Genomic DNA, 55551 nt, shown 5'->3' with positions numbered 1-55551 from the left:
GAGTCGATGAAGGTGACATGGTTCCCGGCCAGGATCACCGGACCCTCGCCGGGGATCCGCTCCACCCCCTCGACCACCGGGCGGTAGAGGACGCGCATCAGCACCAGCAGAATCGCCTTGAGCACACTGCGGGACATGCGGGAGAACAACGGACCCTCCGAAGGCACGGTCGACAGGCGCCGGACCCGCCGCCGCCACGCGGAGGCTACTGGTCCGTACACGAGGACGATACGTCCGTAACGCCACCGCGCGCACGCCGGGTACACCCGACCGCTACCCACTGTTGACATACGTTACGGGCGAGTTCCGGCTGAGGTCCCCGGGACGAAAGGTGCTGCCGCCACCATGCGCCCATGACGGACAACGACCAGCACACGACCGGGCTCGGCAGACGAGCCGTTCTCACCGCGGCCGCCCTCGGCGCCGGCGGCGCGGTCCTCGGCGCGGCCGGTACCGCACAGGCCCAGGACCAGGGTGGCGCCGCCGGCCCCGCCCGCGGCGACAGCCGGAGCAGCGGCCACGGCAGCGGCCACGGCGGCCCGTACAGCGGCGCGCCGAAGCTCCCGGTGCCCGCCATCGTCGGACACCGCGGCACCGCCGGCTACCGCCCCGAGCACACCTTCGGCTCCTACGAGTACGCGCTGGAGATCGGCGCGGACATCGTCGAGCAGGACGTCGTGCCCACCAGGGACGGCCATCTGGTGTGCCGGCACGAGCCGGAGATCGGCGGCACCACCGACGTCGCCGACCACCCCGAGTTCGCCGCCCGCCGCACCACCAAGACCCTCGACGGCGTCCCCACCACCGGCTGGTTCACCGAGGACTTCACCCTCGCGGAGCTGAAGCGGCTGCGGGCGGTGGAACGGCTGCCCGCCGTCCGCCAGCGCAACACCATCTACAACGGCCGCTGGGACATCCCCACCTTCGCCGAGGTGCTGGCCTGGGCCGACCGCGAGGGCCGCAAGCGCGGCAGGCCCGTCTGGCTGCACACCGAGACCAAGCACCCCAGCTACTTCCGCGGCATCGGCCTGCCGCTGGAGGAGCGGCTGGTCAAGCTGCTGCGGCCGTACGGACGGCACCGCGCGGACGCACCCCAGTTCCTGCAGTCCTTCGAGGCGCAGAGCCTCCAGCGGCTCGGGAAGCTCGGCGCCGAGGTGCGGAAGGTCTTCCTGCTCAACGGCCTCACCTCGCGTCCCTGGGACTTCGTGGTGGCCGGCGACCCGCGCACGGTGGCCGATCTGGTGACACCGGCCGGACTGCGGTGGATCGCGACCTTCGCCCAGGGGATCGGCCCGACCGCGGAACTGGTCATCCCGCTCGACGCCACCGGCCACCTGCTGGGGCCCAGCACGCTGGTGAGGGACGCGCACCGGGAGGGCCTGATCCTGCACCCCTTCACCGCCCGCAACGAGAACCAGTTCCTGCCGGCCGACTTCCGGGTCGGCACCGACCCCAACGCCTACGGCAACCCGGTCGACGCGTTCCGGACCTGGTTCGCCACCGGCATCGACGGACTGTTCACCGACAACTCCGACACCGCCGTACTGGCCCGCGAGGACTACTGGAACCACGCCTGACCGGTCCCCTCCGGCTCACCGGGTGTACGGCGGCCGTCACCCCCTGAGGTGCCACCCCATGAGGTGAAACCCGGCCGCGCCGGAGCACCGCCCGGCGCGGCCGGCCGCCACCGGGGGATATGCAGGACGTCATGGAACCACTGGCGTACGCCCGGTTCGGGCGACTGCTCACCGCCGAGGCCGCCGCCGAGGCACCGCCCGGCGGCGGTATCGAGGCCGCCGACCTCGAACAGGCCGTCTGGCTGCGGCTGCTGGAGCTCGGCGGGCCGCCCGCCGAGCCCGCCCGCTGGGTACGCGGGGCGGTACGGGACGAGGCGCGCGCCGCCGCCCGGCGGATCCGCTGCGAACTGCCCTGCGGCGCCCCCGAGGCGGACCCGGACCCCGGGGACGGCGCGGACGTCGAGGAACGGGTCCTGGCCGCGGAGCGTCACCGGGCCGTCCGCGCGGCGCTGACCCGGCTGCCCGGCCGCTGCCCGCAGGTCGTCGCGGCCCTGATGTCCGGATCCGACCTCACCTACCGCGAGATCTCCCGGGAGTTGGGAATCTCACAAGGCAGTCTCGGGCCGCTGCGCTCGCGGTGCCTGAGCTGTCTCAGGTCGATCCTGAATTCGAGGGTTGGATCCCCGGTGAGACGGGGTAATGCACGGTAAACAGTCAGCGGCAGTGGGCACCCTTGGCACGCGCGGACGGGACTGAGACGAGTAGCACACCACCGCCACTCGACCGGGTAGTTTGTGCGATCATCGGCGCCACGGAGGCGGCGCATACCCGCACCAACTCCACTCAGGCACACGTCCCGGGCGCACACCTCACCCTCAACTGCCCGGACGATTCGAAGGGGAGGCCTGCGCGCATGGGCATGAGCGTGACCATCTCTACGGCGGAGCACACCGACGCCGAGAAGATCCTGAAACTCCAATACCTCTGTTACCAGGGCGAAGCAGAGCTCTATGGGGACTACTCCATCGAACCGCTCACCCAGACCCTGGACGAACTGCGGGCCGAACTCGCCGAGGGCGTCGTGCTGGTGGCGCGACTCGGCCAGGAGGTCGTCGGTTCGGTCCGCGGCGCCGTCGACGACGACGGCACCGCCCGGATCGGAAAACTCATCGTGCACCCGCGCCTGCAGCGGCACGGCCTGGGCGGACGGCTGCTCGCCGCCCTCGAAGGCCGCCTCGCCGAGGAAGCGGAGGCCAAGCGGTACCGGCTCTTCACCGGCCACCGCAGCCAGGTCAATCTGCGGATGTACCGCAAGCTCGGCTACGAGCAGGTGGGCGCCGCTGAGCCGGTCACCCGGCGGCTGAGCCTGGTCTACATGGAGAAGCCCGCGGCGGCGGAGCACCCCGTCCCGTCCCTCGCCGCCACCGCCTGACCGGAACCGGACCGGGGCCGCGTGCCGTCCCCGGGACGGATCAGTGGCCGGTCTGCCGCGGCTGGACCCCCGCCTCACGGGCGGCACGGCGCAGCCACAGCAGACCGGCCACCGGCAGGGCCAGCGGCAGGAAGACGTAGCCGATCCCGAAGTCCGACCAGACGGTCGCGTCCGGGAAGGCCGAGGAGTCCACGATCGTCGCGATGCCGACGGTGAGCACCCCGAGCAGCTCCGCCGAGCAGCACACCAGCGCCACCCTGCGGGCCGACTCGCCGCCCCGCCACAGCGCGATCGTGATCACCGCGTAGACCACCCCGGCCACCGCGGAGAGCAGATACGCCAGCGGCGCCTCGTGATACTTCGTGCTGATCTGGACGATCGACCGGGAGAGCGCGGCCACGGTGAAGACCGCGTAGAGCGAGAGCAGCAGCCGCCCGGGCCCGGTGCCGATACGGTTCGGCTTCGCCGCCTGCGGCTGCCCGCTCTCGTCGTCCCCGCCGGTCGTCTGCTGTGCTGCGTGCTCTGTTGCGGCCACGGATCCCGCCTCCACCGTTTCTCGTACGTCGTCCTCAGCCATGCCCACTACCCCAGACCTCGTGCAGCCGCAGCTCCAGCACCGCCAGGATCACCCCGCCGGCCGCGACGATCGCCGAGCCCCAACGAGTCCGCTCGGCAAGGGACATGAAGGCCGCCGCCGGAATCGTGCAGACCGCGCCGATCTGATAGGCGAGGAACACCACCAGCCCCTGGTCCGGCCGGTCGCCGTGCGCCAGCTGCACCACCGAGACCACCAGCTGGACCAGCGTGACCAAGGTCACCACGGCCATCCCGGCGAAGTGCCAGTCCTTCGTCGGCGAATCACGGTACGCCGCGAAACCGCACCACGCCGCCAGCAGCAGCGCCGTGACGGAGACCGTGATGATGACCGCGTCAAGCATGCGACGACTTTATTACCAGCGGTCGCCGGGCCCGTCCCCCGGGTCCACCGCCGGGCAGCGACCCCACGCCGGCGTCCTCGGCCGCCATCCTCAGCCCGGGAACCTCAGGCGCGGCCCCGGCCACGGGCCCGCCCGTACCGCAGCCAGTACACATCCGTCGTGTACGGCATCTCGATCGCCCCGCTGCCCCGGGTCGCGTCGTGCGCGCCCAGCACGGTCTCCACCTCCGACCGCACCCGGGCCTGCGCCGCCGGGTCGAGCACCGCGATATGGCTGGAGGACATCATCCGCTCCACCACGTCGGCGACGGTCGTCGTATAGGGGTTGGGCCAGTGCCGCTCCTCGATGGCCCCCCAGCCGCCGCGGCCCGCGAACGCGTCGCGCCAGTTCCCCGGGTCGCCGAGGCCGTGGGTCAGCGGCGGGCTCGGCAGGTCCCGCGGTGCCAGCCGGAAGTAGATGTCCTGGAAGTCACGCACCCACGGCACCGAGGTGTCGTACGTGTTCCACACCAGGGCCAGCGCACCACCCGGCCGCAGCAGCCGCTCCACCTCGGCCAGCGCCTCGCCCTCCTGGAACCAGTGCCAGGACTGCGCCGCCACCACCGCGTCCGCGCAGCCGTCCGGCAGCCCGGTCGCCTCCGCCGTACCCGCTGTCACCACCACCGCGGGCAGCAGCTCCGCGATCTGCTCGCGCATCTCCCGGACCGGCTCCACCGCCAGCACCTCGGCGCCGGTCAGTGCCAGCAGCCGGGTGAACTTGCCGGTGCCGGCACCGAGGTCGACCACGGTCCGGCCGGCTTCGAGGGGCAACGCGTCGGCGAGCGCCGCGAGCGCCGCCATCGGGTAGGAGGGCCGGGAGCGCTCGTAGACTCCGGCGGCCCGCTGATAGCCGACTCCTGCTGCGTGGTGCACTCTCACGCGGGCTGACGGTAGCAGGATCGGATGACGTCCACGGATACCCGATCCGACCGGCATCCACCCTACTCTGAAAGGGCGTTCGCCCCATCGCGCCGCCGCACCACCGCAAGCGCACCGCCGCACCATCCGGCACACGGCCCACCGTGCGCCCGCCCCGCCGCCACGACCCTGCCCGGTGGCAGCGGCGCATGATGATGCATGCTGTTCAGTTCACAGCCGTGCAATCCACCCATGCCCCTGGTTACGGAGCAGCGAATGACCTCAGCACCGGCCTTCCCGGACATCTCCATCTCCACGGAGCGGCTGGTGTTGCGCGCATACGAGGAAGCCGACGTCCCGGCGCTGGTGGAGATGATGGACGACGAGCTGATCACCGCCTGGACCGGGGTGCCCCACCCGTACACCGCCGAGGCGGCCAGGGACTTCGTCGGCAGAGCCGCGCCCGCCGAGCGTACCGAGGGCCGCGGCCTGGTGCTCGCCGTCACCGAGTTCCTCACCCAGCGGCTGGTCGGCACGGTCTCCCTGCAGCGCACCGACTGGCGGATCAGGGCCACCGAGATCGGCTACCTCACCGCCTCCTGGGCCCGCGGCGAGGGATACGCCTGCGAAGCGGTGCTCGCGGTCTGCCGCTGGCTCTTCGCGGAGCAGTCCTTCGCCCGGGTCGAACTGCGGACCGCCGCCGACAACACCGCCTCCCAGCAGGTCGCCCAGAAAGTCGGCTGCGTCAGCGAGGGAGTGCTGCGCGGAGCCGGGCTGGTCCGTACCCTGACCGGGGACGGCACCTGGGCCGAGACCCGCACCGACCTGCTGGTGTGGAGTCTGCTGCCGGAGGACCTCGACGAGAGTTCCGGCTCCGGCGCGGGCGACGACCGGTACGGCAACTACACCCAGTACACCGACTACACCGCCTACGCCGACTGGCACTGACCGCGCCGTAACGCGGCGCACAGCTCCGGGTTAGGGTTCTCACCCCGGGACTGTGTTCCGCACGGTCCCGTGGTTCCGTGTCCTCGTGTTTCCCGCGTTCCGCGCGATTTTCCGCTCCCGGTTTCCGGCCGGGGAGACCACCAGCACCACCGCGATCCGCACCGCCATGGAGGGGCAGACGATGGCCGACCGGGTCACCGTGATCGGTTGGGACGGCTCACCGCCGTCCGACGCCGCCAAAGCCGCACTCAGCGCGGCGACCCTGGTGGCGGGTACCCGACCGCATCTCGCCCTTCCGTACGTCAACAAGAACGCCGAGCAGATCGTGCTGGGCAGCATCGAGATCGCCGCCCGGCGGATCGCCGGCCACCGCGGCACCGCCGTGGTGCTCGCCGGCGGCGACCCCGGCTTCTTCGGTGTGGTGCGCGCCCTGCGCGACCCCGAACACGGCCTGGAGGTCGAGGTCATCCCCGGCGTCTCCGCCGTCGCCCAGGCGTTCGCCCGGGCCGGTATGCCATGGGACGACGCGCGGGTGGTCGCCGCCACCAGCCGTACCCTGCGCCAGGCCGTCAACGTGTGCCGCGCCTACCCCAAGGTCGCGGTGCTCACCGCCCCCGGCGCCGGCCCGGCCGAACTCGCCCTGCTGCTCACCGGGGTGCACCGCACCTTCGTCATCTGCGAGGCGCTGGGCACCGAGCAGGAACAGGTCACCGTCCTCACCTCCGACAAGGTCGCCGACCACATCTGGCGCGAGCCCAATGTGGTCCTGGTCGTCGGCGGCATGACCTCGAACGCACCCGGTGTGGCCGGCCGCACCGGCTGGATCGCCGGCCGCGACCCCGGCTTCCCCGGCCCGGTACGCGGCTGGGCGCTCGCCTCCGAGTACGGCGGCCACGTCCCCGCGCAACTGCGCGCCTTCCAACTGGCCAGGCTCGGGCCGCGTACTGGCGACCTGGTGTGGGACATCGGCGCCGCGGACGGCTCGATCGCCATAGAGGCGGCCAGGTTCGGCGCCGCCGTCATCGCCGTCGACCGCGACGCCGACGCCTGCGACTGGATCAAGGTCGCCGCCCGGCGCGGTGGTGTCGAACTCCACATCGTGCACGGCACCGCGCCGCAGGCCCTCGAAGACCTCCCGGAGCCCGATGTGGTCCGGATCGGGCACGCCGACGCCGAGGTCGTCAGCGCCTGCGTGGCGCGCCGCCCGGAGCGGATCGTCACCACGGCCGCCACCCGGGACACCGCGGAATCGGTCACCAGGGCGCTCGCGGAGGGCGGTTACGAGGTCGAGCGGGTGCTGCTCCAGTCCGTCGAACTGGACAGCGAATGGGCCGAGCGGGAGCGCTCGGTGACCTTCGCGCTGAGCGCCAGCCGACGCTGACCCGTGCAGGGACCACCCACTTTCGCAACCCCTTTCACAGGGGCACCCTTGACCGTGTTTTCGCTGGTCGTAGCGGTACTGGGGTGGTACGGGAGGGGGGCGTGTGAGATACGTCCCGAGGTGCGGACTCCGGGCCGGAGGGCCTCCCGGCGGGGGGTAGGCTGACGGATCGTTGTGCCGTCGTCGTGCGTTGACGAGGTGTCGAGCTCTACCGGCACCCGGCGCCGACGTGCCGCATCCCTGACACGCTCGTTGTGCTTCGTGGGGGTCGGGCTGTGGCGGCGCAGCGGCTGGAAGGAGCGAAACCGATGGGCGAGGGGCACGCATGACGGACACCGGTCAGATCCCCGGCGAGGGGCTGCCGGAGAACGCAGTCGGAGAAGCGGCTCGCCGGCCGCACCTCGACGTTCCCGGCAACGGCGTACCGCAGCAGCCCGGATGGGGAGCGGAAGCGCAGGCTCCCCTCGCCCCGCAGCCGCTGCCCGCGCATCAGGGGCTCCCCGCGCAGGCCGCAGAGCAGCACGGCGCCGTCGCGTACGACTACCTCGACCACCCGGCGGCACCCGGCGCCGCACCCCTGGACGACGAGGACGACGTGCTGCTGATGCCCGGGCCGCAGGGCAGCTGGAGCGATCCGCAGCCGGTGCCCGCCCAGCGGTATGACGCGCCGTCGGTTTCCGATTCCGTCGGGCCGCTTCCCGTCCCGCACCAGGGCGGCCCCGAGCCGGTGTACGCGGAACAGGGCGCCACCGGTCAGCACGTGCCCGCACCGGGCATGCCCGGGGGTGTTCTGCCCGAAGAAGCTGGTGCCGGGCAGGCGTTCGCGGGCCAGGCCGTCCCCGCGCAGGGTGCGCCGGGGCAGAGCCTGCCCGGACGCGGTGCGCCGGCGGGCGGGCCGGCCGAACAGGGATACGCAGGTCAGGGTGTTACCGGGCCGGCTGGGTTCGGGGGCGGGCTGCCCGAACAGAACGGTGCCGGGCAGGCGTTCGCGGGCCAGGGTGTTTCCGGGCCGGGCGAGCCCGGGGGTGTTCTGCCCGAACAGGCCGGTGCCGAGCCGGTGTACGCAGGTCAGGGCGCCACCGGTCAGCACGTGCCCGCACCGGGCATGCCCGGGGGCGGTCTGCCCGAAGAGGCCGGTGCCGGGCAGGCGTTCACCGGGCCGGGGAGTGAAGGACAGGACGTGCACGGACCGGCCGGTGCCGCACCCTCGGGCGGCCTTGCCGGGCAGGCGTTCGCCGCCTCCGCGCAGGCCGGCGCCGAACAGGGCCCGCCCCCGGGTGAGGTCAGCGAGCCGGTCGCCGCCGCCGGGCAGGGTGCCGCGCAGCCGCTGGGGGAGCCGGCCGTCCAGCCCCCCGTCGCACCCGCTCCGCGCCGCCCGCTGCACATGGGCCCGCCGATCCCGGACCCGTCGAGCGGCGGCGTCTCGGTACGTTCGCTCGCCGACCGGGGGCCCGCGGTCCGCGCCTCGGGACCGGCCACTTCGGGACCCGAATACCTCGACGTGCCCTCCGACGACACGGCCGGCATCCCGGCGCAGCAGACCGGCGAGCCGGGCAACCCGGCGGTGCCGGTCCCCAGCAGCGCCTGGCCCGCCGCCGGCGCCGCCGCGCCCGAGGTCTCCCAGCAGTCGCTGATCCCGCACGCCGACAGCATCATCGCGCCGCAGCACTTCCCGGCCGCGCCGCAGGGCGAGCAGGCCACGGAAGGGCCGCAGTTCGCGGCCCCGGCCGGGCAGGAGCCGTCCCCGGGCGCGGGATCGCCGGCGCCGGTCGCCGAAGCGGCCGCCGCGCCCGCGGCCGTGCCCGTACGGGAGCCGGCCGAGCCGGTCCAGGCTCAGCCCGGCCCCGAGCCGGTGGAAACCGCACCGGTGACCGCCGAGCCGGCGGCTGCCCCGGAGCGTACGCAACCGCCGGTTGACGCCGCACCGGCCGCCGTGGCCGCCGCCGCACCGGCCGCCCCGGCTCCGGCCGAGGAGTCCGGCACTCCTGCCGCCGGGGTCGCGGTGACCGCGGCGGCAGTCGTCGGGGTGCCGGCTGAGACGCTGGTCGCGGCGGTGGCGCCGGAACCCGCCGTCGCGGCGCCGGACGAGACCGCGCCGCCCGTCCCCGCGGAGGCCGCCGTACCGCCCCCCGCCCTCGCGGTGGAGGACGTGGCCGGCTCCGGCAACTTCGTCGTACGCGCCCCGGCCGAGGCCATAGAGCCCGCGGTCCCCGGAGAACCGCAGCCCACCCCGGCGGAAGCCGAAACCCGCCTCGCAGCCGAGGCCGGCAAGGGCCGCAGGCGCCGCGCCGCGTCCGCCGGCGAACCGGACCCCTCGTTCACGTCCGGCGTGGACATCTCCACGGCCCTTGAAGAGGAGCAGGGCGCACCTGCCGAGCCGTACGAACCCGCGGTGCGGGACGCGGTGCACCGGGTGATGCGCGAACGGCGGGACATCCGTAACGGCTTCCGCTCCGACCCGATCCCGCACGACGTGCTGCTCCGGGTCCTGGAAGCCGCGCACACCGCGCCGAGCGTGGGGCACTCCCAGCCGTGGGACTTCGTCGTGATCCGGTCGGAGAAGACCCGCGAGAAGATGCACGAACTGGCCATGCACCAGCGCGACGCGTACGCGAAGTCGCTGCCCAAGGCGCGGGCCCGGCAGTTCCGTGAGCTGAAGATCGAGGCGATCCTCGACACCCCGGTGAACATCGTGGTCACCGCCGACCCCACCCGCGGCGGCCGGCACACCCTCGGCCGGCACACCCAGCCGCAGATGGCCCCGTACTCCTCGGCCCTCGCGGTGGAGAACCTGTGGCTCGCGGCCCGCGCCGAAGGGCTCGGCGTCGGCTGGGTCAGCTTCTTCGACGAGCGGCAGATGGTCACCGAACTCGGCCTGCCCGAACACCTGGAGGTCGTCGCCTACCTCTGCGTCGGCTACGTGGACGAGTTCCCGGACGAGCCCGAGCTGATGCAGGCCGGCTGGTCCAAGCGGCGGCCGCTGTCGTGGGTCGTCCACGAGGAGGAGTACGGCAACCGGGCGCTGCCCGGCGAGGAGCCGCACGACCTGCTCGACGAGACACTGCGCGGCATCCGGCCGCTGGACGCGAAGGCGCTCGGCGAGGCATGGGAGCGGCAGAAGCGGATGACGAAGCCGGCGGGGGCGCTGGGCATGCTGGAGATCATCTCCGCGCAGCTCAGCGGGCTCTCCCGGCAGTGCCCGCCGCCGATCCCGGAGCCCGCGGCGGTGGCGATCTTCGCCGGGGACCACGGGGTGCACGCCCAGGGCGTCACGGCGTGGCCGCAGGAGGTCACCGGGCAGATGGTGGCGAACTTCCTCGGCGGTGGCGCGGTCTGCAACGCGTTCGCCAATCAGGTGGGGGCGGAGGTGTGCGTCATCGACGTCGGTGTCGCCTCGGAACTCCCCAGCACGCCGGGGCTGCTGCCGCGGAAGGTGCGGCCCGGCACGGCGGACTTCACGCAGGGGCCGGCGATGAGCCGGGAAGAGGCGCTGCGAGCGATCGAGGTCGGGATCGAGACGGCGCGGGATCTGGTGTCGGCGGGGAACAAGGCGCTGCTCACCGGGGAGATGGGGATCGCCAACACCACGGCGTCGGCGGTGCTGATCTCCGTCTTCACCGGGGCGGACCCGGCGGAGGTGACCGGGCGGGGTACTGGCATCAACGACGAGATGCACGCGCGGAAGATCGAGGTGGTGCGGCGCGCGCTTGAGCTGCACCGGCCGGATCCGGCGGACCCGATCGCGGTCCTCGCGGCGGTCGGCGGGCTCGAACACGCGGCGATGGTCGGGCTGTTGCTCGGTGCGGCGGCGCTGCGGACGCCGGTCATCCTGGACGGTGTCAGTGCCGGTGCGGCGGCGCTGGTCGCGCGGGCGATCGCTCCCGAGGTGCTGGCGGCGTGCATCGCGGGGCACCGCAGCGCTGAGCCGGGCCATGTCGCGGCCCTCACCACGCTCGGCCTGCGCCCGCTGGTCGATCTCGACCTCCGCCTCGGCGAAGGCACCGGCGCGCTCCTCGCCCTCCCTCTCGTCCAGAGCGCGGCCCGCGTCATGCACGAGGTAGCCACCTTCGACGCGGCCGGCGTCACCGAAAAGTCCTAACGGCCCCCCGCCGAAGGTGGGTGCGCCGGGCGCCGCTGGGGGGGTGCCCCCTTTTCCGCCGTCGCGGCGGGACGCGGGATGGCGCTTTTCGGCGGTGCCGGGCCGGCCCTGGCCCGGTTGGGGTGGGTTTGGCACCGCCGGTTCGCGCCGTGTGGCTTCCCGCCGTCGCGGCGGGATGTGGGGTCCCGCCGGGCTTCGGGCGCGGCTTCGGCGGTGGGTGCCGTGCTCTTGCGTGCCGTTGGGGGTTGGGTGCCCCCATTGCCGCCGCCGCGGCGGGGTGGTGGGTGGCCGGGGAGAGGAAGGGCGCACCGTAATCTGGGGGTGACCTGGTGAGGCGGGCCGCAGGGCCGCGTGGGGATGACTGAGCGCAAGGAGCCGCAGATGGACCGGCAGGACGTGTCCGCATACCCCGTAGGGCTGCGGCTGGCCGGGCGGCGCGTGGTGGTGGTCGGCGGCGGACAGGTCGCCCAGCGGCGGCTGCCCGCCCTGGTCTCGGCGGGAGCCGACATCGTGCTGGTGTCGCCCTCGGTGACCCCCTCCGTCGAGGCCATGGCGGCAGCCGGTGAACTGCGCTGGGAGCCCCGCCCCTACCAGGACGGTGACCTCGAAGGCTCCTGGTACGCCCTGATCGCCAGCACCGACCACGCCGCCAACGCCGCCGCCTCCGCGGAAGCCGAAGCCCGCCGGATCTGGTGCGTACGCAGCGACGACGCCGAAGCCGCCACCGCCTGGACCCCGGCCACCGGCCGCACCGACGGGGTCACCGTCGCCGTCCTCACCGGCCGCGACCCGCGCCGCTCCGCCGCCGTACGCGACGCGGTCGTCGCCGGCCTGCGCGACGGCACCCTCGTCGCACCGCAGCACCGGACCCGTACCGCCGGCGTCGCCCTGGTCGGCGGCGGCCCCGGCGACCCCGACCTGATCACGGTCCGTGGCCGCCGCCTCCTCGCCGAGGCCGACGTGGTGATCGCCGACCGCCTCGGCCCGCGCGACCTGCTGGACGAACTGCCCCCGCACGTCGAGGTGATCGACGCGGCGAAGATCCCGTACGGCCGGGCGATGGCCCAGGAGGCCATCAACACCGCACTGATCGAGCACGCCAAGGCCGGCAAGGCCGTGGTCCGGCTCAAGGGCGGCGACCCTTACGTCTTCGGCCGCGGTATGGAAGAGGCCGAGGCGCTCGCCGACGCCGGCATCCCGGTCACCGTGGTCCCCGGTATCTCCAGCTCCATCAGCGTGCCGGGCGCGGCCGGCATCCCCGTCACACACCGCGGCGTCGCGCACGAGTTCACCGTGGTCAGCGGCCATGTCGCCCCCGACGACCCGCGCTCCCTCGTCGACTGGTCCGCGCTGGCCCGGCTGCGCGGCACCCTCGTCCTGCTGATGGCGGTGGAACGGATCGGCTCCATCGCCGACACCCTGATCGCGGGCGGCCGGTCCGCGGACACTCTGGTCGCCGTCGTGCAGGAGGGCACCACCGCCGCGCAGCGCCGGGTGGACGCCACCCTGGCCACCGTCGCCGCCCAGGTGGCGGCCGAAGGCGTACGCCCGCCCGCCGTCATCGTCATCGGCGACGTGGTCGGTGTGGGGGCCGGCGCCGGCCGGGCGGTGGCCCCGCGTGGCTGAACCGATCGTCCTGGACGACCCCGCCGACCCGCGGTTCACCGACTACACCTCGCTGACCGACGTCGCCCTGCGCCGCCACCGCGAACCCGCCGAGGGCCTGTTCATCGCCGAGGGCGAGAAGGTGATCCGCCGGGCCACCGCGGCCGGCTACGCGATGCGGTCGATGCTGCTCTCCGCGAAGTGGCTCGATGTCATGGGCGACGTCATCGAGGCGGCCACCGCCCCGGTGTATCTGGTCACCCCGGCACTCGCGGAACAGGTCACCGGCTACCACGTGCACCGCGGCGCACTCGCCGCCATGGCCAGAAAACCGCTGCCGGCCCCGGCCGGGCTGCTCGCCGGTGCCCACCGGATCGCGGTCTTCGAGGACACCGTCGACCACGCCAACCTCGGCGCCGCCTTCCGTAACGCCGCCGCCCTCGGCATCGACGCGGTGCTGCTCAGCCCGCGCTGCGCCGACCCCCTCTACCGGCGGGCCGTGAAGGTCTCGATGGGCACCGTCTTCCAGATCCCGTGGACCCGGCTCGACTCCTGGCCCGCGGACCTGGAACTGCTGCGCTCCCACGGCTTCGTGACCGCGGCCCTCTGTCTCGCCGATGACGCGATCACCCTCGACGAACTCGCCGCCCGCCGCCACGAGAAGCTGGCGCTGCTGTTCGGCACCGAGGGCGACGGCCTGTCGAAGGGGGCTCTCCAGGAGGCCGACACTCAGGTGAGCATCCCGATGGCCGCGGGCGTCGACTCCCTCAATGTGGCCGCCGCCTCCGCACTGGCCTTCTACGTCACCCGGCGCTGAGCGGCCTCAGCCGCCCTGCTCGGCGGGGGAGTGGTACGCCGGCCGCGCCGCCGTCAGATCCTGCAGATCCCCGCCGGCCGTCAGCCAGCCCAGCAGGCAGGAGGGCCAGAGCCACTGCCCGTGGGGCATCGTCACCGGCACCAGCGTGACCTGCCGGCTGACCGTGTCGAGCACCGCCCACCCGCCTTTGACCAGCGGCACCGCCGCCATCCGGCACGCACCGCGGCCGGCCGTGATGCTGTGCAGCCAGTGGACCGCGTCGCTCACCCCGCGCGGGCGGCTCCCGTAGAGCAGGTCGGCGCAGTCCAGCCAGCCCGGTTCGTGCCGGGCGTCGGCGTTGACCACGAAGTGTTCGTCCAGTACCTGCGGGCCGCCGGGGTGCGCGGCGCCGACCGAGGCCCGCAGCAGGATCTCGCCGGCGGGAGTGGGCACCGCCAGCGACAGGGCGGCCACCCGGCGGTCCGGCTCCGGCGGCTGTGACCGCTTCACGTCGTACCGCTCCACACTGACGAAGCAGCGTAATCCGGCCGGCCCCGCTGCTGATGTTCTGTCGGACTCCATCGAAGGCGGCCTCCTGCTCCGGCGGACCGCCCCTGCCACGGCTTCGTACGGCAGCCGGGCCCGCCGGGTCCGCGGGGGCGAGCGATGCCCGAACTGCAGCCGTCCTTGGGCGGTTTCCTACCGTTACAGCACATCAAGCCGGTGTTTCTCCCGCATTACGGCAGGCGAACAACACATGACGCAGGCCACGTCCGCAGGCCGGTGCGCCCCGCTCCCCGGCCGGGGAGCAGGGCGCGGGGAGCAGGGCGCCGCGCCGGTCAGCTCGCCGGCACGGCAGCGGTGACGAAGTCGGCGTGCAGCCGCCGGGTGTGGTCGAGCCGGCGCACCGGACCGGTGAGCGTACAGATCACCGTCAGCCGCGGATCGGCGGACGACGGGCCGAGCCGCAGCTCCAACTCGCCCGGTTCCACGATCCGTTCGCCGTCCCGGCCGGTGAAGCCCGCCAGGTCGGCCGGCACCCGCACCGCGACCCGGGCCGCCGCCCCCGGCGCCAGCTCCAGCCGCTGGTAGCCGACCAGCCGCTGCACCGGCTGGACCACGGAGGCCACCGGGTCGTGCAGATAGACCTGCACCACCTCCGTACCGGTCCGCTCACCGGTGTTGCGTACGGTGAACGCCACCCGGATGTCCCCGTCGGTCCCCGTCTGCAGCTTCCCGACGTCCAGCTCCGACCAGCGGAACGAGGTGTACGTCAGCCCGTGACCGAAACCGAAGGCCGGCGTCGGGTCGATGCTGGACACCTCGCTGAGCTGGCCGAGCCGGGCCGCCAGATAGGTGGACGGCTGGACACCGGGGCGGCCGGGGACGGAGACCGGCAGCCGCCCCGAGGGGTTGACCCGGCCGCTGAGCACCCCGGCGATGGCCCCGGTGCCCTCCTCGCCGGGGAAGAAGGACTGCACGATGCCGGCGGCCTCGGTCACCGCCCGGCCCAGCGCGTAGGGCCGGCCGGCCAGCAAGGTCACCACCACCGGCACTCCGGTGTCCAGCAGGGCGTCGAGCAGGTCCTGCTGGACACCGGGCAGCGCCAGCGACTCCGCGTCGCAGCCCTCCCCGCTGGTGCCGCGCCCGAAGAGCCCGGCCCGGTCGCCGAGCGCGAGGACCACCACATCGGCGGTACGGGCCAGTTCGGCCGCCGCCGCGAAGCCGCCGGTGCCGGGGCTGTCGACCCCGCAGCCGGCCGCGGTGACGATCTCACTGCCGGGGAACTCCGCGGTCAGCGTCTCGCGCAGCGTCGGCAGCCCGATGCCCGCGGGCACGTCCGGGTGCTGGCCGCCCACGTGCACGGGGAAGGCGTAACAGCCAAGAACGGCCGTCGGCGCCTCGGAGTTGGGGCCGATCAGGGCGATCCTGGCGGGCCGCGCCAGCGGCAGCGTCCCGTCGTTGGCGAGCAGCACGATGCTCTGCTCGGCGACCTCCCGGGCCAGGTCGCGGTTGGCGGCGCCGTCCAGTTCGACGGTGCCGCGCAGTGCCTGCGGATCGGCCAGGTCGGCGCCCGCGAGAACGGCGGGCACCGGGTCCCAGTCGGCGTCGAGCAGTCCCAGCTCCGCCTTCTGCGTCAGGACCCGCCGCAGCGCCCGGTCGACCAGCGCCTCGTCCACCTCGCCGTCCGCGAGCGCCTTCAGCAGCGGTTCCCCGAAGGTCTTCACGGTGGGCAGTTCGACGTCGACGCCCGCGCCGAGCGCCGCGCCCGCCGCTTCACCGAGGGTCGCCGCCACACCGTGCAGGGTCTTGAGGAAGGCGATGCCGAAGTAGTCCGCGACGACCGTCCCGGTGAAGCCCCAGGTCTCCCGGAGCAGCCCGGTCAGCAGCCGCTCGTCGGCGGCGGCGGGCACGCCGTCGGTGTCGGTGTAGGCGTGCATCACCGACCGCGCGCCCCCTTCGCGTACCGCCATCTCGAACGGCGGCAGCATCACGTCGGCGCGCTCGCGCACCCCCATGCCCACCGGCGCCAGATTGCGGCCGGCCCGGGAGGCGGAGTAGCCGGCGAAGTGCTTCAAGGTGGCGACGATCCCGGCGGCTTCGAGGCCCTGCACATAGGCGGTGCCGACCGTGCCGACCAGGTACGGGTCCTCGCCCATGGTCTCCTCGACGCGGCCCCACCGGGCGTCCCGCACCACGTCGAGGACCGGAGCGAGCCCCTGGTGGACGCCCACCGAGCGCATGTCGCGGCCGATGCGTTCCGCCATCCGGCGCACCAGGGCGGGGTTGAAGGTGGCGCCCCAGGCCAGCGGCACCGGATAGGCGGTGGCGCCCCAGGCGGCGAAGCCGGCCAGGCATTCCTCGTGGGCCAGCGCCGGGATGCCGAAGCGTCCTGCGGCGGCGATCCTGCGCTGGGTGCGCAGCAGTGACAGTGCGCCCAGCGCCGGATCGACCGGCGCGGTGCCGAACGGCCGGGTGAGCTGGCCGAGTCCCTGCGGCAGCAGCGACTCCAGGGTGACGGGCTCCTCCATCTCGTGCTGGTACGGGGCGACTTCGCCGCCCTCGTCGGACGCCCCCACCCACACGCCGAACAGCTGCGCGACCTTCTCCGGCAGGGTCATCGCGCTGATCAGCGCATCGGCCCGGGCAGCCGGCTCCAGCGCGGGGTCACGCCAGAGGGGAGCGGCGGAATCTGTCTCTTCGACCACGGTGTCGGTCACTTTCCTCCGACGCCCATCAGCCCCTGGACCAGGGCGCGGCGGGCGAACAGGTAGACGATGAGAATGGGCAGCATCGACAGCACCACCGCGGCCAGCAGGCCGGGGATGTCGACGCCGTGCTCGGTCTGGAAGTTGTACAGGCCCAGCGTGATCACCTTCGCCGAGTCGGACTGGGTGAGCACCAGCGGGAAGAGGAAGCCGTTCCACGCCTGGAGGGCGGAGAAGACCACGATGGTGGACAGGCCCCCCTTGGACAGCGGCAGCACCAGCTGGAAGAAGACCCGCCACGGCGGGGCGCCGTCCACCGCCATCGCCTCGTACAGATCGGGGGTGATGTCCCGCATCACCCCGGTGAGGATCAGCGCGCACACCGGCAGCGAGAAGGCCGCCGTCGGCAGGATCACCCCGATCAGGTTGTCGTAGAGACCGGCCTTGCTGATCACGTAGAACATCGGCACGATCACCGCCTGCGCCGGGATGGCGAGGCCGAGCAGGAACAGCCGGAAGACACCGGTGGTGAGCCGGCCGCGGCTGCGTACGATCGCGTAGGACAGCGGCGGCACCAGCAGCAGCACGATCGCCACCACCGCCGCGGTGACCACCACGGTGTTGAGGAAGTAGCGGCCGAAGCCATTGGAGAAGTCGGCCGAGTAGTTGTCGAAGGTGAAGTGCTTCGGGAAGGCCAGCGGGCCGTTGGCGGAGTAGTCGGCCCGGCTCTGCAAGGTCGCCGCCAGCATCACGTACAGCGGCAGCCCGACCAGGAAGAGCCAGACCAGCGAGCCCAGGCCGGCCAGGTAGTTGGGGCGGTTGCGGCGGCGCCGCCGGCCGGCGGGCCGGCTGCCGGGCGCGGTCTGCGCGGTCATCACAGTCCCTCCGCCGTGCTGCGCATGTCGTCGTAGCGGGAGACCCGGACGACGATCAGCGAGATGATCGTGGCCACGACCACCAGCACCAGGGCGATCGCCGAGCCCGCGCCGAAGTCGAAGCTCTTGAAGGCTTTTTGGTACATGTAGTAGGCGCTGATGGTGGTGTCCGTGCCGGGGCCGCCCTGGGTGAGGATCAGCACCGTGTCGAAGGTGGTCAGGCCCCCGACGACCATCAGGATCATCGAGGTGATCATGGTGTTGCGCAGCTGCGGCAGGGTGATGTGGAAGAACTGCCGTACGGTGCCCGCGCCGTCGATCTGCGCCGCCTGGTAGAGGACTTGCGGGATCGCGCGGGCCGCGCCCTGGTAGATCAGGGTGTGGAACGGCGTGTACTGCCAGGCCCCGACGAAGACCAGCACGCCGATGGCCCCGCTGCGCATGCCCAGCAGATTGCCGTCGCCGAAGAGCCAGCGGGCCTGCGAGGGCACCCCGAAGTTGGGGTCGAGCAGGGCCCGCCAGAGCACGGACACCGCGGTCGCGGAGAGCAGCAGCGGCACGAAGTAGACGGCCGAGAGCACCGCCCGGTTGCGCTGCCTGCCGGCCGCCCACACCCCGAGCAGCAGGCTCAGCGGCGTCTGCACCGCGACGCCCAGCACCGTGATGAGCAGGCTCAGCCACAGGCTCTGGATCATCACAGGGTCGTGCACCAGGGCGGTCCAGTTGTCGAAGCCGGCGAACTCGGGTGAGCTCAGGCCGTCCCAGCTGGTGAAGGAGAGCACCGCGACCAGCACCAGCGGAACGACGGCGAACAGGACGAAGAACAAGGTGGCCGGGACCGCCCAGGCGAAACCGGGGCGGGTCACCGCGGCGCCGGTCCGGCGGGTGGGCCGGCGCCGCGGTGCGAGGGCGGCGGACGCGGGGTCCGCCGGGGACTTGGTGAGGGTCATCGTTGATCCCGGCTCATGAGGACGGCAGGGCCTGCATGGCCTTGATGAAGCCGTCGGCGTCGAGCTTCCCGTCGAAGAACTCCTGCACGGCCTGGTGGATGGGCGTGATGGCGGCCGGCGGGTACGCCTGGTCCCACGACAGCTGGAACGAGGGCGCCTGCTTGACCAGGTCGAACTGGTACTTCGAGTACGCGGGGCTGGCCGAGGTGCTGAGGAAGTTCGCGGTGTTGTTGGTGGTCGGCAGGTTGCCGATGGCCAACTGCGCTTTCACGAACTCGTCCGAGGACTGCAGCTTGAGGAACTGGGCTATCGCGTCCGGGTACTTGGTCTTCTTCAGCACCGAGTAGAAGTTGTTGGTGTTGCCGACCAGGTCGTTCGGGTCGCCCTTGCCGCCGGTGACGGTCGGGAAGGAGCCGTAGCCCAGGTCGGTCTTGGCGAAGTCCGGGCTGGCGTCCTGCTGGGTGGAGTACTCCCACGAACCCATCAGTTCGAAGCCGGCCTTGCCGGCCGCCAGCAGCGCGGGGGAGCCGCCGTCGGTGAACTTCACCGAGTCGTAGGCGCTGCCGAACGCGCCCGCGTCGACCAGCTCCTTGAGCATCGACAGTGCCTTGCGGCTGTCGGCGCTGTCCCAGGCGCTCTTGTCGCCGGACATGGCCTTCTGGAAGAGCCCGGGGCCGGCCACCCGGTCGTAGACGTACTCGTACCACATCAGCGTCGGCCACTGGTCGCCGCCGCCGAGCGCGATCGGGGTGACGCCCTTGGCCTTGAGGGTCTTCACCGCGGCCAGCAGCTCGTCCCAGGTCTTGGGCGCGGTGACACCGGCGTCGGCGAGCACCTTCTTGTTGCTGAAGAGCAGGACGGGCTGGGTGCCGCGCATCGGGATGCCGTAGGACTTGCCGTCGATCACCGCGGTGTTGAAGACCGAGGGCAGGTAGTCGGACTTGAGAGCCGGGTCCTTGGCGATGAAGTCGTCCAGCGGCAGCAGCAGTCCGGCCTTCACGAAGGGCTGGATGCTGCCGCCGCCCCAGTTGAAGAAGACGTCCGGGGCCTGCTTGGTGTTGATGATCGTCTGGAGCTTCTGCTGGTAGTCGGCGCCGGGGATGGTGTCCAGGACCGCCTTGACCTTGGAGGTCTTGTTGAAGGTGGCGACAATCTGCTTCTCGACCTTGTTGGTCGCGTCCCCGTAGACCAGGACGTGGAAGCTGCCGGAGCCGCCGCCGCTGCCGGAGCTGCCGCCGCCGCAGGCGGCCAGGGAGAGCCCGAGTACGAGCGTCACGCCGCCGGCCACGGCGCGGGAGTGCCATTGGTGCTTTTTCATCGCCCCGCCTTTCGAAAGTTTCGGCTACTCTGCCGAAATGTGCTGCGGGCTGTGACGCTAGAGTTCGGCCCAGGAGGGGTCAACCCTCGGGTCCGTTGTTGCCAAAGCGTTACGTCGGGAGGTGGCGGGAGGTGACATATCCTGCGGTTCATGGATGACGACGAGATACCGGGCCGGGTGACCCTGGCCCAGGTCGCCGAAAACGCGGGGGTCTCGATCTCGACAGTTTCGAAAGTGCTCAACGGCCGGCAGGACGTCTCACCGCCGACCCGGCTCAAGGTCGAGAAACTGCTGGAGGCCCACGGCTACCGGCGGACCACCCGCACCACCCCCGACGCCCCGCTCATCGAGATCGTCTTCCACGAACTCGACGCGATCTGGGCGATGGAGCTGATCCTCGGCGTCGAGAAGGTCGCCAAGGAGCACTCCGCGAGCGTCGTGCTCACCCAGAGCGGCACCCGCCACTCACCGGGTCCTGAGTGGATCGAGGGCGTGCTGCGGCGCCGGCCGCTCGGCGTGATCCTGGTCTTCTCGGCCCTGCCGCAGGAGTACAAGCTCCAGTTGCGGTCCCGGTCGATCCCGTTCGTCATCATCGACCCGGCCGGCGACCCCGAACCCGACGTGCCCTCCGTCGGCTCCGCCAACTGGTCCGGCGGCCTCGCCGCCACCCGCCATCTCATCGAGTGCGGCCACCGCAGGATCGGCATCATCACCGGCCCCGAGGACATGATGTGCTCGCTGGCCCGCCTCGACGGTTTCCGCTCCGCGATGTCCACCGCGGGCCTGGACATCGCACCCGGACTCATCGCGCACGGTGATTTCCACGTCGAGGGCGGCTTCGAGCGCGCCCTGGACATGCTGCGCCGTACCGACCGCCCCACCGCGGTCTTCGCCGGCAGCGATCTGCAGGCCATCGGGGTCCTGGAAGCGGCCGCGGCGCTGGGCCTGAGCACCCCGGCCGATCTCTCCGTGGTCGGTTACGACGACGTGGCCGTCGCGAAATGGTCGCGCCCGGCGCTGACCACCGTCCACCAGCCGCTGCGCAGGATGGCCGAGGCGGCGGCGGAGATGCTGCTGCGGCTCAGGGCGGGGGAGCGGACCACCACCCGGATGGAACTGGCCACCAGCCTGGTGATCAGGAAGAGTACGGCCCCGCCGCCGCGGTGAGGCTTTCGGTACGGTTTCCGACCGGCCGGCGGGCGGTGCTTCCGCCCGTCGGCCGGACACCGTCCCCTCGAGGACGTGAGAGCGCCGCGACGGTCAGGACCGCGCAGAAGCCTCCCGGCCCGGCGCCGGCGGCAGATCCACCAGCGCGGCCAGCGCCGCCCGGTGCCGCCCCGGTGTGCCCAGCGCGATCTCGTCCGCCTTCGCCCGCTTCAGGTACAGGTGCAGCGGATGCTCCCAGGTCATGCCGATGCCGCCGTGCAACTGGACCGCCTCCTCCGCCGCGTGGACCGCGACCCCGCTGACGTACGCCTGCGCGACCCGTACCGCGACGGCCCGGTCCGGCGCGCCGGAAGCCACCGCGTCGGCGGCGGCCCGGGCCGCCGCCCGCGCGTTGACCACCTCCAGCCAGAGGTCCGCCAGCCGGTGCTTGAGCGCCTGGAAGGAGCCGACGACCCGGCCGAACTGACGGCGTTCGCCGAGATACCGGACCGTCTCGTCGAGGCACCACTGGGCCACACCCAGCTGTTCCGAGGCGAGCAGCCCCGCCCCGGTGAGCAGCGCGGACTCCAGCGCGGCGGCCGGATCCGCGGCCGGCAGCAGCCGGCCGGGCGCGCCCGCGAAGCGCACATCGGCCGGCGGCCTGGTCAGGTCGAGCGCGGTGAACCGGCCGACCGTCACCGCGTCCGCGGCCACCTGGTACAGCGCGGGCCCGGCCGGCCCCACCGCCGGGACCACCAGCACGTCCGCCGCGACGGCGTCGGCCACGCTCGTCACCGTGCCGGTCAGCCGCCCGTCCGCGTCCGCCCGTACGCCGGCCGGGAAGGCGTCCCCGGGCGCGGCCGACAGCGGTACGGCGAGCGCCGCGGTCGCCGTACCCGCGGCAAGCCGCCCGAGCAGTGCGACGACCCCCTCGTCCGCCGGGTCGCAGGCCAGCAGCGCGGAGGCAGCCAGCACCGCGCTGCCCAGGAACGGCACGGGCGCCACCGCCCCGCCCAGTTCCTCAAGCACCACCGCGGCCTCCCGCGCGGAGGCGCCCTGCCCGCCCAGCTTTTCCGGCACCAGCAGCCCGGCAAGCCCCAGTTCGACCGCGAGCACCCGCCACAGTGCCGGGTCGTACGGCTCCGGGCCCTCGATCCGGGCCAGCACCGCGGCCGGCGGGCAGTGGTCGGCCAGCACCGCGCGGACGGCGGCCCGCAGATCGTCCTCGACATCCGTGTAGAGCAGATTCACCGGGGCAGGTCCTTCCAGGCGACGTCCTTGTCGGTACGGGGCTCGGCGGGCAGCGCCAGCACCCGCTCGGCGATGATGTTGCGCAGGACCTCCGAGGTGCCGCCCTCGATGGAGTTCCCCTTCGCCCGCAGATAGCGGTACCCCGCGTCCCGGCCGTAGAAGTCCACGCTCCGCGGCCGGACCATCGTCCAGTCGCTGTAGCGCAGCCCCTCCTCGCCGCGCAGCTCCACCTCAAGACCGCTGATCCGCTGGTTGAGCCGGGCGAACGCCAGCTTCAGCCCCGACCCCTCCGGGCCCGGCGCACCGGCCGCGAGCTGCTGCCGTCCCCGTTCCGCGCCGAGCCGGGCGACCTCCGCCTCCACCCACAGGCCCAGCAGCCGGTCGTGCAGTTCCGGCGTCCGCAGCTCCGGCCGCTCCCGCCAGACCGCGGCGGCCTGCCCGATCATGCCGCCCTCGCGGGGCAGCGCCATGCCGCCGATCGCCACCCGCTCGTTCATCAGCGTGGCCTGGGCGACCCGCCAGCCGTCCCCGACCGCCCCCAGCCGGTGGGCGTCCGGGATCCTGACACCGGTCAGGAAGACCTCGTTGAACTCCGCCTCACCGGTGATCTGCCGCAGCGGTCTGACCTCGACCCCGGGGGCGGTCATGTCGCACACGAAGTAGGTGATGCCCTGGTGCTTGGGGACGTCCGGGTCGGTGCGGGCGATGAGGATCGCCCAGCGGGCGGTGTGGGCGCTGGAGGTCCACACCTTCTGCCCGTCCACGATCCAGTCCTCCCCGTCGCGCACCGCCCGGGTCCGCAGACCGGCCAGGTCGGACCCCGCGCCCGGCTCGCTGAAGAGCTGGCACCAGACTTCCTCGCCGGTCCACAGCGGCCGAAGCCACCGCTGCATCTGCTCCGCGGTCCCGTACCGCAGGATCGTCGGCGCGGCCATCCCGAGCCCGATGCCGATCCGGCGCGGATCGTTGTCCGGTGCCCCCGCCGCCGCCAACTCGGCGTCCACCACGCCCTGCAGGGCGCGCGGCGCGCCCAGACCGCCGAGCCCTTCGGGGAAGTGCACCCACGCCAGCCCGGCGTCGAACCGCGCCCGCAGGAAATCCAGCGGCGCCGTCCCCGCCGGATCCACCGCCGCCAGCAGCCCTCTCACCCGCTCCCGCACGTCCTCCGCCGTCGCCATACCGCCGCCCTCTCCGTACTCGACCGCCACTAAGCAAGCGCTTGGAAACGTAACCGAAGTGGGGCCGGTACGAAAGGGGGTCGGCGTCAGCCGGGGGCCTGAGCGCCGTCCCGCGCCTCGTACCGCTCGGGGAACTCGTCGGGGTGCCCGAGGAACCGTTCGCGCCAGTGCGCGTGGTAGAGCCGCTGGTCGGTGACCCCTGCGCCGGCCACCGCGGCGTGGAAGACGTCCGGCCGGCGCAGTACGGCCAGCGCGGCCAGGGAACCGCTGAAGGACCAGCCGCGGATGCCGACCCGCCCGAGGTCGAGTTCCGGGTGCAGGCGCGCGGCCTCCCGCAGCGCGGCCACCTGGCCGGCCAGCACCGGCCCGAACAGGTCGCCGTACACCTCGCGGCGGCGTGCCCCTCCCGCAGGACGGTGACCCGGCCGCCCGGCCGGTTCCGCCCCAGCGCAGGGTCAGCCGCCGGCGGTGGCGTACCCCCGCGGGGGGACCGTCAGCCGGCAACGTATCCGCACGGGTGGTGCGGGTGGGAAAGACGCCGTGAAGTGCCCGCACTCCGCCGGAGACGGAGGGGCACCGCACCGGTCAGCGGACCGCAGGGGTTACCGCACCGGTCAGCGGACCGCAGGGTTACCGCTGGAGGACCGCGATGCACACCGCCGCCAGCACCGTGACGATCACGAACACCACCAACCGCTGCCGCATCAACCTCCGCGACGCCCCCTGCGCCCGCCGCGCAGCGGCCCCCGCGGGGGTCCGCACCGGCGTACCGCTCCCCCCGGAGGAAGAAGGTCCCGTCCCAGGCGAAGTCCGCCGCGCCCCCGACGTCACCGCGGGCGTCCGCCGCCCGCCGACCGGCTCGCGCGGCGCCGTCCGCTGCTGGGCGTACTCCTCCGCGCGCCGCCCCACCGGACGCTCCGGCCGGGGCCCGGCCGCCTTCGGCACGCCCTCCCGGCGCGGCGCCCCGATCCCGCGGGCCTCACGCGTCGCGATCTCCCCCAGCCGCTCCGACAACTGCACCGTGCTCGGCCGGTCCGCCGGGTCCTTCGCCAGACACGCGTAGACCAGCGGAGCCAGCGCGTCGGGCACGCCGCCCAGATCCGGCTCCTCGTGCACCACCCGGTACAGCATCACCTCGGAACTCCCCTGCCCGAAGGGCGAGTCCGCGGTCGCCGCGTACGCCAGCGTCGCCCCGAAGGCGAACACATCCGTGGCCGGCGTCACCGCCGCCCCCCGCACCTGCTCCGGCGCGAGGAACCCGGGCGAACCCACCGCCGTACCCACATGGGTGAGCGTGCTCGCCCCGGTCGCCCAGGCGATCCCGAAGTCGATGATCCGCGGCCCCTTCGGCGACAGCAGGATGTTCGACGGCTTGAGGTCCCGGTGCACCACCCCCGCCTCGTGCACCGCCACCAGCCCGTCCGCGAGCGCCGCGCCGATCGAGGCGACCTCCGCGGCCGGCAGCACCCCATGCTCGGCGACCTTGTCGTGCAGGGACGGACCCGGTACGTACTGGGTGGCGAACCACGGCCGTTCGGCCTCCAGGTCCGCCGCCACCAGCCGCGCCGTGCAGCCGCCGCGGATCCGCCGGGCCGCGGAGACCTCACGGGCGAACCGGGACCTGAACTCCTGGTCCTCGGCCAGCTCGGGCCTGATCACCTTCAGCGCCACCCGCTGCCCGCGCTTGTCCGCCCCGAGGTACACCACACCCATGCCGCCCGCGCCCAGCCGCCGGTGCAGCCGGAACGCGCCGACGACCCGCGGATCCTCGCGCCGGAGCCGCATCATCGCCATGTCTGTCCGTCCCCTACCTCCGGTGGTGGGGGAAGGGCCCCACTCCGCTGACTGGCCGGTCGGCCGCCCACAGCTTACGGACTCACCTCCCCGTCCGCGCCGAAGGCCCGCAGGCGACGGGCCGTGAATTGTCAGTGCCGGGTGGGACCCTGAGGTGTGGGAGCACGTAACTCCTGCTCCCCGCCTCGCCAACGGACCGTCTGCCAAAGGGGATTGACGCCGTGAAAGGTGATCGTGTGGAGATCGTGGTTGACGCGGGGGACACCACCCGCACTTATGAGGTCATCGCCACCCGAGCCGGCCGCCGGGTCGAGACCGCGGTGCGCCGCGGTGTCGTGGAGGTCAGCGAGGTCACCCGTAACGGCTCGGTGGTCCGCACCGCCCGTTTCATGGCCAACCGGGTGCTCGCCCTGGTCGAACAGCCCATCCCGCGGGACGACGAACAGGCGGGCTGATCCGGGCCGCCCCCTCTCAGGGATCACCCCGGGATCGGGGGCCGGCTCCTCCACCCAGGGGAGTAGCCGGGGTCCCCGCCGTCATCCTCCGGGAGGCCCACAAGAGGGTCCGGGGGCATGACGACCGGGTTGCCGCCCGGCCCCTAATGTTGAGGTCAAGCGGCGGGCGAAGCACTCGTCCCCCGAGGTCAAACGCCCGCCGCTCCCCAATGTCACACCACACAGACCTGACCACCCGCGCACTCCCGCCCCCTCCCCGGCGTGGAAGCGGTGGTCACACAGATGTCGTCCGCAGCCGGCCTCATGGGGTGCCGCAAGGCACTCCAGCAGGCCCGGAAGAGCGGTCCGGGCCGGGGACATACCGGTATCAACCCCGTGGGGACGGGGGTACGGCGGACGACTGCGGTTGCCCGGGTATCACCAGATACCCGGGCATTACGCTGTCCGGACACGAGCGCGGGGGAGCAGCCCATGATTCCGGTCGATCCGACCTCAGCCGTACGGTCCCCCGATCCGCTGGTGGCCGTCCTCACCGCCCACGCCACCGCGGCCACCGCGCGGAACCGTTCCGCCACGGCCACGGCCACGGCCACCGCCACCGGCACCGGTACTCCGGCGGTCCGGATCGCGGTGATCCCCGCCCCCCAGCCCGATCCGATCGTGCTCGCCGACCGGCCGGACGGCACCGTCGTACGGGTCGGCGCGATCGTCGCCAAGGCGCACGCGGGGGACACCGAACCGGGCGCCCTCGGGGTGCGGCTGGCGATCGCGGCGCATCCGCGGCTGCGCGGCATCCTGCTGCCGCCCTGCGCACCCGTGCCCAGCCGCGCCGAGAACGGCCGGCTGGTGAGCGTCTGGCCGTACGGCCGCACGGTGGACCCCGCCGATCCTGCCGCCGCGCCCTGGGAGGCAGCCGCCGTCCTTCTGGCCCGGCTGCACGCCGTACCGCCCGCCGAACTGCCCGGCCCGCTGCCGGTGATGCGCGGGCCGGCGAAGGCCGCGCGGGCGATGTCGCGGCTGCGCGCCGCCCCGGACTGCGCCGCCGCCCGCACGGTACGGGCCGCGTGGCGGCGGCTGCCCGCCTGGGTCAGGGACGAGGCGCCGTACGAGGGCCGCCGTGCGCTGTGCCACGGCGACTGGCACCTCGGCCAACTGGTCCGCCACCCCGCGCCGGAGGGCGCGTGGCAGCTGATCGACGTCGACGACCTCGGCACCGGGGAGCCCGCCTGGGACCTGGCGCGGCCCGCGATGTGGTTCGCGGCCGGCCTGCTCGCGCCCGAGGTGTGGGCGCGCTTCCTCGGCGGCTACCAGGAGGCGGGCGGCAGCGCGGTACCGGCGAACGGCGACCCGTGGGCCCATCTCGACGTGCCCGCACGGACGTTGGCCGTGCAGAGCGCGGCGACCGCGGTGGCGCGGGCGGCCCGTGAGGAACGGGCACTGGACGAGGCCGAGTCCGAACTCCTTGCCACCTGCGCGCGTATCGCCCAACTAAAGTGAACGTACCTTTTATTTGCGAGGAGTTGAACAGCCCATGGTCTGCCCCAAGTGCCACGGCCCCATGCAGACGTACAACCGCAACGGTGTCCAGATCGAGCAGTGCGGCAACTGCCGGGGTATTTTCCTGGACTACGGGGAACTGGAGGCGCTGACCCGCCTCGAAGGCCAGTGGAACCAGCCCGTGCCCCCGGCCCCGCAGGCATACCCGGCCCCGCAGGCATACCCGCCGCCGGTGTACCAGCAGCAGCCGCCGGCCCCGGCCTGGGGAGCCCCGCACCACGGCGGCGGCCACCACGGCGGACACCACGGCAACAGGCACGGCGGCTTCGCCCACATGCTCTTCTCGTCCTGAACCGGCCGGTACCGGACAGCGAAAAGGGCCGGAAGCCCGACAAGGCTTCCGGCCCTTCTCACCTGCTGCTGGTGGACGATACTGGGATTGAACCAGTGACCTCTTCCGTGTCAGGGAAGCGCTCTCCCGCTGAGCTAATCGTCCTTGGTGGTGCGGGTGCGGCGTGCGCGATACTGGGATTGAACCAGTGACCTCTTCCGTGTCAGGGAAGCGCTCTCCCGCTGAGCTAATCGCGCCGGGATTCAGCAAAAGCCCCGGTCAGGGGCCAGTGGACGATACTGGGATTGAACCAGTGACCTCTTCCGTGTCAGGGAAGCGCTCTCCCGCTGAGCTAATCGTCCTTGGAGGTGGAGACGGGATTTGAACCCGTGTAGACGGCTTTGCAGGCCGTTGCCTCGCCTCTCGGCCACTCCACCAACACAGCGGGGGCTCGGGAAGACCCCCCACATCGAGCGGACGACGAGATTCGAACTCGCGACCCTCACCTTGGCAAGGTGATGCTCTACCAACTGAGCCACGTCCGCAGATGCCGCCGCCGGGACCATGTCCCGGACTTGGCCGCCGCCGTGGCGTTGCACACCCCGGCGACGAGTTGAACTCTAGCGGATACCGGGTCCAGCTCAAAAACGGGTTTGCGCAGCGTGCCGGGCCAATGACGAGCAGTTGACGTCCGGCCGGCGCCGGCCGCGGCCCCGCGCCCCGCCGTCGGACCCGGCCTAGACTCGGGACCCACCGCCTCACCACCACCGGGAAAGCAGCGTGCACGACCTCGCCCCCATGGCCCGCTTCGGCCCCCTCGTCGCCTCCGACCTGCGGGATGTCACGGCTGACCTCGGCGCGCTCGACTCGTCGGGCTTCTGGGCGGTCGCCGTGGACTTCGAGGGCCGTACGGTCTGCGCGCGCTTCGGCGACGTCCGCCCTGCGCCCGCCCCCGACCCGGCCCGCTGGCGCGGCCCGGCGCCGCACGCGTGGATCTCCTCGCTGGACCGGGAGGCCTACCAGGCCGGGGTACGGACCATCCGGGACCGCATCGCGACCGGCGAGGTCTACCAGGTCAACCTCTGCCGGGTGCTCTCCGCGCCCCTGGGCAGCGAGGACGGCGCCCCGCACGACATCGACCTCCTCGGCGCCGCACTGGCCCGCGGCAACCCGGCTCCGTACGCCGGCACGATCCGGCTGCCCGCGCACGGCGTGGAGATCGCCACCGCCTCCCCCGAACTCTTCCTCAGCCGTAACGGCTCCACCGTCGAGTCCGGCCCGATCAAGGGCACCGCCCGCACCGCCGACGGCTTCCTCCCCAAGGACCGGGCGGAGAACGTGATGATCGTCGACCTGGTCCGCAACGACCTCGGCAGGGTCTGCGCCACCGGCACCGTCACCGTGCCGGCGCTCTGCGCCGTCGAACCGCACCCCGGCCTGGTCCACCTCGTCTCCACCGTCCGCGGCGAACTGCGCCCGGACGCCGGCTGGCCAGGACTCTTCGCCGCCGCCTTCCCGCCCGGCTCGGTCACCGGCGCCCCCAAGTCCAGCGCGCTGCGGATCATCGACGAGCTGGAGACCGCGCCGCGCGGACCGTACTGCGGCGCCGTCGGCTGGGTGGACGCCGACCGGCAGACCGCCGGACTCGCCGTCGGCATCCGCACGTTCTGGATCGACCGGACCGGTCCGGCGGGCCCTGAACTGCGCTTCGGCAGCGGCGCCGGCATCACCTGGGGATCCGACCCGGCCGGCGAGTGGGCCGAGACGGAACTCAAGGCCGCCCGGCTGCTGGCGGTAGCGTCAGGGGTGTACGGGAGAGATCAGCAGGACCGGCTGGACGAGCGGGACCTCCGCACCAAGGACGGAACCGGTGGCCGTACGGACACCGGGCACCACGCGATCGGAAGGATGCTGTCGTGAGGATCTGGGTCGACGGCGGACTGCGGGACGCCGCGGACGCCACCGTGTCGGTGTTCGACCACGGGCTGACCGTCGGCGACGGCGTCTTCGAAACGCTCAAAGCCGTGGACGGCCGCGCCTTCGCCACCACCCGGCACCTCAACCGGCTGGCCAGGTCGGCCCGCGGGCTCGGCCTGCCCGAGCCCGACCTCGCCGAAGTGGCCCGCGCCTGCCAGGAGGTGCTCGCCGCCAACCCCGTGCCGTACGGGCGGCTGCGCGTCACCTACACCGGCGGCCTGTCCCCGCTCGGCTCCGACCGCGGCGACGCCGGCCCCACCCTCGTCGTCGCGCTCGGCGAGGCCGCACCGCGCCCGGACACCACCGCGGCCGTCACCGTCCCCTGGACCCGCAACGAGAAGGGCGCGCTCAGCGGCCTGAAGACCACCTCCTACGGCGAGAACGTGGTGGCCCTGGACCGGGCCCACCGGCACGGCGCCTCCGAGGCGCTCTTCGCCAACACCCAGGGGCGGCTCTGCGAGGGCACCGGCTCCAATGTGTTCGTCGTCATCGGCGGCCGGCTGCTCACCCCGCCCCTCGCCTCCGGCTGCCTGGCCGGCATCACCCGCGAGCTGGTCATCGAGTGGTCCGGCGCCCAGGAGGCCGATCTCCCGCTGGAGGCGCTGGCCGAGGCGGACGAGATCTTCCTGACCTCCTCGCTGCGCGACGTCCAGGCGGTGCACCGGCTGGACGACCGCGAACTCCCCGGCGCCCCCGGCCCGGTGACCGCCAAGGCGATGCGGGTCTTCGCCGAGCGGTCGGCCGAGGACGTCAACCCGTAGGGCGGACCCGCATCCGTGAACCGCCGCCACCACCTGGGAGTTCGACCGTGACGACCACCCTGCGACCCACGGGACCCGAGCGGCGGGAGGCCGACGGCACCCGGGCGCGCTCCTACGCCGTACGCGTCAACAGCCGCACCGTCGGCGCCCTCGACCTCGGCACCGACCGGCTCTACGGCCCCCGGGTGGGCAGGATCACCGCCCTCGGTATCGCCGAGGCCGACCGGCGGCGCGGTCGCGGCACCGTCGCCGCGCTCGCCGCGGAGGAGGTGCTGCGCTCCTGGGGCTGCGACCGGGTGGAGGCCGCGGTGCCGGCCGGGGCGGAGTACGCCCTGCGGATGGCCGCCGCGCTCGGCTACACAGAACGCCAGCTGAACATGGTCAAGGAGCTCGGCGGCGCCGCGCTCCCGCTGCCGGCCGGCAGTTCCCTGCGACCGCTGACGGACGCCGAGTACGGGCCCTGGCGGGATCACGAACGTGCGGGGTTCATCGCCGAGTTGATGTCGCGGGGGATACCGCGCGAGCAGGCCGCGGCACACGAGGAGAGCGGCTTCACCACGGCGCTGCCGGACGGTCCGGCGACCGAGGGCACCGCCCTGCTGGTCCTGGAACACGACGGCGACAGCGTGGGGATCCTCTGGGTGCGCACCACCGAGCCCGCCTGGGTGTACTCCGTCGAGGTCGGCGCGGCCCACCGCGGCCGGGGCCACGGCCGGACCCTGATGCGCGTCGCCGAGCAGGCCGCCGCGGCGGCCGGCGCCGAGACCATCGGGCTCAATGTCTTCGCCGGCAACACCCCGGCGCTGCGCCTCTACGGCTCCCTCGGCTACCGGCCCACCCGGCGGCACTTCGCCAAGACCCTGCTCTGACCGGTCCGGTCCGGGCCGGTGCGGCCGGCCGGCGTCAGTTGTTCACGGACAACCGCTGTTCGACGATCTCCGCGATCCGCTCGCGCAGGCCGCTCTGGTCCTTGGAGCCGTCCAGCAGTTCACCGCCGACGAGATACGCCGGCGTGCCCTTCACCCCGATCGCCCGCCCTTCGGCCTCGTCGGAGTCCACCACCAGCAGATGGCGCCCGTCGATCAGCGCGGTGTCCATCTCCTCGGCGTCGAGGCCCAGTCCGGCCGCCACCTCCACCAGCAGCGCCTCACCGCGCCGTTCCAGCTCCCCGGTCCTGGCCAGCACCGCCGCCGCGTACTCCGGCCCCCGGCCCTGCGCGTACGCCTCTTCGTACGCCTGCGCCGCCGCCAGCGCGTACTTGTGCTTCTCCATCGGGAAGTGGCGCAGCTGCACGGCGAGGGAGTCGCCGAAGCGGGCGCGCAGCGCGTCGACGTCGGTCAGGGCGGTGCGGCAGTCAGGGCACTGCAGTTCGCACCAGACGTCGAGGACGACGGGGGGAACGGGGTCGGTCATGACGCAAGTCTCCCACTCACGGAGGAGGCGGCCCCGCCCGCGGGGAGGAGCGGTGTCCCCGAGATCACCCTGAACCCGGCCCGTGGCCATGGCTTCCGGAGGCCGGGCGGAGGCACGATGGGGTGAGGAGTTCCCGCGGGGCCCTTGGCCGGACCTCACGGGCCACCGGAGTGCCCAGGAGCCGCAGGATGCTGACCACGACCCTCTGCGTCGCCCTGTCCGTGGCGGGACTGGGCCTCGCGGCACTCACCGCCTACCGGCGCCGCTATCTGCGGGCCACCAGGATCGCCGCGCTCGCCCTGCTGCCGGCCGGTCTCGGCCTGGCCGGCCTGGTCACGCTCGGCCGCAGGATCGGCACCGCGGTCGGCGACTGGGCCGTGGACCTGGTCTTCAAGCCGACGGTGTGGCTCGGCTTCGGCGTGATCGCCTGCTCGGTCCTGCTCTACGGGATCACCCGGCTCTTCTCCGGCCGCGGTCCGGCGCAGGCGGGGGAGCCGGCCGCGGGCAGCCGGGCGCCGGCCGCCGTACCGGGGGCTTCCACCCCGGCGATCCCGGCCGGGCGGCCGGCCGCGGGCAAGCGGCGCGGCGGGTCCGACAGCGGGCTCTCGGACTTCGCGGACGTCGAGGAGATCCTCAAGCGGCGCGGCATCTGACCGGGCGCGGGGGCCGTCGGATGCCGGGCCACAGGCGGAATCTGTGATTCCGCCGCGGCCGCAAACGACGCACAGTATCTGAGACCAGCTGTCTCGGCAGTTGGATTCCGGCATCCGAGACGCAGGTAAACGGGCTTGTAAACTCTGCGTGTTGGGGCCCTGGCGGTCTTTCGCTGCGCGATCATCAGGCTGTGCTGACCTACCCCGGGGACCGCCTCGCCCCCCAGTGGCCGGACGGTGCGGAACCTCCTGTTTCCCACCCCGCCGCCCTCACCGCTGCCACCCTCGCGCCGTCCCCGGCGGTCACGCCCGTACCGCGGACGCTGCCGGAGGAGGGGCCGGAGGAGGGGCCGGAGACCGCACCGGCGGCCGTATCTGTGCCCGTACCTGTGCCCGTGCCCGTGCCTGTGCTGCGGCCGGGGTCCGTACCGAAGGCCGCGCCGGCTTCCGTGCCGGTGCCTGCGCCCGTGCCGGTGTCCGTGCCGCGGCCGGCGAAGGCGAGGCGGGCCGCGAGACGGCAGGCGAAGGCGGAGCGGGTGTTCGTGGAGCCCAAGGGGTGCCTCTACGCGCTGTCGCAGCCGCCGCTGATGCTCTTCCTCTGCGTGATCAGCGGCCTGATCGGCGGCGGCGCGGCCTGGGACCTGCTCTTCCTGTGAGCCACCCCGCCCCGCGGGTCCGCGACCGCGCGGCGCCGCCGGGGCCGGACGTCAGGCGCTGGCCTCGCGCCTGCGGGCCCGGTACGCGGCGACGTGCAGCCGGTTCCCGCAGGTGCGGCTGTCGCAGTAGCGGCGGGAGCGGTTGCGGGACAGGTCCACGAAGGCCCGCCGGCAGTCGGGGGCGTCGCAGCGCCGCAGCCGGTCCCGTTCGCCCGCGACGATCAGGAAGGCCAGCGCCATGCCGCAGTCGGCCGCCAGGTGGTCGGCGAGCGAGGCGCCTGGTGCGAAGTAGTGCACATGCCAGTCGTACGCGTCGTGGTCGGTGAGCCGCGGGGTGGTGCCGGCCTCGGCGATCATCGCGTTCAGCATGCGGGCCGCCGACGCGTCGTCGGTTGCGGCGAAGACCTCGGTGAACCGGGCGCGGACCGCCTGGACGGCCAGGATGTCGCGCTGGTCGAGCCGGCCGACCTCGCTGACCTGGTTGCGCTCCACGAAGCCGCGCAGGGCGGCGACGTCCCCGAGGCCCTCCCGCCCTTCGATCTGCGGCTGGGTGTTGACCAGGTCGACCACGCTGTCGAGCGCGCACCTGGTGTCGTGGTTGATCAGCACGGAAACGCTCCCTGGCCCGCGGGGTGTGCGGCTGCGGTTCCGGGTGACTCTAGCGCGCGAGAGCCGCCACTGCGGGCTGTGCTGCCCTTGGTGACGGCTCTCGTGCGTGCGGTCCGGCCTGCCGTACCGGTCGGGTGCGGCGGTCGGCGGTCCGGGCAGTCCCCCCGAGTAGGACGGCCGCGGACAACGGGATACGGGGCTCAGCTCTCCGCGAGGATGTGCGAGAGCTCCGTATCGAGATCGAAGTGACGGTGCTCGGTGCCCGGCGGTACCGCGGCGTCCGTCCGCTTCAGGAAGGACTCCAGGGCCCGGGCCGGGGCTTCGAGCAGGGCTTCGCCCTCGGGGGAGCTGAGGGCGATGCACACGACGCCCTGACCGTGGCTGCGGGACGGCCAGACTCGGACGTCGCCAGTGCCGGTGGGGCGGTGCAGCCCCTCGGCGAGCAGGTCGCGGGCGAACACCCATTCGACCGTCTCTTCGGCGCCTGTGTGGAAGGTGGCGTGCACGGCATACGGATCGGCCGTGTCGTACCGCAAGCCCGCGGGTACAGGCAGTGAGGATTCGCTCGACACGACGAGGCGCAGGTGCAGCTCGCAGCTGACCGTGGTGTTCATAAGCGCCATGGCCTTTCGCTCAGTGTGCGCTCGGGGATTCGCACGTCGGCGAAATCGACATGCCACCTGCGAGGGCGTTGTAAACACCTCTGAGCGGTTTGTGAAGCTTCTGATAGCTCGTCCGGCCCAGCGTTCGGACCTGCGATGCGGCCATTTCAGTGAGGGCAATTCACGCGGTACGTTTAAACATCCGACTGCGGAGAGTGACGATTCCGGGACGCTGCGGCCAACTCTCCCGGCGCGGGCTTCTCGGGCGCGGAAGGCGGGCGGGCGGGAAGGGCCGCGGCGCCGGCCCGGGGAGGACCTGGCGATGGTCAGGAGCCCTGACCAGGTGCGGTAGAGTTGTCGGCACGCCGGGGCGATTAGCTCAGCGGGAGAGCACTTCGTTCACACCGAAGGGGTCACTGGTTCGATCCCAGTATCGCCCACCCGGAAGAGAGATCCCGGAGATCGGAAACGGTCTCCGGGATCTCTCGCTTTCCGGCAGGCACGGGCCGGCCCTCGCGGAGACTTGACCCATGGACCGCTGGAGCCACTACCGATTCCGCAGTGTCTGGGAACTCGCCGCCGACCCCGACACGGTCTACGGCGTGCTGGAGCGGCCCGACCGCTACCCCGACTGGTGGCCGCAGGTGCGCGAGGTGGCCCGGACCGACGACTCCAGCGGCACCCTGCGCTTCCGCTCGGTCCTCCCGTACGACCTCGTCGTCACCGCCCGCGCCACCGTGCAGGACCCCGGGCGCCGCGTCCTCGAAGTCGCCATGGCCGGCGACCTGGAGGGCACCGTCCGCTGGACCGTCCTCCCCGCCGCGCCCGAACTCCCGCCCGGCGGCACCCACTTGGTCTTCGAGCAGGACGTCGTGGTCTGCAAGCCCCTGATGCGGCTCTTCGCCCTGCCGTGCCGCCCGCTCTTCATCGCCAACCACGCCCTGATGATGCGCGGCGGCCGGACCGGGCTGCTCGCCCGACTCGCCGCAGACGCGGGCAATGTGGTTTGAACCCAGCCCCGCCAAGACGGTAAGGTTCAAGCCGTCCCGGGCGATTAGCTCAGCGGGAGAGCACTTCGTTCACACCGAAGGGGTCACTGGTTCGATCCCAGTATCGCCCACCACCGTCGCGCCCTCGTTCCGTCAGCGGAACGGGGGCGCTTCGCTGTCCGCGGGGGGCGTCGTTGTCAGGCGGCCGCGGTGGCAGGGGGGTCCGGGCGGAGGGGCCAGGCGGGGTCGCAGGTTTCGTCGGAGCCGTTGCGGGCGAACCAGGCCTGGAGGCCGCGGGACTGGGCGGCGTGCCAGACGGCCTGGCGGGAGTGGAGTTCCAGCCGGCTCAGCGCGGCGAGGCGTTCGGCGTAGCGGCGGGCTATGGCGCGGGTCAGGATGAGGGACGCGGCGGCGTCGGCCGCCGCGTCATGGGCGTCGGTCAGCGGGACGCCGTACAGGGCGCAGAGGTCGGTGAGGGTGCGGCGGCCCTTGCGGTAGCGGTCCAGATGCTTGTCGAGGACCCGGGGGTCCAGCACGCACCACGCCGGACCCTGGAAGTACGCACTGAGCGCGGCGCCCCGGTGGCGCTTCAACTCCCGGTCCAGCAGGGTGAGATCGAAGGGCGCGTTCATCACCACCAGCGGCACGCCGGCCGCGCAGCGGGCCGCCAGCTCCCGGGCGATCTCCTCCAGCACCGGCCCGGGCCGCCGGCCGTGGCGCCGCAGGAAGTCCTCCGACAGCCCGTGCACCGCCTGCGCCGCTTCCGGCATCGGCACCCCCGGATCCACCAACCACCGGATGACCTCGGCCGGTTGTCCCGGCGCGGGCTCCACGACCAGCGCGGCGGAGACGATGCGGTCCCGCTCCACGTCCACACCGGTCGTCTCGGTGTCGAAAGCGGCCAGCGGGCCCTCGGACCAGTGCGTCATGACCGACCCCCAAAATTCCGGTGAAGAACATGCGTCAAGGGGATGTTCGGGAGGAGTCAGGTCAACTCCCCACCAACGGTGTACCCATGACGTCATGTCATCGAAACGGGACGGTTTGTCAGTCGCCGCAGGTGGAGAAGACACAGGATGACGGGAAAACGTACGACCAGCGCATGATCGTATGAAGCGACCACCGACGCCGAGGCAGAGACGCTCAGCACGGAAGGCACGAGGAGCGATGGCGCTCGCACAGCCAGAACCGTCACGGCTGCTGCCGGAACCCGCGGCGGCGTTCCGCGGCGGGATCGCCACCACCAGCTGCATGGAGACCCTGCAGGTGGGCTACCTGCACGCGGTCGCCGCCGCCGCGGGCTGCTCGCTCGCCCAGCCCTTCCCCGACAACGGCATCGACTGGCACCTCAGCCACAGCTCGCGCGCCCACGCGGTGGACGACGAGGTCACCATCAAGGTGCAGCTCAAGAGCACCTATCAGCTCGCCCCGCACCCGCCCGGCCCCACCTTCGCCTTCACCCTGGACAACGACCACCTGGCCAAACTCGCCAGGACCCCGGTGTCGGTGCACAAGATCCTGGTCGTGATGATCGTCCCCCGCACCCAGGAGGAGTGGCTGCGCGCCAGCCACGACCGGCTGGAGCTGCGGCACTGCTGCTACTGGACGAACCTGGCGGGCCACGCCGTGACCGGCCGGAACAGGACCACCGTGCGGATACCCACCACCCGGATCTTCGACGACCGGGCGCTGTGCGAGATCATGGCCCGCGTCGGAGCCGGAGGAAAACCGTGACGCACCCGACCGCCGGCGAGCCCGCGCCACCCGACCCCGAGCGGGTCGACCCCGCCGTCCTCACCGCCCTGCTCCGCCGGCACGGCTGGCAGCGCCGCGGCGGCGCCCCCGGCCGCTACAGCCGCTGGACACCCCCCGGCGGCGACGGCACCAGCCTGCTCGTCCCCGACGGCCGCCCGCACGGCGCCCGCCCCGCCTACGCCGACTACGGCGACCTGCTCGCCGAAGCGCTCACCGCCCTCACCCGCTCCGCTGCTCCCTCGGCCCGCGACGTCCTGCACGCCCTGAGCAGCCCCGGCGACGAGATCCGCTGGCGCCGTGAGATCACACCGACCGGCGACGCGGTGCCCTGGACCGCGGCGGAGCAACTGCACTCCGCCGCCCGGGCCATGCTGCTCGCCGCCGCCCGCGCGGCCCTCGGCCCGGCCGGCTACTTCGGCGAACGCCACGGCCCGCAGGCCGCCGGCCTGCTCGACCAGGTCCTCGTCGGCCCCGCCGCCGGCCACGTGCTCACCGCCTACACCCCCGTCCCCGACGCCCGCCCCACCGCCACCACCCTGCTGCGCGCCCTCCAGGCCACCCGCGACGCCGTCGATCACCAGCGCGTCACCGGCGCACTCGACGCGTTCGACGCCGCCATCGCCCTCGGCGTCAGCCACGAGCTCGCCCGGGCACTGATCAAACTGGTACGCGGCACCGAGGGCGTCACCATCGCCCTCGCCTGGTCGCCGCTCACCGCGCCGCCCGGCGGTTTCGCCGCCCGCCCGGAACCGGTCGCCTTCTCGCCCGGCGACCTGCCCGCCCTGCAGGCCGCCGGTGACCGTTACCGCGACCGCGAACCCTCCGTCCGGGTAGACCTCACCGGCACCGTGGTCCGGATGCGCCGCCCCGCCCCGGCCGGCGGCGGCACCGTACGCCTGCGGGTGCTGACCGGCGCCGGGGTCCACCAGATCCGGGTCCGCCTCGACGAGGACGCGTACCGCATCGCCGTCCATGCCCACCTGGTCGGCCTCCCGCTGCGGATCAGCGGCCGGCTGGAGAGCCGCGGGGGCTTTCGCCGGCTCACCGATGCCACCGGCGTCGCCCCCGTCCACGTCGACGAGGCCGAGCGCGACCGGCTGCTCAAATCCCTCCAGGGCGGCCTGGACACCTTCGAGGACGCCTGCGGCGGCGACCCCGGATGAGCGACGCACCTGACAACGGAAACCCGCGGACTCGGTACGATTCAGCAGTACGGCGGCCATCGCGGCCGGCCGTCACCCCTTACGTACCGCCCATGTCAGGAGCAGACCGGTGTCAGACCTCCGTGTGATCATCAAACGTGATTCCGCCGAACCGGAAGAGCGAGTGGTCACGACGGGCACGACCGCGGCCGAGCTGTTCCCGGGCGAGCGGTCGGTGGTCGCCGCCCGCGTCGCCGGTGAGCTGAAGGACCTCGCCTACGAGGTGGCCGACGGCGACGAGGTCGAGCCCGTCGACATCACCAGCCAGGACGGCCTCAGCATCCTGCGGCACTCCACCGCGCACGTCATGGCCCAGGCCGTGCAGGAGCTCTTCCCCGAGGCGAAGCTCGGCATCGGCCCGCCGGTCAAGGACGGCTTCTACTACGACTTCGACGTCGAGAAGCCCTTCACCCCCGATGACCTCAAGGCCATCGAGAAGAAGATGCAGGAGATCCAGAAGCGCGGCCAGCGCTTCTCCCGCCGCGAGGTCACCGACGAGGAGGCCCGCAGGGAACTGGCCGCCGAGCCGTACAAGCTGGAGCTGATCGGCCTCAAGGGCGGCGCCGACCCCGAGGACGCCGCCGACGGCGCCGAGGTCGAGGTGGGCAGCAACCAGCTCACCATCTACGACAACCTCGACGCCAAGACCGGCGAGCTGTGCTGGAAGGACCTCTGCCGGGGCCCGCACCTGCCCACCACCCGCAGCATCCCGGCGTTCAAGCTGATGCGCAACGCCGCCGCGTACTGGCGGGGCAGCGAGAAGAACCCGCAGCTCCAGCGGATCTACGGCACCGCGTGGCCCACCAGGGAAGAGCTCAAGGCGTACCTCGACTTCCTGGTGGAGGCCGAGAAGCGCGACCACCGCAAGCTCGGCGCCGAGCTGGACCTGTTCTCCTTCCCGGACGAGCTGGGCTCGGGCCTGGCCGTCTTCCACCCCAAGGGCGGGGTGATCCGCAAGGAGATGGAGGCGTACTCGCGGCGCCGCCACGAGGAGTCCGGGTACGAGTTCGTCAACACCCCGCACATCACCAAGGCCAAGCTCTTCGAGACCTCCGGCCACCTGCCGCACTACGCCGAAGGCATGTTCCCGCCCATGGAGTTCGAGGGGCAGGACTACTACCTCAAGGCCATGAACTGCCCGATGCACAACCTGATCTTCGACGCGCGCGGGCGGTCCTACCGTGAACTGCCGCTGCGGCTCTTCGAGTTCGGCACGGTGTACCGGTTCGAGAAGTCCGGTGTGGTGCACGGCCTGACAAGGGCCCGCGGCTTCACCCAGGACGACTCGCACATCTACTGCACCAAGGAGCAGGTGCCCGACGAGCTGGACTCCCTGCTCACCTTCGTGCTGAACCTGCTGCGCGACTACGGGCTGAACGACTTCTACCTGGAGCTGTCGACCCGGGGCGACTCGGACAAGTTCATCGGCGGCGAGGAGGAGTGGGCCGAGGCCACCGAGCAGCTGCGGCAGGCGGCCGGGAAGCAGGGCCTGGAACTGGTCATGGACCCGGGTGGCGCCGCCTTCTACGGCCCGAAGATCTCGGTCCAGGCGCGCGACGCCATCGGGCGGACCTGGCAGATGTCCACGATCCAGGTGGACTTCCAGCAGCCGGCCCGCTTCCACCTGGAGTACACCGCGGCCGACGGCTCCCGGCAGCAGCCGGTGATGATCCACCGGGCGCTCTTCGGCTCCATCGAGCGGTTCTTCGCGGTGCTGCTCGAGCACTACGCGGGCGCTTTCCCGGCGTGGCTGGCGCCGGTGCAGGCGGTCGGCATCCCGGTCGGCGACGCGCACGTGCCGTACCTGCAGGAGTTCGCCGCCGAGGCGAAGCGCAAGGGGCTGCGGGTCGAGGTGGACGCGTCCTCCGACCGCATGCAGAAGAAGATCCGCACGCACCAGAAGCAGAAGGTGCCGTTCATGATCATCGTCGGTGACGACGACATGACCGGCGGCACGGTCTCCTTCCGCTACCGGGACGGCTCGCAGGAGAACGGCATCCCGCGCGACGAGGCGCTCGCCAAGCTGGTGGACGTGGTGGAGCGCCGGGTCCAGGTCTGACCGGCGCCGCACCTGCGGCCCCCGGCCGGCTGTTCTCAGCCGGCCGGGGGCCGCTCGTCGTCCCGGGTGAAGGTCTGGATCAGCCAGGAGGAGAACGCACCCGTGACCGCGCCCAGCAGCGCAACGCCGCAGATCATCAGGCCGGTCGCGATGGTCCGGCCCAGCGGGGTGACCGGGGTGATGTCGCCGTAACCGACCGTGGTGAGGGTGGAGGCGGTCCACCACACCGCGTCGCCGAAGGTGCGGATGGTGGCCCCAGGGGCGTCGCGTTCCGCCTGGAAGACGGCGAGCGCGCCGGCGAAGCCGAGCAGGACGGCGGTTGTCCCGGCGTACGCGATGACCCGGCCGTACAGGCTCAGCCGGGGCTCGTCGCGGCGCCGCTGCACCGCGTCGTAGAGGTGGATGATCCGCAGCGGGCGCAGCAGCGGGAGCACCAGGACGACGGTGTCCAGCGGGTGGCGGCGCAGGTACACCAGGAACCGCCGCGGTCCGCCGAGCCGCCAGCGGACCGCGTAGTCGACGGCGAAGGACGCCCAGGTCGCGCAGGTGACGGCCAGGCAGAGGTCGATCCAGGCGGGCGGCAGACCGCGGTCGAGCACCCGCACCGCGTAGGAGCCGAGGTAGAGCAGGGCGGCGATGAACAGCGGGATCTCGGCGCGGGCCTCCCATCGGGCCACGCGGCTGTCGGCGTCCATCCGGCCAGGATCGTGGGTCGCACCCGCGGGCGGGGCCGCCGACACGCTTCCCGGGGGTGGAGTCCTATGCTGAGCGGCATGACGAGTGAGCCGGAGCAGCAGATCGGGGTGGGGGAGCCGGACGCGTTCCAGCGGCTGTGGACCCCGCACCGGATGGCGTACATCCAGGGTGAGAACAAGCCCACCGGCCCGGGTGCCGGCGACGGTTGTCCGTTCTGCGCGCTGCCGGCCAAGTCGGACGAGGACGCGCTGATCATCCGGCGGGGCGCTCACGTGTACGCGGTGCTCAACCTCTACCCGTACAACAGCGGGCATCTGATGGTGGTGCCGTACCGGCACGTCGCGGACTACACCGCGCTGGACGCCGACGAGACGGCGGAACTCGCCGAGCTGACCAAGCAGGCCATGACGGCGCTGCGGTCCGCCTCGGGCGCGCACGGCTTCAACATCGGCATGAACCAGGGCTCGGTGGCCGGGGCCGGGATCGCCGCGCATCTGCACCAGCACGTGGTGCCGCGGTGGGGCGGCGACATGAACTTCATGCCGGTGGTCGGGCACACGAAGGTGCTGCCGCAGCTGCTGGCGGACACCCGGAAGATACTGGCCGACGCCTGGGCGGTGTGACCGTGCGGTCCGCCCGGGCGGCCCCGGCTACGCGTCGTACGTGTCGGCCTTGCGGGGCTCGACGCCTTGGACCAGGCCGCTGAGGACCATCGAGCGGTTGGTGAAGTGCGAGGTGTCCACGCCGTTCTCCTCCATGACCTGGATGGCCGCGGCGTGCACCGCGCGCAGCACCGGGGTGGCGGCGCGCAGCGCGTCGTCGGCCATGAAGCGGTGCTGCCAGGGCTTGTCGGCCCAGGTGTGGCGGAGCCCGAACGGCTCGGGCAGCTTCAGGGTCCCGCCGAGGTGGTCCAGGACCGACGGGAAGCGGGTCAGCGGGGCACGGGCGGCCAGCCGCACCACCTCGGCGGAGTCCATCAGGGGCAGCGAGACGGTCTTGGTCTCCCAGAACTTCACCGGCTTGGAGACGGTCTTCTCCTTGGCCGGCGGCCCGGAGGTGAAGATGCCGTCTATCGGGCCGAGCGCGTGACCGGTGACCTCCACCCGCAGGGTGCTGGCCAGTACGGTCACCGACACCATCAAGGTGATGACGAGATTGCCGTCCCACAGGACGAACTGGATGCCCAGGTAGTGGCGGCTGCCCTTGCCGAACTGCTGCTCATTGCATATCCGCTGGACCTCGAAGTCCTTGACGACATACGCGTCGACCTCGGCGCCGGTGGGCCGGGAGATCTTGCCCGCGCCGGGGCCGATCGGCACCACGACCCAGTGCTTTATCGACGGCTTGGGGAAGCCGCCGGTGTGCAGCGGGCCGCGCTCCAGCATGCGGAGCTTGTCGTGGATGGCGCGGATCACGTCCCAGCTGCGGAACGGGTTGATCTCGGCCAGACCCTCGCGCGGGATCAGCTCCTCGGCCATGTGCCAGGCGCCCCAGCGGCTGCCCATGCCCAGTATCCCCTTGGGGCCCGCGTAGAAGACCACGTTGCTGTTCTGCTCGGCGGCGAGCTTGGCCAGGCTCTGGCGCAGCGACTCGGCGCGCAGCTGGTTGGGGTTGCGGGGGACCGCCTCGGGGATCTTGGCGCCCACACCGCTGCCCTTGACCAGGCCGTCCCAGCGGTCGCGCAGGTCCTTGGCGGTGCGCTCGCAGATCCGCTTCGCCCAGTACCAGCCGATGATCGGCGCGAGCATCAGGACCCGGAAGTACTCGTGCCAGAAACCGGTGAAGGGCGGCCGGATGACCAGCAGCACGGTGAAGCCGATGGCCACGGCGATCACGATGCCGCCGAAGGCCCCGGCGCCCCGGCGTTTGCCGTTGAGCGCGGAGAGGGTCTTGCGGAGCTGGAAGGCGCCGAGCCAGACCAGTACCCCGGGCAGGAAGAGGACGCCGAAGACGACCATCAGGATGCCGAGCCGGTTGTCGCGCTCCTGCCGGATGCGGTTGGCGGCCAGGCAGTGCTCGACGACCGACTGCGGTTCCACGCCGAAGGACTGGACGAGTTCGTTGCGGGAGGCGCCGAGCATCCGGTTCTGGACCGCGCGGGCCCAGGCCTCACCGAGGTTCGGCTGGAAGAGCGAGAGCCGCGGAGCGGTGACCGAGGAGCCGTCGTGCAGATCGGCGAGAGTGGCCACCGGGGTGTCGCGGTACGCGGCCGAGGCGAGCGCCTGGGTCGCGGCGGTGCCGCCGTCGATGCCCGTCAGCGGGACCTGCGCCCCGGGGCTGAAGTCGAACCCGATCGTCACCACGGCCCCCAGCCGGTTCGATTCCGCCCACCCGTACAAGTGGCTTGCGGCCCGCGGTACGGGCCGGTGCTTCCGCTCCGACGGGGCCCATTCCCCACGGGCCGTCACATCACACGTTCGGAGCAGTGACCAGATTACCGGCGCGGCGGCCCGCGAGGTGGCCGCGAGCCGCCGATTGGCCGGTGACATAGGACGAGTTGGCGCTCCTGCGACGGTCAGCGGGCGGGTTTTCCACCGGTGATCGGACCCGCCGCTCGTGGTGTGTTCACCGGGTCCGCACCTCTGCTGAGCGCCGTCCGGGCTTCTTCGTGCGCCGGTTCACCGGGGATGCGCCGCGCGCTCCCGCTCCTCCTCCTGCCGCAGCCGCGCGGCGACACCGGCCGGCATCGGCTCATGACGGGCGTACCGCCGGCTGAAGCGGCCGGTGCCGTGCGAGACCGAGCGCAGGTCGACCGCGTAGCGGCCGATCTCGATCTCCGGGACGTCGGCGCGCACCAGAGTGCGGCCTGGGCCGGCCGGTTCGGTGCCGAGCACCCGGCCGCGCCGCCCGGACAGGTCGCTCATCACCGGGCCGACGTACTCGTCCGGGACCATCACGCCCACCTCGGCGACCGGCTCCAGCAGATGGATCCGGGCGGCCGCGGCGGCCTCCCGCAGCGCCAGCGCGCCCGCGGTCTGGAAGGCGGCGTCGGAGGAGTCCACCGAGTGCGCCTTGCCGTCGGTGAGGGTGACCCTGATGTCCACCACCGGGAAGCCGAGCGCCACCCCGCGGGCGGCCTGCGCCCTGATGCCCTTCTCCACCGAAGGGATGAACTGCCGGGGCACGGCGCCGCCGATCACCTTGTCGACGAACTCGATCCCCGAGCCCACCGGCAGCGGCTCCACCTCGATCTCGCAGATCGCGAACTGGCCGTGCCCGCCGGACTGTTTGACGTGCCGGCCGCGGGCGGTGGCCGGTTCGCCGAAGGTCTCCCGCAGCGACACCCGGTGGGCGACGGCGTCGACCTGGACTCCGTAACGGCTGCGCAGCCGCTCCAGCGCCACGTCGGCGTGCGCCTCGCCGAGACACCACAGGACCACCTGGCGGGTGTCCGGGTTCTGCTCCAGGCGCATCGTGGGGTCCTCGGCGACCAGCCGGGACAGGCCCTGCGACAGCTTGTCCTCGTCGGCCTTGCTGTGCGCCTCGATGGCCACCGGCAGCAGCGGGTCGGGCATCTGCCACGGCTCCATCAGCAGCGGCCGGTCCTTCGCCGAGAGGGTGTCGCCGGTCTCGGCACTGGCCAGCCGGGCCACACAGACCAGGTCGCCGGCCCCCGCCGACGGCACCGGCCGCTGGTGCTTGCCGAACGGGGAGGTCAGCGCTCCGACCCGCTCGTCCACGTCGTGGTCCTCGTGTCCCCGGTCGGTCATGCCGTGCCCGGAGACGTGGACGGTCTCGTCCGGCCGCAGGGTGCCGGAGAAGACCCGCACCAGGCTGATCCGGCCGACGTACGGGTCGGAGGAGGTCTTGACCACCTCGGCGGCCAGCGGTCCGTCGGGGTCACAGGCCAGCAGCGGCCGGTTGCCGCCGTCCGGGCCGGTGACCGCCGGCAGGTCCCGCTCCAGCGGGGTCGGGAAGCCGCCGGTGACCAGCTCCAGCAGTTCCACGGTGCCCAGACCCTGCCGGGCGCCGTCGGCGGCGGGCGCCGCGGCCAGCACCGGGTGGAAGGTGCCGCGGGCCACCGCCCGCTCCAGGTCGGCCACCAGGGTCCTGGGGTCGAGTTCCTCGCCGCCGAGATAGCGGTCCATCAAGGTCTCGTCCTCGCTCCCGGCGATGATCCCCTCGATGAGCCGGTCACGGGCCCGCGCCAGCGACGGCAGCAGGCCGGGCCCCGGCGCGGACTCGGTGCGCTCGCCGGTGCTGTAGTCGTACACCCGCTGCGAGAGCAGGCCGGCCAGGCCGGTGACCGGCGCGTGGCCGTCAGGACCTGCCGGGCCGTGCACCGGCAGGTACAGCGGCAGCACCGCGTCGGGATCGTCGCCGCCCAGCTCCCGGGCGCACTGGGCGGCCATCTCCTCGAAGCCGGCCCGGACCGCCTCCAGGTGCGTGACCACCACGGCCCGGGGCATCCCGACCGCCGCGCACTCCTCCCACACCATGCGGGTGGCCCCGCCGATGCCCTCGCCGTCCTGCGCCGCCGAGACGACGAAAAGGGCCGCGTCCGCTGCCCGCAGACCGGCCCTGAGTTCCCCGACGAAGTCCGCGTAGCCGGGGGTGTCCAGCAGATTGACCTTGCATCCGCCCCATGCGACCGGGACGCAGGACAGCTGTACGGAGCGCTGCTGCCGCTGTTCAATCTCGTCGTGGTCGGAGACCGAGCCGCCGTCCTCGACCCGGCCCGCCCTGTTCACCGCTCCGGTGGTCAGCGCGAGCGCCTCCACCAGCGTCGTCTTGCCCGCTCCGCTGTGGCCGACCAGCACCACATTGCGCACCTTCTCGGGGCGGCCGGCCGCCGGTGCTCTGCCGGCGGCCCCTGGCGTCGTGTCTCTCCTGTCGGATGCACCACCCATGTCCTCGCCTCCCGGTCCGTCATCGCACGGGGGTCTTCCGACCTTCCCACGGGTGTCAGGCCGCGTCCATACGTCGTACCCCGCGGTACCGGCGCCTGTGGCGCCGGGGTGCTCCGGCGGCCCGGGACGGTGCCACCCGCGTCCGGGGTCCGGCGGCTGGCTACGATGGGCCAGCGCGGCGGCCGGTACGGTCTGCCGCACTGTTCACGTCCGTCGTCACGTTCCGGAACACCGACAGGTCGGGAAGGCCATGCTGAACAAGTACGCGCGTGCGTTCTTCACGCGTGTTCTCACGCCGTTCGCCGCGTTTCTCATCCGCAAGGGGGTCAGCCCCGACGCCGTGACCCTGATCGGCACCGCGGGAGTCGTCGCCGGCGCGCTGGCCTTCTACCCCAGGGGCGAGTTCTTCTGGGGCACGGTCGTCATCACGCTCTTCGTCTTCTCCGACCTGGTGGACGGGAACATGGCCCGCCAGATGGGCCGCTCCAGCCGCTGGGGCGCCTTCCTGGACTCCACCTTGGACCGGGTCGCCGACGGAGCCGTCTTCGGCGGCCTGGCCATGTGGTACGCGGGCCACGGCAACGACCAGGTGCTCTGCGCGGTGTCCATCTTCTGCCTGGCCAGCGGCCAGGTGGTGTCCTACACCAAGGCCCGCGGCGAGGCGATCGGCCTGCCGGTCAAGGTCAACGGCCTGGTGGAGCGGTCCGAGCGGCTGGTCATCACCCTGGTGCTCTGCGGGCTCTCCGGTTTCCACCGGACCTTCGGCGTGCCCGGTATCCAGTGGCTGCTGCCGATCGCCCTGTGGGTGGTCGCCGTGGGCAGCCTGATCACCCTGATCCAGCGGGTGGTCACGGTCCGCCGGGAGTCGGCGGAGGCGGACGCGGCGCTCGCCCGCGAGACCGCCGACCAGGGGAGCGGCGCGTGAAGGAGCGCCTGACCGACGGCTTGTACGGACTGGGCTGGGGCGCGGTCAGGACGCTGCCCGAGCCGGCCGCCCGGGCGCTCGGCCGCGGCATCGCGGACGTGGCGTGGCGGCAGCGCGGCAAGGGCGTGCAGCGGCTGGAGGCGAACCTCGCGCGGGTGGTGCCGGACGCCGGACCGCGGGAGCTGCGGGAGCTGTCCCGCGCCGGCATGCGCTCCTACCTGCGGTACTGGATGGAGTCCTTCCGGCTGCCCGCCTGGAGCAAGGACCGTATCCGCGGCGGCTTCGCCCCCGCCGACGTGCACTACCTCACCGACGGGCTCGCGGCCGGCAAGGGCGTGATCCTGGCGCTGCCGCACATGGGCAACTACGACCTGGCCGGCGCGTGGGTCACCACCAAGCTGGAGACGCCCTTCACCACCGTCGCCGAACGCCTGAAACCCGAGACGCTCTACGACCGCTTCGTCGCCTACCGGGAGAGCCTGGGCATGGAGGTGCTGCCGCACACCGGCGGCGCCGCCTTCGGCACCCTGGCCCGCCGGCTGCGGGCCGGCGGGCTGGTCTGTCTGGTCGCCGACCGGGACCTGTCCACCAGCGGCGTCGAGGTCGAGTTCTTCGGCGAGCGGACCCGGATGCCCGCCGGGCCCGCGATGCTCGCCCAGCAGACCGGGGCGCTGCTGCTGCCGGTCACCCTCTGGTACGACGACACGCCCGTCATGCAGGGCCGGGTGCACCCGCCCGTCCCGGTGCCGGCCGGCGGCGACCGCGCCTCCCGTACCAGCACGATGACCCAGGCGCTCGCCGACGCGTACGCCTCCGGCATCGCCGCGCACCCCCGTGACTGGCACATGCTGCAGCGGCTCTGGCTCGCCGACCTGACGCCGCGCCCGGCCGCGATCCCCGGGGTGGCCCCGGTGGACACCGTCGGCAGCCGGCCCGATCGTTCCGGAACGGAGAATCCTTGAGGATCGGGATCGTCTGCCCGTACTCCTGGGACGTCCCAGGCGGCGTCCAGTTCCACATCCGCGACCTCGCCGAGCATCTGATCGGCCTCGGGCACGAGGTGTCCGTACTGGCCCCGGCCGACGACGAGACGCCGCTGCCGGCGTACGCGGTGTCGGCGGGCCGGGCCGTGCCGGTGCCGTACAACGGCTCGGTGGCCCGGCTCAACTTCGGGTTCCTGTCCGCGGCCCGGGTCCGGCGCTGGCTGCACGACGGCAACTTCGACGTCGTGCACATCCACGAACCCACCTCCCCCTCGCTCGGGCTGCTCGCCTGCTGGGCGGCGCAGGGCCCGATCGTGGCGACCTTCCACACCTCCAACCCGCGCTCCCGGGCGATGATCGCCGCGTACCCGATCCTGCAGCCGGCGCTGGAGAAGATCCGGGCCCGGATCGCGGTCAGCGAGTACGCGCGGCGCACGCTGGTGGAGCACCTGGGCGGTGACGCGGTGGTCATCCCCAACGGCGTCGACGTCGACTTCTTCGCCCGCGCCGAGCCGCGCAAGGAGTGGCAGGGCGGCACCATCGGCTTCATCGGCCGCATCGACGAACCCCGCAAGGGCCTGCCGGTGCTGATGAAGGCGCTGCCGAAGATCCTCGCCGAGCGGCCGGAGACCCGTCTGCTGGTCGCCGGGCGCGGCGACGAGGAGGAGGCGGTGGCCACCCTGCCAGAACAGGCCAGGGACCGGGTGGAGTTCCTCGGCATGGTCAGCGACGAGGACAAGGCGCGGCTGCTGCGCAGCGTCGACCTGTACGTGGCGCCCAACCTCGGCGGGGAGAGCTTCGGCATCATCCTGGTCGAGGCGATGTCCGCCGGCGCGCCGGTGCTCGCCAGCGACCTCGACGCCTTCGCCCAGGTGCTCGACCAGGGCGCGGCCGGCGAACTGTTCGCCAACGAGGACGCCGACGCGCTGGCCGCGGCCGCGGTCCGGCTGCTCTCCGATCCCGGCCGGCGCGACGCACTGCGCGCCCGCGGCAGCGCCCATGTCCGGCGCTTCGACTGGTCCGTGGTCGGCGGCGACATCCTCGCGGTCTACGAGACGGTCACCGACGGCGCGGCCCGGGTCGCCCCGGACGAACGCACCAGCTTCCGGGCCCGGTTCGGCCTGGCCAGAGACTGACCGGGGGCGGCCGGCGCAGGTGCGGTGGCCCGAGGTGACGGCAACACCCCACCGCGCGGGTAGCCTTGCCGCCCGTGAGCACCATCATCTGGGTCGCGGTGGCGATCGTCGCGATCGGCCTGTACCTGAGCTGGACCGCTGGGCGGCTCGACCGGCTGCACGCGCGGATCGACGCGGCCCGGGCCGCGCTGGACGCGCAGTTGCTGCGACGGGCCTCGGTGGCACAGGAGTTGGCGACCTCCGGGGTCTTCGACCCGGCCGCCTCCATCGTGCTGTACGAGGCCGCGCACGCGGCCCGGCAGTCCGACGCCGAACAGCGCGAGGTCGCCGAGAGCGAACTGAGCCAGGCGCTGCGCGCGGTCTTCCCGGCTGCCGAGGCGGTCGCCGAGGTACGCGAGGCGCCCGGCGGCACCGCGGCGATCGGCGAACTGACCCAGGCGGTACGGCGGGTGCCGATGGCCCGGCGCTTCCACAACGACGCGGTCCGCGCCGCCCGGGCGGTGCGCGAGCACCGGGTGGTGCGCTGGTTCCGGCTGGCCGGCCACGCCCCCTTCCCGCTCGCCTTCGAGATGGACGACGAACCGCCCCTCGCGCTCACCACCGACGGCGGCGCCAGCGCGCTGTGAACGGTGACTGGTGCTGGTGACCGGTGAACGGTGACTTGGGCTGGTGACCCGTGACCCGTGACCCGGCGGGTGGGAGCCACCTGAGCCGGATTGGCCCTTTCCGGTTCCGCCCTCCCGTCCGAGGATGGAGAAAAAGCGGCTTTTCGTCAGGAGTGAGGTCACCGTGTCCATCGCACCGTCCCCCGCCGGCACCCCCGAGACAGGCACCGCCCGCGTCAAGCGCGGCATGGCCGAGCAGCTCAAGGGCGGCGTGATCATGGACGTCGTCACCCCGGAACAGGCCAGGATCGCCGAGGACGCCGGCGCGGTCGCGGTGATGGCCCTGGAGCGGGTGCCCGCCGACATCCGCAAGGACGGCGGGGTGGCCCGGATGTCCGACCCCGACATGATCGACGGCATCATCGGCGCCGTCTCCATCCCGGTGATGGCCAAGTCCCGCATCGGCCACTTCGTCGAGGCCCAGGTTCTCCAGGCGCTCGGCGTGGACTACATCGACGAGTCCGAGGTGCTCACCCCCGCCGACGAGGTCAACCACTCCGACAAGTGGGCCTTCACCACCCCCTTCGTCTGCGGCGCCACCAACCTCGGTGAGGCACTGCGCCGGATCGCCGAGGGCGCCGCGATGATCCGCTCCAAGGGCGAGGCCGGCACCGGCAACGTCGTGGAGGCGGTCCGCCACCTGCGCCAGATCAAGGGCGAGATCTCCCGGCTGCGCGGCCTGGACAACAACGAGCTCTTCGCTGCGGCCAAGGAGCTGCGCGCCCCGTACGAGCTGGTCAAGGAGGTCTCCGAGCTGGGCAAGCTGCCGGTGGTGCTCTTCTCGGCCGGCGGCGTGGCCACCCCGGCCGACGCGGCCCTGATGCGGCAGCTCGGCGCCGAGGGCGTCTTCGTCGGCTCGGGCATCTTCAAGTCCGGCGACCCGGCCAAGCGCGCCGCCGCCATCGTCCGCGCCACCACCTTCTACGACGACCCCAAGGTCATCGCGGACGCCTCCCGCAACCTCGGCGAGGCCATGGTCGGCATCAACATCGACGTACTGCCCGAGGCCGAGCGCTACGCCAACCGCGGCTGGTAACCCCGAGATGACCCGCACCACTCCCACCATCGGCGTCCTGGCACTCCAGGGCGACGTACGGGAGCACCTGACGGCACTGGCCGCGGCGGGCGCCGCGGCCGTGCCGGTCCGGCGCCCCGAAGAGCTCGCCGCGGTCGACGGCCTGGTCATCCCCGGCGGCGAGTCCACCACCATCTCCAAGCTGGCCGCGCTCTTCGGCCTCACCGAGCCGCTGCGTGCCGCGATCCGCGGCGGCCTGCCGGTCTACGGCAGCTGCGCCGGACTGATCATGGTCGCCGACAAGATCCTGGACCCGCGGTCGGGCCAGGAGACCTTCGGCGGCATCGACATGATCGTCCGCCGCAACGCCTTCGGCCGGCAGAACGAGTCCTTCGAGGCGTTCGTCGACGTACGCGGCATCCCCGGCGGCCCGGTGGAGGGCGTCTTCATCCGGGCCCCGTGGGTGGAGTCGGTCGGCGCGGACACCGAGGTGCTCGCGGAGTACGGCGGGCACATCGTCGCCGTCCGGCAGGGCAGGGTGCTCGCCACGTCGTTCCACCCCGAGCTGACCGGGGACCACCGGGTCCATGAACTCTTCGTGGACACGGTGCGCACCTCGGGATGACGCTCTCCCGGTAGGATCGGCGGCGCGACGAAAGACAGCATTTGGTGACGCGAAGGAGACAGTCGGATGTCCGGCCACTCTAAATGGGCTACGACCAAGCACAAGAAAGCCGTGATCGATGCCAAGCGCGGCAAGCTCTTCGCGAAGCTGATCAAGAACATCGAGGTCGCGGCGCGCACCGGCGGCGCTGACGTGGACGGCAACCCGACGCTCTTCGACGCGATCCAGAAGGCGAAGAAGAGCTCGGTCCCGAACAAGAACATCGACAGCGCGGTCAAGCGCGGTGCGGGCCTGGAGGCCGGCGGCGCCGACTACCAGACGATCATGTACGAGGGTTACGGGCCGAACGGCGTCGCGGTCCTCATCGAGTGCCTGACCGACAACCGCAACCGCGCCGCCTCCGACGTCCGGGTCGCGATGACCCGCAACGGCGGCTCGATGGCCGACCCGGGTTCGGTGTCGTACCTCTTCAACCGCAAGGGCGTCGTCATCGTCCCCAAGGGCGAACTTGGCGAGGACGACGTGCTGGGCGCGGTCCTGGACGCGGGCGCCGAGGAGGTCAACGACCTCGGCGAGTCCTTCGAGGTGATCAGCGAGGCCACCGACCTGGTACCGGTCCGCAAGGCGCTCCAGGACGCCGGGATCGACTACGACTCGGCCGACGCCAACTTCCTGCCCACCATGCAGGTGGAACTGGACGAGGACGGCGCGCGGAAGATCTTCAAGCTGATCGACGCGCTGGAGGACAGCGACGACGTGCAGAACGTCTTCGCCAACTTCGACGTCTCCGACGAGGTCATGGAGAAGGTCGACGCCTGACAGGCGCGCACCGGCGCGTGCTGCATGCGGGCGGGCAGCGGGCAGCGGGCCGGCATGCGGCGTGCGGCGCGCACATGGCACCGGAGCGGCCCGGGCGGGGAGACACCCGCCCGGGCCGCACTGCGTCGTCCGCCCGCTGTCGGTCCGAACCGATAGCCTGCACAAACAGGTGAGCGAGAAAGGGGGCGGGATGCGCGTACTGGGCGTGGACCCGGGGCTGACCCGGTGCGGAGTGGGCGTGGTGGACGGCGTCGCGGGCCGCCCGCTGACCATGGCGGGCGTCGGTGTCGTCCGCACCCCCGCCGACGCGGAGATCGGTCACCGGCTGGTGCTGATCGAGCGCGGCATCGAAGCCTGGCTGGACGAGTTCCGGCCCGAGGCGGTCGCCGTCGAGCGGGTCTTCAGCCAGCACAACGTCAGGACCGTGATGGGCACCGCCCAGGCCAGCGCGGTGGCCATGCTCTGCGCCTCCCGGCGCGGCCTGCCGGTGCACCTGCACACCCCCAGCGAGGTCAAGGCCGCCGTCACCGGCAGTGGCCGGGCCGACAAGGCGCAGGTGGGTGCGATGGTCACCCGGCTGCTGCGGCTGGACGCCCCGCCGAAACCCGCCGACGCGGCCGACGCCCTGGCGCTGGCCATCTGCCACATCTGGCGCGGCACCGCCGCCAACCGCCTGCAGCAGGCCATCGCCGCGCACCGGACCGTACGAACCCAGGAGACCGCCACGTGATCGCCTTCGTCAGCGGCCCGGTCGCCGCCCTCGCCCCGGACGCCGCGGTCATCGAGGTCGGCGGCATCGGCATGTCCGTGCAGTGCGCCCCCGGCACGCTCGCCGCCCTGCGGATCGGCCAGCCCGCGCGGCTGGCCACCTCGCTGGTGGTCAGGGAGGACTCGCTGACGCTGTACGGCTTCGCGGACGACGACGAGCGGCAGGTCTTCGAACTGCTGCAGACGGTCAGCGGAGTCGGTCCGCGGCTCGCCCAGACCATGCTGGCGGTGCACAGCCCCGACGCGCTGCGGGCCGCGGTGGCCTCGGGGGACGAGAAGGCGCTCACCGCGGTGCCCGGGATCGGCAAGAAGGGCGCCCAGCGGCTGCTGCTGGAGCTGAAGGACCGGCTGGGTGCCCCCGTGGGCCCCGGCGCCTCCCGTGGCCTCGGCAGCCCCGTGGGCACCTCCTGGCACGAGCAGCTGCATGCGGCGCTGCTCGGCCTCGGCTATGCCACCAGGGAGGCGGACGAGGCGGTCGCCGCGGTCACCCCGCAGGCCGAGGCGGCGGCCGAGCCGAATGTCGGCGCGCTGCTGCGGGCCGCCCTGCAGACCCTCAACCGCACCCGCTGAGCCGCCACCGCCCGGCAGACCGGGCCCCGTAGCCGCCACCGCCCGCCGATCCGAGAGACCACGATGAACTGGGACGACGCCACCGCCGAGCCGGAGCGACTGGTCGGCTCCGCCGCCGACCGTGAGGACCAGGCGGTCGAGGCGGCGCTGCGCCCGAAGGACCTGGGGGAGTTCATCGGACAGGAGCGGGTGCGCCAGCAGCTCGACCTGGTGCTCAAGGCCGCCCGGCAGCGCGGCGCCACCGCCGACCACGTCCTGCTCTCCGGCGCCCCCGGCCTCGGCAAGACCACCCTGTCGATGATCATCGCGGCCGAGATGGGCGCGCCGATCCGGATCACCTCGGGCCCGGCCATCCAGCACGCCGGCGACCTGGCGGCGATCCTGTCCTCGCTCCAGGAGGGCGAGGTGCTCTTCCTCGACGAGATCCACCGGATGTCGCGGCCCGCCGAGGAGATGCTCTACATGGCGATGGAGGACTTCCGGGTCGACGTCATCGTCGGCAAGGGCCCGGGCGCCACCGCGATCCCGCTGGAGCTGCCGCCGTTCACCCTGGTCGGCGCCACCACCAGGGCCGGCCTGCTGCCACCGCCGCTGCGCGACCGGTTCGGCTTCACCGGGCACATGGAGTTCTACGCACCCGCCGAACTGGAACGGGTCATCCACCGCTCGGCCGGACTGCTCGACGTCGAGGTGGCAGCCGACGGCGCCGCCGAGATCGCCGGCCGCTCCCGGGGCACCCCGCGGATCGCCAACCGGCTGCTGCGCCGGGTCCGCGACTACGCGCAGGTACGGGCCGACGGCGTGGTCACCCGGGAGATCGCCGCCCAGGCCCTGGAGGTCTACGAAGTGGACGCCCGCGGCCTGGACCGGCTGGACCGGGCGGTGCTGCACGCGCTGCTGAAGCTCTTCGGCGGCGGCCCGGTGGGTCTGTCGACGCTGGCGGTCGCGGTCGGCGAGGAGCGGGAGACGGTCGAGGAGGTGGCAGAACCGTTCCTGGTCCGTGAGGGCCTGCTGGCCCGTACCCCCCGGGGACGGGTGGCCACCCAGGCCGCGTGGGCCCACCTCGGCATGGTGCCGCCGCAGGGCTCGGGGAGCACCGGGACAGGTGGGGCCGGAACGGGACAGACCGGGCTGTTCGGAACGTGACCTCGGATAGACTCGTGCCTTCAGGAACCCCGGTGCCATGCTTGGCGTTGTTCCAGCGGCGAAGCAGCGCTTAGACTCCGCCGACGCCCTTCCTCCGGATCGGCACCCACATCCCGAAACCCAGGCCGGCCCCCACACCGACCGCGCGAAGGAACGTCCACACCGTGAATCTCGTCACTCTCCTCCCCCTGATCCTGATCGTCGGCGTCATGTTCCTCATGACCCGCTCGGCGAAGAACAAGCAGCGCCAGGCGTCGCAGATGCGCAACCAGATGGAGCCCGGCGCGGGCGTTCGTACCATCGGCGGCATGTACGCGGTGGTCAAGGAGGTCAACGACGAGACGGTGCTCCTGGAGCTGACCGACGGCGTGCACGCCCACTTCGCCAAGAACGCCATCGGCGCGGTGCTCAGCGAGGGTGAGTTCAACCGGATCGTGCACGGCATCGAGCCGGAGGAGACCGAGGACGAGTCCGCGGAGGACGCCGCCGGGGATGCCGCCGGGACGAAGGACACGTCCGGCTCGGACGAGGCTCCCGTCGACCTGACCAAGGACGACGAGGACGCCCCCGTCGAGCTGACCAAGGACGCGGAGCCGCAGGTGCAGGAGCAGGACGGCTCCACCGCCGGCTCCAAGTCCAAGTAAGGGTCCCGCTCTCACAACATCGTGGCCACCCCCTGAGCGCGCAGGCCCGGGGGCGGTAGGACAGGGAGAATCAAGAAGGTGGCAGCAGCCAAGAAGGGCCGCAGGTCCTCGGCGAGTCAGGGGTATCCCGGGCGCGCCCTGGCCGTGATCCTCATCGCCCTGGTGGCGCTGACCGGAGGGATCTTCCTCTCCGGCCACAAGACCCCCCGGTTGGGCATTGACCTCGCAGGCGGTGTCAGCATCACGCTGACCGCCAAGCCGCACCAGGGCGACGTGGTCAACAAGGCCAACATGGACACCGCGGTGAGCATCATCAACCAGCGTGTCAACGGGCTCGGCGTCTCCGAGGCCGAGGTGCAGACCCAGGGCTCGAACACGATCATCGTGGACATCCCCAAGGGCACCAACGCCGACCAG

53 protein-coding genes and 7 tRNA genes (2 of these 60 running past the window's edge) are annotated in these 55551 nt (G+C 72.6%); 35 read left to right on the top strand and 25 right to left on the bottom strand.

What is annotated here, in order from left to right:
• Window positions 1-137, bottom strand: the beginning of a protein-coding gene (locus OG552_RS06115) for a lysophospholipid acyltransferase family protein (RefSeq protein WP_329130165.1). Its footprint begins 532 nt before the window's first position; only the first 137 of its 669 coding nucleotides appear in the window; its start codon is at window positions 135-137; its stop codon lies beyond the left edge, outside the window.
• A gap of 216 nt (window positions 138-353) precedes the next feature.
• On the opposite strand from OG552_RS06115, the gene OG552_RS06110 reads away from it, so the two are divergent.
• From OG552_RS06110 to OG552_RS06100, 3 genes are all read left to right on the top strand, one after another.
• Window positions 354-1577, top strand: coding sequence for a glycerophosphodiester phosphodiesterase (locus OG552_RS06110; RefSeq protein ID WP_329130164.1), 1224 nt, complete (start codon window positions 354-356; stop codon window positions 1575-1577).
• A 131-nt stretch (window positions 1578-1708) separates the two neighbouring features.
• Entirely contained in the window at window positions 1709-2227 is a 519-nt protein-coding gene (locus tag OG552_RS06105) for an RNA polymerase sigma factor (protein WP_329130163.1), read from the top strand.
• A 203-nt stretch (window positions 2228-2430) separates the two neighbouring features.
• Complete coding sequence (locus tag OG552_RS06100) at window positions 2431-2949, top strand: GNAT family N-acetyltransferase (RefSeq protein WP_329130162.1); 519 nt, start codon at window positions 2431-2433, stop codon at window positions 2947-2949.
• A gap of 40 nt (window positions 2950-2989) precedes the next feature.
• Here the strand turns inward: OG552_RS06100 and OG552_RS06095 are convergent, their stop codons facing one another.
• The 3 genes from OG552_RS06095 to OG552_RS06085 form a co-directional block, all read right to left on the bottom strand.
• Entirely contained in the window at window positions 2990-3526 is a 537-nt protein-coding gene (locus OG552_RS06095) for a hypothetical protein (RefSeq protein WP_329130161.1), read from the bottom strand.
• Complete coding sequence (locus tag OG552_RS06090; protein ID WP_329130160.1) at window positions 3519-3887, bottom strand: hypothetical protein; 369 nt, start codon at window positions 3885-3887, stop codon at window positions 3519-3521. Before OG552_RS06090 ends, OG552_RS06095 begins: the two co-directional genes overlap by 8 nt.
• 104 nt (window positions 3888-3991) lie before the next feature.
• Complete coding sequence (locus OG552_RS06085; protein WP_329130159.1) at window positions 3992-4804, bottom strand: class I SAM-dependent methyltransferase; 813 nt, start codon at window positions 4802-4804, stop codon at window positions 3992-3994.
• A 255-nt stretch (window positions 4805-5059) separates the two neighbouring features.
• Here OG552_RS06085 and OG552_RS06080 point away from each other — a divergent pair, with 255 nt between their 5' ends.
• The 5 genes from OG552_RS06080 to OG552_RS06060 all read left to right on the top strand — a co-directional run bounded on the left by OG552_RS06080 (window position 5060) and on the right by OG552_RS06060 (window position 13633).
• Complete coding sequence (locus tag OG552_RS06080) at window positions 5060-5731, top strand: GNAT family N-acetyltransferase (protein WP_329130158.1); 672 nt, start codon at window positions 5060-5062, stop codon at window positions 5729-5731.
• A gap of 181 nt (window positions 5732-5912) precedes the next feature.
• The gene (cbiE, locus tag OG552_RS06075; RefSeq protein WP_329140578.1) at window positions 5913-7112 is read left to right on the top strand and encodes a precorrin-6y C5,15-methyltransferase (decarboxylating) subunit CbiE; all 1200 of its coding nucleotides are present in this window, start codon (window positions 5913-5915) and stop codon (window positions 7110-7112) included.
• A gap of 325 nt (window positions 7113-7437) precedes the next feature.
• Entirely contained in the window at window positions 7438-11211 is a 3774-nt protein-coding gene (gene cobT / locus OG552_RS06070) for a nicotinate-nucleotide--dimethylbenzimidazole phosphoribosyltransferase (protein ID WP_329130157.1), read from the top strand.
• Window positions 11212-11592: 381 nt separating this feature from the next.
• Complete coding sequence (gene cobA / locus OG552_RS06065) at window positions 11593-12837, top strand: uroporphyrinogen-III C-methyltransferase (RefSeq protein WP_329140576.1); 1245 nt, start codon at window positions 11593-11595, stop codon at window positions 12835-12837.
• Window positions 12830-13633 carry a TrmH family RNA methyltransferase gene (locus tag OG552_RS06060; RefSeq protein ID WP_329130156.1) on the top strand — a complete coding sequence of 268 codons (804 nt, stop codon included), beginning with the start codon at window positions 12830-12832 and terminating at the stop codon, window positions 13631-13633. The genes cobA and OG552_RS06060 overlap by 8 nt, the downstream gene beginning before the upstream one ends.
• 6 nt (window positions 13634-13639) lie before the next feature.
• On the opposite strand, the gene OG552_RS06055 is transcribed toward OG552_RS06060, so the two are convergent.
• The 5 genes from OG552_RS06055 to OG552_RS06035 form a co-directional block, all read right to left on the bottom strand.
• Window positions 13640-14122, bottom strand: a complete 483-nt coding sequence (locus OG552_RS06055) for a hypothetical protein (protein WP_329130155.1) — start codon at window positions 14120-14122, stop codon at window positions 13640-13642.
• 329 nt (window positions 14123-14451) lie between these two features.
• Complete coding sequence (locus OG552_RS06050; RefSeq protein ID WP_443070876.1) at window positions 14452-16833, bottom strand: beta-glucosidase family protein; 2382 nt, start codon at window positions 16831-16833, stop codon at window positions 14452-14454.
• Window positions 16830-17696 carry a carbohydrate ABC transporter permease gene (locus OG552_RS06045; RefSeq protein WP_329130154.1) on the bottom strand — a complete coding sequence of 289 codons (867 nt, stop codon included), beginning with the start codon at window positions 17694-17696 and terminating at the stop codon, window positions 16830-16832. Before OG552_RS06045 ends, OG552_RS06050 begins: the two co-directional genes overlap by 4 nt.
• Entirely contained in the window at window positions 17696-18646 is a 951-nt protein-coding gene (locus OG552_RS06040; RefSeq protein ID WP_329130153.1) for a carbohydrate ABC transporter permease, read from the bottom strand. Before OG552_RS06040 ends, OG552_RS06045 begins: the two co-directional genes overlap by 1 nt.
• Window positions 18647-18659: 13 nt before the next feature.
• Window positions 18660-19964, bottom strand: a complete 1305-nt coding sequence (locus OG552_RS06035; RefSeq protein WP_329130152.1) for an ABC transporter substrate-binding protein — start codon at window positions 19962-19964, stop codon at window positions 18660-18662.
• 150 nt (window positions 19965-20114) lie between these two features.
• Here OG552_RS06035 and OG552_RS06030 point away from each other — a divergent pair, with 150 nt between their 5' ends.
• Window positions 20115-21131 (top strand): LacI family DNA-binding transcriptional regulator, encoded by a 1017-nt coding sequence (locus OG552_RS06030; RefSeq protein WP_329130151.1) that lies wholly within the window; start codon window positions 20115-20117, stop codon window positions 21129-21131.
• A gap of 93 nt (window positions 21132-21224) precedes the next feature.
• Here OG552_RS06030 and OG552_RS06025 read toward each other — a convergent pair whose 3' ends face one another.
• The 4 genes from OG552_RS06025 to OG552_RS06010 form a co-directional block, all read right to left on the bottom strand.
• A complete protein-coding gene (locus OG552_RS06025; RefSeq protein WP_329130150.1) occupies window positions 21225-22361 on the bottom strand; it encodes an acyl-CoA dehydrogenase family protein in 1137 nt (378 codons plus the stop codon).
• A complete protein-coding gene (locus OG552_RS06020; protein ID WP_329130149.1) occupies window positions 22358-23539 on the bottom strand; it encodes an acyl-CoA dehydrogenase family protein in 1182 nt (393 codons plus the stop codon). Before OG552_RS06020 ends, OG552_RS06025 begins: the two co-directional genes overlap by 4 nt.
• Before the next feature lie 86 nt (window positions 23540-23625).
• Complete coding sequence (locus OG552_RS06015; RefSeq protein ID WP_329130148.1) at window positions 23626-23925, bottom strand: alpha/beta hydrolase family protein; 300 nt, start codon at window positions 23923-23925, stop codon at window positions 23626-23628.
• A 244-nt stretch (window positions 23926-24169) separates the two neighbouring features.
• The gene (locus OG552_RS06010) at window positions 24170-25333 is read right to left on the bottom strand and encodes a serine/threonine-protein kinase (protein ID WP_329130147.1); all 1164 of its coding nucleotides are present in this window, start codon (window positions 25331-25333) and stop codon (window positions 24170-24172) included.
• Between the two features lie 221 nt (window positions 25334-25554).
• Between OG552_RS06010 and OG552_RS06005 the strand changes: the two genes are divergently transcribed.
• From OG552_RS06005 to OG552_RS05995, 3 genes are all read left to right on the top strand, one after another.
• Complete coding sequence (locus OG552_RS06005) at window positions 25555-25788, top strand: hypothetical protein (RefSeq protein WP_329130146.1); 234 nt, start codon at window positions 25555-25557, stop codon at window positions 25786-25788.
• Between the two features lie 471 nt (window positions 25789-26259).
• On the top strand, window positions 26260-27285 hold the full coding sequence (locus OG552_RS06000) for a phosphotransferase family protein (RefSeq protein WP_329130145.1): 1026 nt from the start codon (window positions 26260-26262) through the stop codon (window positions 27283-27285).
• 34 nt (window positions 27286-27319) lie between these two features.
• Window positions 27320-27637: a TFIIB-type zinc ribbon-containing protein gene (locus OG552_RS05995; RefSeq protein WP_329130144.1), complete on the top strand. Its 318-nt coding sequence runs from the start codon at window positions 27320-27322 to the stop codon at window positions 27635-27637.
• A gap of 69 nt (window positions 27638-27706) precedes the next feature.
• Here the strand turns inward: OG552_RS05995 and OG552_RS05990 are convergent.
• From OG552_RS05990 to OG552_RS05970, 5 genes are all read right to left on the bottom strand, one after another.
• A tRNA-Val gene (locus tag OG552_RS05990) sits at window positions 27707-27781 on the bottom strand.
• Window positions 27782-27801: 20 nt separating this feature from the next.
• Window positions 27802-27873, bottom strand: a tRNA-Val gene (locus OG552_RS05985).
• 33 nt (window positions 27874-27906) lie between these two features.
• Window positions 27907-27978, bottom strand: a tRNA-Val gene (locus tag OG552_RS05980).
• Between the two features lies 1 nt (window position 27979).
• A tRNA-Cys gene (locus OG552_RS05975) sits at window positions 27980-28053 on the bottom strand.
• Between the two features lie 35 nt (window positions 28054-28088).
• Window positions 28089-28161, bottom strand: a tRNA-Gly gene (locus OG552_RS05970).
• 235 nt (window positions 28162-28396) lie between these two features.
• On the opposite strand from OG552_RS05970, the gene OG552_RS05965 reads away from it, so the two are divergent.
• From OG552_RS05965 to OG552_RS05955, 3 genes are read left to right on the top strand one after another with little or no spacing between them, the layout of a single operon-like run.
• Entirely contained in the window at window positions 28397-29536 is a 1140-nt protein-coding gene (locus OG552_RS05965) for a chorismate-binding protein (RefSeq protein ID WP_329130143.1), read from the top strand.
• Window positions 29533-30354, top strand: coding sequence for an aminotransferase class IV (locus tag OG552_RS05960; RefSeq protein ID WP_329130142.1), 822 nt, complete (start codon window positions 29533-29535; stop codon window positions 30352-30354). Before OG552_RS05965 ends, OG552_RS05960 begins: the two co-directional genes overlap by 4 nt.
• Window positions 30355-30401: 47 nt before the next feature.
• Window positions 30402-31223, top strand: coding sequence for a GNAT family N-acetyltransferase (locus OG552_RS05955; RefSeq protein WP_329130141.1), 822 nt, complete (start codon window positions 30402-30404; stop codon window positions 31221-31223).
• A gap of 34 nt (window positions 31224-31257) precedes the next feature.
• Here the strand turns inward: OG552_RS05955 and OG552_RS05950 are convergent, their stop codons facing one another.
• Window positions 31258-31767 carry a DsbA family protein gene (locus OG552_RS05950; RefSeq protein WP_329130140.1) on the bottom strand — a complete coding sequence of 170 codons (510 nt, stop codon included), beginning with the start codon at window positions 31765-31767 and terminating at the stop codon, window positions 31258-31260.
• A 188-nt stretch (window positions 31768-31955) separates the two neighbouring features.
• Here OG552_RS05950 and OG552_RS05945 point away from each other — a divergent pair, with 188 nt between their 5' ends.
• On the top strand, window positions 31956-32420 hold the full coding sequence (locus OG552_RS05945) for a hypothetical protein (protein ID WP_329130139.1): 465 nt from the start codon (window positions 31956-31958) through the stop codon (window positions 32418-32420).
• Window positions 32421-33127: 707 nt separating this feature from the next.
• Here OG552_RS05945 and OG552_RS05940 read toward each other — a convergent pair.
• Together OG552_RS05940 and OG552_RS05935 are read right to left on the bottom strand one after the other, a co-directional pair.
• Window positions 33128-33685, bottom strand: a complete 558-nt coding sequence (locus tag OG552_RS05940; RefSeq protein WP_329130138.1) for a CGNR zinc finger domain-containing protein — start codon at window positions 33683-33685, stop codon at window positions 33128-33130.
• Between the two features lie 200 nt (window positions 33686-33885).
• Window positions 33886-34299, bottom strand: a complete 414-nt coding sequence (locus OG552_RS05935; RefSeq protein WP_003959770.1) for an SsgA family sporulation/cell division regulator — start codon at window positions 34297-34299, stop codon at window positions 33886-33888.
• A gap of 356 nt (window positions 34300-34655) precedes the next feature.
• Between OG552_RS05935 and OG552_RS05930 the strand changes: the two genes are divergently transcribed.
• The 3 genes from OG552_RS05930 (at window position 34656) to OG552_RS05920 (ending at window position 35410) form a co-directional block, all read left to right on the top strand.
• Window positions 34656-34727: transfer RNA gene (locus OG552_RS05930), tRNA-Val, on the top strand.
• Window positions 34728-34817: 90 nt separating this feature from the next.
• Window positions 34818-35297, top strand: a complete 480-nt coding sequence (locus tag OG552_RS05925) for an SRPBCC family protein (RefSeq protein WP_329130137.1) — start codon at window positions 34818-34820, stop codon at window positions 35295-35297.
• A 38-nt stretch (window positions 35298-35335) separates the two neighbouring features.
• Window positions 35336-35410, top strand: a tRNA-Val gene (locus OG552_RS05920).
• A 63-nt stretch (window positions 35411-35473) separates the two neighbouring features.
• Here the strand turns inward: OG552_RS05920 and OG552_RS05915 are convergent.
• Window positions 35474-36205 carry an exonuclease domain-containing protein gene (locus OG552_RS05915; RefSeq protein ID WP_329130136.1) on the bottom strand — a complete coding sequence of 244 codons (732 nt, stop codon included), beginning with the start codon at window positions 36203-36205 and terminating at the stop codon, window positions 35474-35476.
• 238 nt (window positions 36206-36443) lie between these two features.
• Between OG552_RS05915 and OG552_RS05910 the strand changes: the two genes are divergently transcribed.
• From OG552_RS05910 to thrS, 3 genes are all read left to right on the top strand, one after another.
• On the top strand, window positions 36444-37010 hold the full coding sequence (locus OG552_RS05910; RefSeq protein ID WP_329130135.1) for a DUF4365 domain-containing protein: 567 nt from the start codon (window positions 36444-36446) through the stop codon (window positions 37008-37010).
• Window positions 37007-38194, top strand: a complete 1188-nt coding sequence (locus OG552_RS05905) for a hypothetical protein (protein WP_329130134.1) — start codon at window positions 37007-37009, stop codon at window positions 38192-38194. Before OG552_RS05910 ends, OG552_RS05905 begins: the two co-directional genes overlap by 4 nt.
• Window positions 38195-38303: 109 nt before the next feature.
• The gene (thrS, locus tag OG552_RS05900) at window positions 38304-40292 is read left to right on the top strand and encodes a threonine--tRNA ligase (protein WP_329130133.1); all 1989 of its coding nucleotides are present in this window, start codon (window positions 38304-38306) and stop codon (window positions 40290-40292) included.
• A 35-nt stretch (window positions 40293-40327) separates the two neighbouring features.
• On the opposite strand, the gene OG552_RS05895 is transcribed toward thrS, so the two are convergent.
• The gene (locus tag OG552_RS05895; RefSeq protein ID WP_329130132.1) at window positions 40328-40987 is read right to left on the bottom strand and encodes a potassium channel family protein; all 660 of its coding nucleotides are present in this window, start codon (window positions 40985-40987) and stop codon (window positions 40328-40330) included.
• Window positions 40988-41053: 66 nt separating this feature from the next.
• Between OG552_RS05895 and OG552_RS05890 the strand changes: the two genes are divergently transcribed.
• Window positions 41054-41611 (top strand): HIT family protein, encoded by a 558-nt coding sequence (locus tag OG552_RS05890; RefSeq protein ID WP_329130131.1) that lies wholly within the window; start codon window positions 41054-41056, stop codon window positions 41609-41611.
• 27 nt (window positions 41612-41638) lie between these two features.
• Here OG552_RS05890 and OG552_RS05885 read toward each other — a convergent pair whose 3' ends face one another.
• Both OG552_RS05885 and OG552_RS05880 read right to left on the bottom strand, forming a co-directional pair.
• Window positions 41639-43288, bottom strand: a complete 1650-nt coding sequence (locus tag OG552_RS05885) for a hypothetical protein (protein WP_329140572.1) — start codon at window positions 43286-43288, stop codon at window positions 41639-41641.
• A gap of 318 nt (window positions 43289-43606) precedes the next feature.
• The gene (locus OG552_RS05880) at window positions 43607-45838 is read right to left on the bottom strand and encodes an elongation factor G-like protein EF-G2 (RefSeq protein WP_329130130.1); all 2232 of its coding nucleotides are present in this window, start codon (window positions 45836-45838) and stop codon (window positions 43607-43609) included.
• Window positions 45839-46088: 250 nt separating this feature from the next.
• On the opposite strand from OG552_RS05880, the gene pgsA reads away from it, so the two are divergent.
• The 12 genes from pgsA to secD form a co-directional block, all read left to right on the top strand.
• Window positions 46089-46763: a phosphatidylinositol phosphate synthase gene (gene pgsA, locus OG552_RS05875; RefSeq protein ID WP_329130129.1), complete on the top strand. Its 675-nt coding sequence runs from the start codon at window positions 46089-46091 to the stop codon at window positions 46761-46763.
• Window positions 46760-47725, top strand: coding sequence for a phosphatidylinositol mannoside acyltransferase (locus OG552_RS05870; protein ID WP_329130128.1), 966 nt, complete (start codon window positions 46760-46762; stop codon window positions 47723-47725). The genes pgsA and OG552_RS05870 overlap by 4 nt, the downstream gene beginning before the upstream one ends.
• Window positions 47722-48882, top strand: a complete 1161-nt coding sequence (locus OG552_RS05865; protein ID WP_329130127.1) for a glycosyltransferase family 4 protein — start codon at window positions 47722-47724, stop codon at window positions 48880-48882. Before OG552_RS05870 ends, OG552_RS05865 begins: the two co-directional genes overlap by 4 nt.
• 65 nt (window positions 48883-48947) lie before the next feature.
• A complete protein-coding gene (locus tag OG552_RS05860) occupies window positions 48948-49508 on the top strand; it encodes a hypothetical protein (RefSeq protein ID WP_329130126.1) in 561 nt (186 codons plus the stop codon).
• 124 nt (window positions 49509-49632) lie between these two features.
• Window positions 49633-50583, top strand: a complete 951-nt coding sequence (pdxS, locus tag OG552_RS05855; protein WP_443070875.1) for a pyridoxal 5'-phosphate synthase lyase subunit PdxS — start codon at window positions 49633-49635, stop codon at window positions 50581-50583.
• A 7-nt stretch (window positions 50584-50590) separates the two neighbouring features.
• Complete coding sequence (gene pdxT, locus OG552_RS05850) at window positions 50591-51187, top strand: pyridoxal 5'-phosphate synthase glutaminase subunit PdxT (RefSeq protein ID WP_329130124.1); 597 nt, start codon at window positions 50591-50593, stop codon at window positions 51185-51187.
• A 66-nt stretch (window positions 51188-51253) separates the two neighbouring features.
• On the top strand, window positions 51254-52006 hold the full coding sequence (locus OG552_RS05845) for a YebC/PmpR family DNA-binding transcriptional regulator (RefSeq protein WP_329130123.1): 753 nt from the start codon (window positions 51254-51256) through the stop codon (window positions 52004-52006).
• Between the two features lie 190 nt (window positions 52007-52196).
• Complete coding sequence (ruvC, locus tag OG552_RS05840; RefSeq protein ID WP_329140570.1) at window positions 52197-52736, top strand: crossover junction endodeoxyribonuclease RuvC; 540 nt, start codon at window positions 52197-52199, stop codon at window positions 52734-52736.
• Entirely contained in the window at window positions 52733-53344 is a 612-nt protein-coding gene (gene ruvA / locus OG552_RS05835; RefSeq protein ID WP_329130122.1) for a Holliday junction branch migration protein RuvA, read from the top strand. Before ruvC ends, ruvA begins: the two co-directional genes overlap by 4 nt.
• Before the next feature lie 63 nt (window positions 53345-53407).
• Entirely contained in the window at window positions 53408-54490 is a 1083-nt protein-coding gene (gene ruvB, locus OG552_RS05830; protein WP_329130121.1) for a Holliday junction branch migration DNA helicase RuvB, read from the top strand.
• 164 nt (window positions 54491-54654) lie between these two features.
• The gene (gene yajC / locus OG552_RS05825) at window positions 54655-55134 is read left to right on the top strand and encodes a preprotein translocase subunit YajC (RefSeq protein WP_329130120.1); all 480 of its coding nucleotides are present in this window, start codon (window positions 54655-54657) and stop codon (window positions 55132-55134) included.
• A 78-nt stretch (window positions 55135-55212) separates the two neighbouring features.
• A protein-coding gene (gene secD / locus OG552_RS05820) for a protein translocase subunit SecD (RefSeq protein ID WP_329130119.1) crosses the window boundary here: on the top strand, window positions 55213-55551 show its start. It continues 1455 nt past the right edge of the window; the window shows 339 of its 1794 coding nt (coding positions 1-339); it begins with the start codon at window positions 55213-55215; its stop codon lies beyond the right edge, outside the window.

Source organism: Streptomyces sp. NBC_01476 (assembly GCF_036227265.1).
Classification (GTDB): domain Bacteria; phylum Actinomycetota; class Actinomycetes; order Streptomycetales; family Streptomycetaceae; genus Actinacidiphila.
This window is presented reverse-complemented; position numbering and strand designations above follow the sequence as displayed.

What these genes read in the sequence shown, in the direction of transcription:
- OG552_RS06110 (WP_329130164.1), top strand. Translation starts at nt 354, where the DNA reads ATGACGGACAACGACCAGCACACGACCGGGCTCGGCAGACGAGCCGTT.
- OG552_RS06105 (WP_329130163.1), top strand. Translation starts at nt 1,709, where the DNA reads ATGGAACCACTGGCGTACGCCCGGTTCGGGCGACTGCTCACCGCCGAG.
- OG552_RS06030 (WP_329130151.1), top strand. Translation starts at nt 20,115, where the DNA reads ATGGATGACGACGAGATACCGGGCCGGGTGACCCTGGCCCAGGTCGCC.
- pgsA (WP_329130129.1), top strand. Translation starts at nt 46,089, where the DNA reads ATGCTGAACAAGTACGCGCGTGCGTTCTTCACGCGTGTTCTCACGCCG.
- OG552_RS06020 (WP_329130149.1), bottom strand. Translation starts at nt 23,539, where the DNA reads ATGGCGACGGCGGAGGACGTGCGGGAGCGGGTGAGAGGGCTGCTGGCG.
- OG552_RS06080 (WP_329130158.1), top strand. Translation starts at nt 5,060, where the DNA reads ATGACCTCAGCACCGGCCTTCCCGGACATCTCCATCTCCACGGAGCGG.
- OG552_RS05880 (WP_329130130.1), bottom strand. Translation starts at nt 45,838, where the DNA reads ATGGGTGGTGCATCCGACAGGAGAGACACGACGCCAGGGGCCGCCGGC.
- OG552_RS05845 (WP_329130123.1), top strand. Translation starts at nt 51,254, where the DNA reads ATGTCCGGCCACTCTAAATGGGCTACGACCAAGCACAAGAAAGCCGTG.
- OG552_RS06000 (WP_329130145.1), top strand. Translation starts at nt 26,260, where the DNA reads ATGATTCCGGTCGATCCGACCTCAGCCGTACGGTCCCCCGATCCGCTG.
- OG552_RS05935 (WP_003959770.1), bottom strand. Translation starts at nt 34,299, where the DNA reads ATGAACACCACGGTCAGCTGCGAGCTGCACCTGCGCCTCGTCGTGTCG.
- cbiE (WP_329140578.1), top strand. Translation starts at nt 5,913, where the DNA reads ATGGCCGACCGGGTCACCGTGATCGGTTGGGACGGCTCACCGCCGTCC.
- ruvB (WP_329130121.1), top strand. Translation starts at nt 53,408, where the DNA reads ATGAACTGGGACGACGCCACCGCCGAGCCGGAGCGACTGGTCGGCTCC.
- OG552_RS06045 (WP_329130154.1), bottom strand. Translation starts at nt 17,696, where the DNA reads ATGACCGCGCAGACCGCGCCCGGCAGCCGGCCCGCCGGCCGGCGGCGC.
- cobA (WP_329140576.1), top strand. Translation starts at nt 11,593, where the DNA reads ATGGACCGGCAGGACGTGTCCGCATACCCCGTAGGGCTGCGGCTGGCC.
- OG552_RS05910 (WP_329130135.1), top strand. Translation starts at nt 36,444, where the DNA reads ATGGCGCTCGCACAGCCAGAACCGTCACGGCTGCTGCCGGAACCCGCG.
- OG552_RS05995 (WP_329130144.1), top strand. Translation starts at nt 27,320, where the DNA reads ATGGTCTGCCCCAAGTGCCACGGCCCCATGCAGACGTACAACCGCAAC.
- OG552_RS06040 (WP_329130153.1), bottom strand. Translation starts at nt 18,646, where the DNA reads ATGACCCTCACCAAGTCCCCGGCGGACCCCGCGTCCGCCGCCCTCGCA.
- cobT (WP_329130157.1), top strand. Translation starts at nt 7,438, where the DNA reads ATGACGGACACCGGTCAGATCCCCGGCGAGGGGCTGCCGGAGAACGCA.
- OG552_RS06095 (WP_329130161.1), bottom strand. Translation starts at nt 3,526, where the DNA reads ATGGCTGAGGACGACGTACGAGAAACGGTGGAGGCGGGATCCGTGGCC.
- OG552_RS06010 (WP_329130147.1), bottom strand. Translation starts at nt 25,333, where the DNA reads ATGGCGATGATGCGGCTCCGGCGCGAGGATCCGCGGGTCGTCGGCGCG.
- OG552_RS05950 (WP_329130140.1), bottom strand. Translation starts at nt 31,767, where the DNA reads ATGACCGACCCCGTTCCCCCCGTCGTCCTCGACGTCTGGTGCGAACTG.
- OG552_RS06100 (WP_329130162.1), top strand. Translation starts at nt 2,431, where the DNA reads ATGGGCATGAGCGTGACCATCTCTACGGCGGAGCACACCGACGCCGAG.
- pdxS (WP_443070875.1), top strand. Translation starts at nt 49,633, where the DNA reads ATGGAGAAAAAGCGGCTTTTCGTCAGGAGTGAGGTCACCGTGTCCATC.
- OG552_RS05945 (WP_329130139.1), top strand. Translation starts at nt 31,956, where the DNA reads ATGCTGACCACGACCCTCTGCGTCGCCCTGTCCGTGGCGGGACTGGGC.
- OG552_RS06035 (WP_329130152.1), bottom strand. Translation starts at nt 19,964, where the DNA reads ATGAAAAAGCACCAATGGCACTCCCGCGCCGTGGCCGGCGGCGTGACG.
- OG552_RS05925 (WP_329130137.1), top strand. Translation starts at nt 34,818, where the DNA reads ATGGACCGCTGGAGCCACTACCGATTCCGCAGTGTCTGGGAACTCGCC.
- OG552_RS05915 (WP_329130136.1), bottom strand. Translation starts at nt 36,205, where the DNA reads ATGACGCACTGGTCCGAGGGCCCGCTGGCCGCTTTCGACACCGAGACG.
- OG552_RS05890 (WP_329130131.1), top strand. Translation starts at nt 41,054, where the DNA reads ATGCTGAGCGGCATGACGAGTGAGCCGGAGCAGCAGATCGGGGTGGGG.
- ruvC (WP_329140570.1), top strand. Translation starts at nt 52,197, where the DNA reads ATGCGCGTACTGGGCGTGGACCCGGGGCTGACCCGGTGCGGAGTGGGC.
- OG552_RS05895 (WP_329130132.1), bottom strand. Translation starts at nt 40,987, where the DNA reads ATGGACGCCGACAGCCGCGTGGCCCGATGGGAGGCCCGCGCCGAGATC.
- pdxT (WP_329130124.1), top strand. Translation starts at nt 50,591, where the DNA reads ATGACCCGCACCACTCCCACCATCGGCGTCCTGGCACTCCAGGGCGAC.
- OG552_RS06090 (WP_329130160.1), bottom strand. Translation starts at nt 3,887, where the DNA reads ATGCTTGACGCGGTCATCATCACGGTCTCCGTCACGGCGCTGCTGCTG.